The sequence below is a fragment of the Niallia sp. FSL W8-0954 genome (assembly GCF_038005605.1).
Taxonomy (GTDB): domain Bacteria; phylum Bacillota; class Bacilli; order Bacillales; family Cytobacillaceae; genus Niallia; species Niallia circulans_A.
Genome location: NZ_JBBOTN010000001.1, coordinates 40001 through 97671 on the forward strand (window position 1 = coordinate 40001; position 57671 = coordinate 97671).

The following is a 57671-nucleotide window of genomic DNA, read 5'->3' on the forward strand; positions in this document are numbered from 1 at the left end:
CAGTGGTAGGAGAGCGTTCTAAGGGCGTTGAAGCTAGACCGTAAGGACTGGTGGAGCGCTTAGAAGTGAGAATGCCGGTATGAGTAGCGAAAGATGAGTGAGAATCTCATCCACCGAATGCCTAAGGTTTCCTGAGGAAGGCTCGTCCGCTCAGGGTTAGTCGGGACCTAAGCCGAGGCTGAAAAGCGTAGGCGATGGACAACAGGTTGATATTCCTGTACCACCTTTAAATCGTTTGAGCAATGGGGGGACGCAGGAGGATAGGGTAAGCGTGCTGTTGGATTAGCACGTCCAAGCAGTTAGGCTGGTAATGAGGCAAATCCCATTACCACATAAGCGGAGCTGTGACGGCGAGGGAAATATAGTACCGAAGTTCCTGATTCCACACTGCCAAGAAAAGCCTCTAGCGAGATTTAGGGTGCCCGTACCGCAAACCGACACAGGTAGGCGAGGAGAGAATCCTAAGGTGAGCGAGAGAACTCTCGTTAAGGAACTCGGCAAAATGACCCCGTAACTTCGGGAGAAGGGGTGCTCTTGCGGGTGCAAGCCTGCGAGAGCCGCAGTGAATAGGCCCAGGCGACTGTTTAGCAAAAACACAGGTCTCTGCGAAGCCGCAAGGCGAAGTATAGGGGCTGACACCTGCCCGGTGCTGGAAGGTTAAGAGGAGGGGTTAGCACGTTAGTGCGAAGCTCTGAATTGAAGCCCCAGTAAACGGCGGCCGTAACTATAACGGTCCTAAGGTAGCGAAATTCCTTGTCGGGTAAGTTCCGACCCGCACGAAAGGTGTAACGATCTGGGCACTGTCTCAACGAGAGACTCGGTGAAATTATAGTACCTGTGAAGATGCAGGTTACCCGCGACAGGACGGAAAGACCCCGTGGAGCTTTACTGCAGCCTGATATTGAATTTTGGTACAGCTTGTACAGGATAGGTAGGAGCCTTGGAAGCCGGAGCGCTAGCTTCGGTGGAGGCATTGGTGGGATACTACCCTGGCTGTATTGACATTCTAACCCGCACCCCTGATCGGGGTGGGAGACAGTGTCAGGTGGGCAGTTTGACTGGGGCGGTCGCCTCCTAAAAAGTAACGGAGGCGCCCAAAGGTTCCCTCAGAATGGTTGGAAATCATTCGTAGAGTGTAAAGGCACAAGGGAGCTTGACTGCGAGACCTACAAGTCGAGCAGGGACGAAAGTCGGGCTTAGTGATCCGGTGGTTCCGCATGGAAGGGCCATCGCTCAACGGATAAAAGCTACCCCGGGGATAACAGGCTTATCTCCCCCAAGAGTCCACATCGACGGGGAGGTTTGGCACCTCGATGTCGGCTCATCGCATCCTGGGGCTGTAGTCGGTCCCAAGGGTTGGGCTGTTCGCCCATTAAAGCGGTACGCGAGCTGGGTTCAGAACGTCGTGAGACAGTTCGGTCCCTATCCGTCGTGGGCGTAGGAAATTTGAGAGGAGCTGTCCTTAGTACGAGAGGACCGGGATGGACGCACCGCTGGTGTACCAGTTGTCTTGCCAAAGGCATCGCTGGGTAGCTATGTGCGGAAGGGATAAGTGCTGAAAGCATCTAAGCATGAAGCCCCCCTCAAGATGAGATTTCCCATAGCGCAAGCTAGTAAGATCCCTGAAAGATGATCAGGTTGATAGGTCAGAGGTGGAAGCATGGCGACATGTGGAGCTGACTGATACTAATAGATCGAGGACTTAACTAAAATGAAAAGCGGAAATGCCTGTTTATGGCGTTGGAGCTGGACAAAATGATTACTTGGCAAATTGGAATACTTCTAAATGGTTTAGTTTTGAGAGAATAATTCTCTAAATAAATAAGTCTGGTGGCGATAGCGAGAAGGTCACACCCGTTCCCATACCGAACACGGAAGTTAAGCTTCTCAGCGCCGATGGTAGTTGGGGGTTCTCCCCCTGTGAGAGTAGGACGTCGCCAGGCAATAAGGAAACAAGCATCTATTCATTAGATGCTTGTTTTTTATTTATATCTAAGCTTGCCGTCTTTCCTGAAGAGTTCGTGCTTTTCTCATTTGATGAACAAAAAATAGATATTTGGGATCATTTGTTTTCGTATTAACAATCTCTCTTTCGCAATCCATACATATAAAGGATTCGAATAGATGAATACCTTCTAATTTATGTTCTTCACATATGAGACAGGCTTCTGCTCTACTTGATTGATATTTCCCCATTTCTCCACCTCCATAGACATTATTCTATCCATTTTAGTAATCACTCATACCTTTATTCTTAAAAACTACTAAACTAAAATACTACAAAATAGGAAAGACTAAAGGGGGATTGATAATATAGCCCAATATGGGTGGATAAGGGATTTATATTATCTGAAATACTTAGATAAGAAAATGGAAAGAAGGAAACGTAAATTACTTCCTATGAAGAAAAAGTGATAAAATAAATAGAGTGAAAAAAGAAAAGAGGAATACTATTGCAAGAAAACACACCGTTATATTCTAAACTGTTGCAATTCCAGTCGAAAAATAATATTTCTTTTCATGTACCTGGTCATAAGAATGGGGAATTAATTTCTTCGGAAGAGGAGTGGAAAGGACCCTTATGGAATTTTGATGTGACAGAGCTCAATGGCTTAGATGATTTACATGCACCAACAGGTGTTATTGCAGATGCAGAAAAATTACTAACAGATTTTTATGGAGTTAAGAAAAGTTATTTTCTTGTAAATGGAAGTACTGTTGGGAATTTAGCAATGATATTAGCGGCCTTAACAGAGGGTGACAAAGTATTTGTACAAAGGAATAGCCATAAATCAATTATGAATGGAATAAAGTTAGCAAAGGCAGAGCCTATTTTACTTAGCCCTGATTATGAGGAAGATTGGAAAGTCGATACTGTCCTTTCAAAAAAAACAATTGAACAGGCAATTGCACGATTCCCAGAAGTCAAAAAGCTTATTTTAACTTCTCCTAATTATTATGGAATGGTTGGAAATTTACAGGAGATTATTGACTTAGCCCATGCTAATGGCATTTGTGTATTAGTAGATGAAGCGCATGGAGCACATTTTAAAGGAAACCCACATTTTCCACCTTCAGCAGTTGAGTTAGGTGCAGATATAGTTGTTCAATCAGCACATAAGACGCTTCCTGCATTAACAATGGGTGCTTATTTACATTATAATACAGCATTCGTTCAACAAGAGGATGTTAAACATTACTTAGACATTTTACAGTCCAGCAGTCCATCTTATCTTATTATGGCCTCTCTAGATAAGGCTAGGCATTATATAGCAAACTATAGCATGGAGGATTGGGAATACCTACATACGATGCTTACACTTTTTCGGGAACAACTTCATACAATACCCCAGCTAAATGTACTAAATTATCCTTATGATGGAGATCCTTTAAAAATTACTATTCAATCAACAGAAAATAGAAGCGGATTCGAATTACAAAAAGAATTAGAAAAAGAGGGCATTTATACGGAGTTAGCTGATTCAAATAATATATTATTTGTCTTTCCATTGTTAAAGAAAGGAATCTCTTACCCATTAGAAAAGGTTATTTATAAAATAAAAAGGGCACTTCTTAAACATACACATGCTTATTCTTCACAGAGTGAGACAGTTGAATCTATAAAAAAGCGTCAGGATATAGTAGAATTAAAACTTAGTGAAAAAGAACAAGCAATACGAAGTAAGGTAGAAGTTTCATTAAGTGAAGCTTTACATGCAGTTTGTGCAGAAACAATTATTCCATATCCTCCAGGAATTCCTATTTTAATGCCTGGAGAGGAGATAACGAACTATCATATTAAACAAATAACGAACTTATTAAAGGATGGAGCAAGATTTCAAGGAAGTCCATCTATTTATAAAAATAGAATTACAATTTTTAAGAAATGACAACTTAGGAGGACAATAAGGTGACAAAAGGGCTCTTTATTACATTAGAAGGACCAGAAGGAGCGGGAAAGACAACCGTTATCGATATGTTGTTAAATTATTATCAAGAAAAAGAACTACAGATTATAAAGACTAGGGAACCAGGTGGAATTCCTATTTCAGAAAAAATTAGAAATATTATATTAGATCCTAAGCATATTGAAATGGATGCTCGGACAGAAGCGTTACTATATGCAGCTGCTAGAAGACAGCATTTAGTAGAGAAGGTCGTTCCAGCTTTAAACGGCGGAGCAATTGTATTATGTGATCGCTTTATTGATAGTTCATTGGCATATCAAGGGTATGCAAGAGGAATTGATATGGATGAAATTTGGAAAATTAATCAATTTGCAATTGGAGATATCATGCCTGAACTAACCATTTATTTTGATTTAGATCCAAGGGTTGGTTTAGCAAGAATTAATAATACGAGTGATAGAGAAATTAACCGTTTGGATTTAGAAACGATTGAATTCCATGAAAGAGTACAAGAAGGCTATTCTAAGGTAATAGAGAAATTTCCAGAGAGAATAATAAAAGTAGATGCATCGAAACCACTAGAACAGGTTTTGGAGGATACAGTGGATATTATTAATCGTTTTTTAAAGTAGAAGTGCGTTGCTAATTATATATTAGGGTATTATGCATATAGTGATAACAAACAAAAAATAGATAGGCTTTCAAAGAATTATTTTCCTTTCAGCTGTTTGTTTTTATATTTATTGCTATAATAGGAACAAGTTATAAAATCATTCGGAAACTATAATAAGGGGCGGGATAAAATGAAATTAATTCTAACAGTCATTCAAGATAAAGATAGTAACAAATTACTTAATGCACTAGTTGAAAATAATTTTAGAGCAACAAAGCTTGCGAGTACTGGCGGATTCTTGAAATCTGGAAATACCACCTTTATGATAGGAACGGAAGATATACGTGTGGAAAAAGCACTGCAAATCATTAAAGAAAATTGTCAATCAAGAGACCAATTAGTAGCACCTGTATCGCCAATGGGAGGAAATGCAGATTCTTATGTCCCTTATCCAGTAGAAGTGGAAGTTGGTGGAGCAACAGTCTTTGTATTACCTGTAGAGCAATTTAAACAATTTTAAGCTGTACATCGGTTAACTTCTGTTACCGATGTACTTTCATGGTTAAATGATAAAAGTTAAAAGTGAGAGCAGATCTTTTTGCTAACAAGTAGTAGATCGTTCTTCAGGAGGAAGAATATGAAGATTAATAAAGACATTCGAATCAATCTGGAAGGGAATAGATTAGAAACAAAAGGTAGTCTAGGGACTCTAAATTTCAGGGATATGTCCAACAACAAAATGAGAAATTAAAGGTCGATCAGCTTCAAAATTGATGAAGAACATCGATGATATTGGCAATAGGTTAGGGCGATCCCAAAATTTAAAAGACTTAACAAAATATAAATCTCTTGTTAAACAGTTTGTAAAAGAAGCTGTTGAATTAGGGATGAAAGTAAAAAAAGACAACTCGTGGGATCAGTTTGGCCAAGGGAGAGACTTGCGTGTTGTACAGGTAATTGATGATAAGTTAGTAGAATTAACAGAAGAAGTAATTGCGACTGAGAAAAAATGGCATAAATATCTTAGATAAAATTGGTGAAATTAAAGGTTTACTAATTAATATATATACGTAAATGGAGTGATTGTCTTGACAAGGACGTGGGAACAGCTTGAACAGACACAACCCATTGTTTTAAAAATGCTAAAAAACAGCTTGAAAAAAGAGAGATTAGCTCATGCATATCTTTTTGAAGGAATGAAGGGAACTGGTAAACGGGAAATAAGTCTAGTTCTCACTAAGAGCATTTTATGTGAAAATACTATAGATGGATATGTTCCATGTGAAACATGTTCAAATTGCAAGCGGATAAATAATGGTAACCATCCTGATGTGCATTTACTTGAGCCAGATGGATTATCCATAAAGAAGCATCAAATACAAAGCCTACAAGAAGAGTTTTCCAAGACTGGAGTAGAGTCAAAGCAAAAGGTGTATATTCTTGTTCATGCAGATAAAATGACTACAAATGCGGCTAATAGTTTACTGAAATTTTTAGAGGAACCAAATGCAGAAACAACGGCCATTCTAATAACAGAACAAATTCAGCAAATATTGCCGACTATTTTGTCTCGGTGTCAGGTCCTTTCCTTTACACCATTATCCCCAAATGAAATGGCTAAAGAACTAGTAAGAAATGGAATAAAACCAAATGAAGCCCCTTTACTTGCGCAAATTACCAATAATTTTGAAGAGGCATTGACACTTAGTACGGATGAATGGTTTGTACAAGCGCAAAAAATAGTGGTAAAATTATATGAGGCTCTTAAAGGAGCTCCTTTAGAAGCATTAGTAGCTCTTCAAAGGGACTGGTTTTCTCATTTTAAGGAAAAGGATCAGTTTGATAGAGGACTCGATTTATTATTGCTGCTTTATAAAGATTTATTATATATACAGCTTGGCAAGCACGATCAGATTGTATACGTTAGCGAAAAGGGACGATTAGAGACTTATGCTTTAAGAACTTCTAACAGGCGCTTAACGGAACAAATGACAGCTATTTTTGAAGCAAAGCGAAAGCTGCAGGGGAATATGAATCCACAGTTATTGATGGAGCAGCTGGTGCTAGAGCTGCAGGAGGGATCTTCAGTTGTATGATGTTGTAGGAATCCGCTTTAAAAAAGCTGGAAAAATATATTATTTTGATCCAAATGAATTAATCATTCAAAAGGGAGACTTCGTCATCGTCGAAACTGTTCGAGGTGTAGAATTCGGGAGAGTAGTTATTGGACCGAAAAAAGTAGATGAAAACGATGTTGTTTTACCCTTGAAAAAAGTATTAAGAATTGCGGATCATAAAGATCAAATGATTGTAGCCGAAAACAAGGTTGCAGCAAAAGAGGCATATGATGTTTGTTGTGAGAAAGTTACGCTACATGAATTAGATATGAAATTAGTGGATGTAGAATATACATTTGACCGTAATAAAATTATTTTTTATTTTACCGCTGATGGTCGAGTAGACTTTAGGGAATTGGTAAAAGATTTAGCTTCCATTTTTCGAACAAGAATTGAACTTCGTCAGATTGGTGTAAGAGATGAAGCTAAAATGCTAGGTGGAATTGGTCCTTGTGGAAGAATGTTATGCTGTTCGACATTCTTAGGGGATTTCGAACCAGTATCTATTAAGATGGCAAAAGACCAAAACCTTTCCTTAAACCCAACGAAAATTTCCGGATTATGCGGACGATTAATGTGTTGTTTAAAATATGAGAATGACGATTATGAAGCTGCCAAGGAACTTTTACCAGACTTAGGTGATTGGATTAATACACCGGATGGAAAGGGAAAAGTTGTTGGTTTAAATATTTTAGAACGTGTACTCCAAGTGGAAATTTCTGAACAAGAACGAGTGCTTGAATATACATTAGATGAGATACTGCAAGAGGATGCTGTTTCAGTTCAATCCACAGATTAATGAGGTGGAAGAGTGGATAAAAAAGAAGTTTTTGAATCAGTAATAAATATGGAAAGTCAAATTGGTAATTTGTATAAGCAATTAGGTGATCTTAAACAGCATGTAGCTGAGCTTATTGAAGAGAATAATAGGCTGCAGCTAGAAAATGAAAATCTAAGAAGGCACTTAGAGGATATACCAAGAGAAAAAGATTCGAAACAGGATAAAAATAAAAGAAGGAACATAAAACAAGGTAAGACGATGGAGGAAAAAAATATTGATATAGGGGAAGGGTATGACAACCTGGCAAGACTATATCAAGAAGGTTTTCATATTTGTAATCTTCATTTTGGAAGTCCTCGAAAAGATGGAGATTGTCTTTTTTGTTTATCGTTTCTTAATAAAAAATAAGGATGTCTCAAAGAAATTATTGCCCGAGTATGTAAGCAATACAATCAATGTATTGTCAGGGGATGACTCTTCTTCTTGAGACATCTCTTTTTCTATGCAGGAATAGGAAAGATGGAGGTAAAAAAAGAGTGGTTCCATTAATTGGAGATGAAAGATTAGATTATTTGCTGGATGAACGATTAAGAATTATTCAAAGTCCATCTGTTTTTTCTTTCTCATTAGATGCAGTATTATTAGCGGATTTTGTCTCTATTCCTTTGAAGAGGGGGGCAATTGTTGATTTATGTAGTGGGAATGGAGTAATTCCACTCTTTTTGTCACTTCGAACAGAGGGAGATATTGTAGGAGTAGAAATACAAGAAAGATTATATGATATGGCAAATAGAAGCATTCAGTATAATCATTTAGAACAAAAAATAAAAATGATTCATGGTGATATTAAGGATGCTCCTAGTTTACTTGGGTATGAGAAGTATGACGCAGTGACGTGTAATCCTCCCTACTTTAAGAAGACGAACTCAATGGCAGAGATTAATGGTAATGAGCATCTTGCTATAGCTAGGCATGAGATTCTCTGTACACTTGAGGATACAATTAGTATATCTAGTCAATTGGTTAAACAAGGTGGAAAAGTAGCTTTTGTTCATCGACCTGGCAGGCTATTAGATATCATTACATTTATGAGGGAGAATCGATTGGAACCAAAGCGAATCCGATTTGTCTATCCAAAAGAAGGTAAAGAAGCGAATATTTTATTAGTTGAAGCAATAAAAGATGGGAAACCAGACTTAAAAGTTCTCCCTCCGTTATTTGTTTATAAAGATGGCAACAATTATACAGAGGAAATGAGCAGAATACTGTATGGAAAATAAGAATCATTATTTTTATGTATTAAAGTGTAAGGATGGCAGCTATTATGCTGGTTATACAAATGATCTTCAAAAGCGAGTAAAAACGCATAATGATGGCAAAGGGGCAAAGTATACAAGAGGGCGTTTACCGGTATCTGTTATTTACTATGAGGAATTTCAGACAAAACAAGAGGCCATGAAAGCAGAGTATGCTTTTAAACAGTTAGATAGAAAGAAGAAGGAAAAGTTTTTATGGAAGGAAGTAGGTGAAGGAAATGAAACAACAAAAAAGCTTTAAAGAAAAAAGGGGAGCGCTGTATTTAGTCCCTACTCCTATCGGGAATTTAGAAGATATGAGTTTTCGAGCAATTAGAATTTTGAAAGAGGCAGATATTATTGCTGCAGAGGATACGCGTAATACAAAAAAACTATGTAATTATTTTGAAATTGCAACTCCAGTAGTCAGCTATCATGAACATAATAAAGAGACTAGTGGTCAAAAGCTAATACAAGCTTTGAAAGAGGATAAAATAATCGCATTAGTAAGCGATGCGGGAATGCCAACCATTGCAGATCCAGGATATGAGCTAGCTATGAATGCTATTAATCAAGAAATCCCAGTTATTCCTCTTCCAGGAGCAAATGCAGCATTAACAGCTCTGATTGCTTCGGGACTTCCGACACATCCTTTCTACTTTTATGGTTTCCTTAATCGTCAAAAGAAGGAGAAGAAGAAGGAGTTGCTTTTCCTAAAGAGTGTTCCAGGTACGTTGCTCTTATATGAATCCCCGCATCGTTTAAAAGAAACATTGGTTTTAATAAGGGAAATTCTCGGTAATAGAAAGATCACATTATGTAGAGAGTTGACAAAGTTATATGAGGAATTTATTCGTGGAACTCTAGAGGAGGCAATTGCTTGGTCTCAATCAGAAGAAATAAGAGGAGAGTTCTGTTTAGTTATCGAACAAGGAGAATTACAAACGGAAGACAATAATTGGTGGGAAGACTTATCTATTGTTCAACATGTAGATCACTATGTGGAAAAAGAGGGAATTACGGTAAAAGAAGCAATTAAAAAGACTGCATTAGATAGAGAAATGCAAAAAAGAGACATTTACCAAGAATACCATATTCAATAAGAAAAAGGGCTGCTGCCTTAAATCGGAACATCAAAAATATGATGGTGTTCCCCTTTAAGGCGGCAGTCCTTTAGTTTATAAAAAAGAACGAATAAGCTTTTCTTATTTATTCATTCAAGAAACTATGAATAAATAAAGAGTGATGTACTTACACATTTCTAACTTTATTCTTATTTTGCAAGTTCAAAATTGCTTTTAATTTCCGCGATTAATTGCTCTGCACCTTCACGGCTAAGAATTAATTTACCACCAGCTAAAGATAGATTATCATCTGATACTTCTCCAGTAACTTGGCAAGTCATGTTTGGTTTATATTTTTTTAAGATGATTTTTTCATCATCTACATAAATTTCTAGAGCATCCTTTTCCGCAATTCCTAATGTACGTCTTAATTCGATTGGAATTACCACACGACCTAATTCATCAACTTTACGAACAATACCTGTAGATTTCATTTTCTTTTCTCCTCCCAAAAGTAAGTATTTATATTTTTTTCGCTAATTTTCGACAAATTTCTTTGTATGTTTATTATAATACCAGCCATTCCCATAAACGTCAATTATTTATTTTGAAATAAATGTATTTTAAAAAACCTTATTAAAGTAGGCTTTTCTGGAGTATGAAATGATAAATAAACATAGGATGGGATAAATTGGTATAGTATTTTCGTTCTATTTTTGTTATTTTTTCGACAAAAAACAACATTTTTATTTGTCATTTTTTCTTCCAAAACATCGCTGTTGCATTACTAATTATTTTTAGGTATATTTTGATGGGATAAAAGGAAAAATGGCAATAATTATGCGGTTTATAAATGTTCTTATACTTTTTTGTTTCGATAAAAAAGAAGAATGGTTACAATAGTAATAGCAGTTATTTTACTTAAGGTACATATTATATACATATACATAGGAGGAAACTAAGTGAAGGATCAAGAAAAAACTTTTTATATTACTACGCCAATCTATTATCCAAGTGGCAATTTACATATTGGGCATGCCTACACAACAGTTGCTGGAGATGCAATGGCTCGTTATAAAAGAATGAGAGGATATGAAGTTCGTTACTTAACTGGAACGGATGAACATGGGCAAAAAATTCAGCGCAAAGCAGAAGAAGCAGGAATTACACCTATTCAGTATGTAGATGAAATTGTGGCAGGAATAAAGGAATTATGGGATAAGCTTGATATTTCCTATGATGATTTTATCCGTACAACAGAAAAACGACATACGGATGTTGTCGAAAAAATGTTTAAGAAATTAGTGGATCAAGGAGATATTTATTTAGATGAATATCAAGGATGGTATTCTGTTTCTGATGAAACGTATTATACAGAACTACAGTTAGTTGATCCTATTTATGATGAACATGGCAAAGTAATTGGAGGGAAAAGCCCCGACAGTGGTCATGCCGTTGAACTAGTAAAAGAGGAATCATATTTCTTTAGAATGGGGAAATATGCAGATCGCTTGTTAGCATTTTACGAGGAAAATCCAGAATTTATCCAACCAGAATCTCGCAAGAACGAGATGATTAATAACTTTATCAAACCAGGATTGGAAGATTTAGCAGTCTCAAGAACGACTTTTGATTGGGGAATTAAAGTGCCAGGGGATCCGAAGCATGTTGTGTATGTATGGATCGATGCCCTTTCCAATTATATTACTGCGCTAGGGTATGGCTCTGACGATGAAACATTATACAAAAAGTTCTGGCCAGCAAATGTACATTTAGTTGGGAAAGAAATTGTTCGTTTTCACACGATATATTGGCCAATCATGCTTATGGCATTAGATCTACCATTGCCTAAGAAAGTCTTTGCACATGGCTGGATTCTAATGAAAGATGGTAAAATGTCTAAATCAAAAGGAAATGTGGTTAATCCAGTGACGTTAATTGATCGTTATGGATTAGATGCTCTTCGTTATTATTTATTAAGAGAAGTACCATTTGGTTCTGATGGTGTGTTTACTCCAGAAGCGTTTGTAGAGAGAGTGAACTTTGATTTAGCGAATGACTTAGGGAACTTATTAAATCGTACAGTGGCGATGATTAATAAGTACTTTAATGGTGAAATTCCTACCTATAAAAATTCAGAGGGAACTTTTGAAAAGTCACTTGTGGAAGCACATCAAGAAACGGTTAAGAAATATGCGGAGCATATGGAAAATATGGAGTTCTCCGTTGTACTAACAACGTTATGGCAATTAGTCAGCAGAAATAATAAATATATCGATGAAACACAGCCATGGGTATTAGCGAAAGAGGAAAAGACAGAAGAATTAGCAGTTGTGATGAATCACTTAGCAGAATCTTTAAGAAGAATCGCAATTATGTTAAAACCATTCTTAACAAGAACACCTGATAAAATTTTTAAACAGTTGAACATACAAGATGAATCCTTACAGACATGGGACAGCTTGGAACGTTTTGGCATAATCCCTGCGGGTACTATAGTAGAGAAGGGAGATCCTATTTTCCCTAGATTAGATATCCAAGAAGAAGTGGAATTTATTAAGAGCGAAATGAAGGGACCTCAAAAGGAAGAAGAAACGAAACAAGAGGTTCAAGAAGTTCCGGACGTAGAGGAAATCACAATAGATGACTTTATGAAGGTAGATTTACGTGTAGCACAAGTGCTGGAAGCTGAACCTGTGAAAAAAGCAGACAAGTTATTGAAGTTACAATTGGATCTTGGTTATGAGAAAAGACAAGTAGTTTCTGGAATTGCTAAATATTATTCTCCTGAAGACTTGGTAGGACGAAAGGTTATTTGTGTAACAAATTTAAAACCAGTTAAATTAAGAGGCGAACTTTCTCAAGGAATGATTTTAGCTGGAAGTCATGACGGCGAATTGTCTCTTGCGACAATCGCAGAGGCTTTACCACTTGGAGCAAAAGTAAAATAAAATGATAGGAAAAACATGGAGATGTTTTAATTGGGGAAATCGCCAAGATCTTTAATGGGAATGGGCGAGAAAACTCCATATTTTAATCATCTCTATGTTTTTTCTTCTTTCATTAAGACTGTGGTGGCAAGGATAGAACGGTCTGAGAAAATAAAGTGTAAATATATTTAACAGATGATGGAGGGATGTTTATCATGTTATTTGATACACATACACATATTAATGCAAATGAGTTTCAAGATGATATAGAAGAAGTGATACAACGAGCACTTGATGTAGGAATGGAAAAAATGGTAGTGGTTGGGTTTGATAGACCTACTATTACAAAGGCGATGGAGCTTATTGAGCAGTATGATTTTGTTTACGCAAGCATAGGGTGGCATCCTGTAGATGCTATCGATATGGTAGATGAAGATTTGGTTTGGATTGAAGAATTGGCAAAGCATCCAAAAGTCATTGCAATAGGAGAAATGGGACTAGATTATCATTGGGATAAATCGCCAAAAGATATTCAAAAAGAAGTGTTTAGAAAGCAAATTCAATTAGCAAAAAAAGTAAAACTTCCGATAATTATTCATAATCGTGAAGCGACTGCTGATATTGTTGAAATCTTAAAAGAAGAGGATGCAAAAGAGGTAGGCGGGATTATGCATTGTTATGGAGGAAGTGTAGAAACTGCGCTTGAATGTATAAATATGAATTTTTATATTTCGCTTGGTGGAACGGTTACTTTTAAAAATGCACGAAAGCCAAAGGAAGTTGCAGAAGCCATTTCGTTAGATCATTTATTAATCGAAACGGACTGCCCATATTTAGCACCGACCCCTTTTAGAGGAAAACGCAATGAACCTAGTTATGTAAAACTAGTAGCAGAAGAGATTGCTGCTATAAAAGGGATTTCCTACGAAGAGGTGGCGTCAAAAACAACAGAAAACGCAAAAAAATTATTCGGCATAAACTGATAAAGATTTTTGTCGAATGAAGAAAGAGCTTGTCCGAACTTCCTCTTATTTTTAATCGTTCTACATTGCTTCCTTTTCTCATAGACTAATTATGTCGAGATTTCTTTCTTTCCTTTCGCTTGTTTTTTTTGCATAATAGGATATACGTTCAAAGATTCTAAAGGGTTGACAGCGGACATGATACTCTATATAATCACTCCGAGAGAAAAGGAGGCGTTTTTCATCGTAATCAAAAACATGAAAAACCTGTTTTCAAAATCTTTGAGCAAGAAGAAAGTGTCTATCTTTTTAGCTAGTTTCATCGTTTTTGCGAGTAGTATTGGATTTATAATTTATGAAACTACTAAAAGTACTGTGGCACTAACGCTAAATGGTAAAGAACAAATCATCGAGACGCACTCATCTACTATACAACAAATATTTGATGATTTAGATATTACCGTCGGTTCAAAAGATTATGTGTTTCCCTCGTTAAACACAAAGGTGACAGATAACCTAGAAGTTGTCTGGAAAAAAGCTAAACAGGTTGAATTGCAAAAAGACGACGAGAAGAAAACGGTTTGGACAACAGTAGATACTGTTAAGGAGTTTTTAGAAGAACAAAAAATTTCTTTGAACGAGCACGACCAGATCAATCAGAAAGAAAATAACCCTATAGAACATAAAATGGACGTTGTCGTACATACAGCATTTCCAGTAACGCTAGTAGACGCAGGAAAGAAAAAGCAAGTATGGTCCACTTCGACTACGGTCGCTGACTTTTTAACACAACAGGAGATCTCACTTGATAAATTAGACCGAGTTGAACCAGCTCTAAAGGAAAAAGTGAAAGAAGAAGCTATTGTTAATATAACAAGAATAGAAAAGGTCACCGATGTAGTGGAACAACCGATTAATTTTGCCGTAATCACCCAAAAGGACGATGATCTTCCACACGGAACAGAAAAAGTACTTAAAGAGGGAACTGAAGGAGTGGTCTCTAAAAAGTATGAAGTGACGAAGGAAAATGGCAAAGAGATTTCCCGAAAATTGCTAAGTGAAACAACAGTAAAAGAAAAGCAGGATAAAATTGTCTCTGTTGGAACAAAAGACGAAGTCATTCAACTTGCATCCCGTGGTGAAGAACGTGGGCAAGAAGTGTTCGTCAATTCAACAGCATATACTGCTAGCTGTAATGGATGTTCTGGCCGAACGGCTACTGGAATTGATCTGAAAGCTAATCCTAATGCAAAAGTAATTGCTGTCGACCCAAGTTTTATCCCATTAGGAACAAAAGTTTATGTGGAAGGCTATGGCTACGCTGTTGCTGCCGATACTGGCGGAAGTGTAAAAGGGCAGAAAATTGATGTTTTCTTTTCCACAAAAGCCGAAGCTTACCGTTGGGGTAACAGGCAAGTTAAGATAAAAATAATTAATTAGGTAAAATAGAAATCTCGACAATTTATCATCCAATATCAGATGATAGAAAGTTAGCTAATTTGGCAGAGGGAGCATCTCCTCTGTCCTTTTTTATGTTTCATCACTTGTTAATTAAATTGCAATGAATCAGCCATTTGTTTAAACATAAATATTAGCTATAATGATAATAATTAAAACATTTCTTTCTCTCTGTATATATAGACGATTCATGTTACAATTATGTTTCATTTTTTTTTCAAATTTTAAATATTTTTTTGGAGGTTCCATGAAGATTAAAGAAATAATAGTAGTGGAAGGTCGAGATGATACTACCGCTATTAAGCGAGCGGTAGATGCAGATACAATTGAAACAAACGGTTCAGCTATTAATCAAGAGACATTGGATAAAATAAAGCTAGCCCAAAAAACAAGAGGAGTTATTGTTTTGACAGATCCAGACTATCCAGGTCAAAAAATTCGTCATACAATTGAAATGCATGTTCCTGAATGCAAGCATGCCTTTATTCCGAAGGAGCTTGCTATCCATAAGCATGGTAAAGGTGTTGGGGTGGAACATGCATCAGTAGAAGTAATTAGAGAAGCATTAAAAGAAGCACATCTGATGCAAGAAACAATAAAGGAAGAAATTACAAAGGAAGATTTAATTGATGCGGGCTTAATTGGCGGTGCTGATTCTAAGGAGCGAAGAGAACAGTTAGGTAAGCTGCTTAAAATTGGGTATACAAATGGAAAACAGCTCTATAAACGATTATTGATGTTTCATATTACAAAGGCAGAGTTTGCACAAGCGATTAAGGAAATACGCCAGGAGGATAAGCATGTATAAAGATATAGCAACACCCGCAAGGACAAGAGCAATACTAGATAAATATGGTTTTTCCTTTAAGAAAAGCTTAGGACAGAACTTTTTAATTGATACAAACATTTTGAGAAATATTGTGGATCATGCGCAGTTAACAGAAGATTCAGGTGCAATTGAGGTTGGCCCTGGAATTGGCGCATTAACAGAACAATTAGCAAAGCGGAGCAAAAAGGTTGTAGCGTATGAGATTGATCAACGTCTATTACCGATTTTAAAAGAGACACTTGAACCATATCCTCACGCAAAAATTATCCACCAGGATATTTTAAAGGCAAATGTTAAGGAAATGTTAGACACAGAGTTTAAAGATATCAAGGATATTATGCTTGTTGCTAATTTACCTTATTATGTTACAACGCCGATTATTATGAAGATACTAGAAGAAAAGTTACCTTTAAGAGGCATTGTGGTAATGCTACAAAAAGAAGTGGCAGAACGAATTTCAGCGAAGCCAGGAACGAAGGAATATGGTTCTCTTTCAATTGCCATTCAGTATTATACAAAACCAGAAGTGGTTATGATTGTACCAAAAACTGTTTTTGTCCCTCAACCAAATGTGGATTCAGCTGTTATTCGTCTTACGATTAGAGAAACACCGTCTGTTGTAGTGAAAAATGAAGCATTTTTCTTTCAAATAACAAGAGCCAGCTTTGCACAAAGAAGAAAAACGATTCTCAATAACTTATCGAGCCAATTAGAGGGTGGAAAAGAAAAGAAGGCAGAAATCATAGAAGCGCTGGAACAAGCGGAAATTGAGCCTTCTAGACGCGGAGAATCATTATCTATTGAAGAGTTCGCGAAGCTCAGTGACATACTTTATGAAACGTTTGGAAAATAATGATGATAAATAGGTGTACAGATTAATTGCTTTTCCTAAAAAATATCAAGGAAGAGGAAGCTTTCTGTGCACCTTTTTATATGATGTTTTATTTGGTAAAGGTTGTTGTTAGGAAAGGGGAGCAGCCGATGTTCTCATTCTTCTTTTTCGAATTGCTCACAACTTTATAGACGTATGCATAATTTATCAGAGATAGATATTGAATAATAATATCCACTCAGGAGAAACAAGTTTGGGTTAATTGGAGTGACAAGAGTGACTATAAATATCATGGATATCGTCGGTAGAGAGTCTTATCAATGTGATTTATTGTTTCGAATAATTGACATGAAAGAGGTAAATGGCCAAAAAATTGCCATTCTTTATGGAGAAGATTTTCGCTTGATTGCAGATGCTCCATATGAGGATTTAGTATTAATTAATCAACCGATGCAACGAAAAATTTCCCAAAAGGTTCAGTTAATGGAGGAACAATCTCTCCAATTATTTCGACAAGATGTGAATCTTTTGCGAAGAAAGCAGGAGTATCAAGTAACAGAAGCTTATAGCAAGCCTTCTAACTATTTTCAATTACCGGGTAAAGTACTCCATATTGATGGAGATCCCAACTATTTGAAAAAGTGTCTCACTTTATACGAAAAAATTGGGATACCCGTCAATGGAGTGCACTGCAATGAAAAAGAGATGCCAAGTAAAATAGGCAGTCTTTTGGATTACTATCGCCCTGATATACTGGTTATAACAGGTCATGATGCTTATTCTAAAGCACTAGGAGACAAAAGTGATATTAATGCATACCGACACTCTAAATACTTTGTACAGACCGTCAGAGAGGCGAGAAAGAAGCTTCCTAATCTGGATCAGTTAGTTATTTTTGCTGGTGCTTGTCAATCCCACTTTGAATCCCTTATTTATGCAGGAGCTAATTTTGCAAGTTCCCCCTCAAGAGTAAATATTCATGCCCTTGATCCAGTTTATATCGTTGCCAAGATAAGCTTTACACCTTTTATGGAAAGGGTAAACGTTTGGGATGTTTTAAGGAATACATTAACGGGTGAAAAGGGACTAGGTGGAATTGAAACAAAGGGAGTACTGCGAACAGGCATGCCATATCATGTAGATTCGGCGGAAGAGGTGTAACAAAGACAGAAGCATTTAAATATTACACACAGGATAAGGTATGCTTTTACCCTTTAATAAATGGTGGGCTATCTGGATTCTGTGTGTTTTTAGCTAGAAGATGCTTTATTTCCTTTGAAAGATATAAGTAGTTGAAAAAAATTGAAATTTTCTACATATTTATGCTCACTTTGTGCAAACTATCTTTGTTGAAAAATTGGAGAAAAATAAGAATAAAAAATATTGACAACTTCTAAAAAAGACTGTTATAATTTATGTTTTTATTTGACTCTGTTGTGTCAGTATGATATACTTTACACAGTGAGGTGGACCGAATGGCAAAAACATTATCAGATATAAAAAAAGCTCTTGATTCAAATTTAGGAAAAAGACTTATGCTGAAGGCAAATGGCGGTCGTCGGAAGACAATTGAACGTTCAGGAGTATTAGCAGAGACTTATCCATCTGTGTTTGTAGTGGAGTTAGATCAGGATGAAAATGCATTTGAACGTGTATCATACAGCTATGCAGATGTTTTAACAGAAACGGTTCAAATTACCTTCTTCGAGGATACATCAGGACAAATTGCTTTAAGCTAACTATTATTGCTTGAAAGCATTAAGCGGCAGTGAACTATTTGTTTGCTGCTTTTTTCATGGAGAAAAATAATGATTTGCAAATAAAGATGATTGCAGATGTATAAATAAGCATATGTTTTGGCAACAAATAGATAACATGAAAAACTAGTGATGGATACATACTAAGCTTACCGTGGGTGATGAAAGGAGAGATTCACTTTGGGTAGACGAAAAGGAATTATGTCTGAAGGATTGAAGGAAGAATTAGCAAAAGAGCTTGGTTTCTATGATGTAGTCCAGAAAGAGGGCTGGGGCGGTATTCGTGCAAGAGACGCAGGGAATATGGTCAAAAGGGCAATAGAAATAGCAGAGCAAAGTCTTCTTACTCAAAATAAAGAGTAATGTGTAACTTCGAAATTCACTTTACGTCCATCTTATTTGTACGATAATCAAATTGGATTTACCCACGGCAATTTATAGAATCTATCATTAGCGTATATCTATATTATCGATTAAATAGTATAGATATAAGGAGTTAATGATAGATTCTTTTTTTATTCAAGGATGATGGGGAGTAAGAGCTCACCTCAATTGTTGATAAATTATAGGAAAACACAATCTCAATTGTATGTAAGAGAATAATTTGTGGTAAAATCACTATATCTATATAGAAGATTAGATGAGCATAAAGCTTGTTAGGCACGGAATAAGGGTAAGATAAAGTTCGTCTAGCCTACTATTATTATCTCCTTTAAGGAAAATCCTCTTTCGTTAGTTGGAGAAAAAAGTAAATGATGAAATTGTTAAGTGGGTGGAAATATTGAAGCTTTTGGTGAAAGCGCCAGCTAAAATCAATTTGTCATTAGATGTGCTTCATAAGAGACCAGATGGGTATCATGAAGTAGAAATGATTATGACGACAATTGATTTAGCAGATAGAATTGAGCTAGCATTGTTAGATAACGATGTAATAAAAATAGTTTCTCTTAATAGGTTTGTTCCTGATGACCAAAGAAATCTTGCTTATCAGGCAGCAAGTATATTAAAGGAAAAGTTTGATGTGAAAAAAGGCGTAGAAATTAAAATTGAGAAACATATTCCTGTTGCAGCAGGTCTTGCTGGAGGAAGCAGCGATGCAGCGGCAGTATTACGCGGTTTAAATAAGTTATGGGATTTAGGATTAACATTAGATGAATTAGCTGTCATTGGAGCTGAAATTGGGTCTGATGTGTCTTTTTGCGTCTATGGGGGCACTGCCCTTGCAACTGGAAGAGGGGAAATCATTAAGGAGTTGCCTGCGCCACCAGTGTGCTGGGTTATTTTAGCAAAACCATTTATTGGTGTATCAACAGCTGATATTTATAAAAGACTAGATATTGAGACAATTGAGCATCCCAATACGGAGAAAATGATTGAGTCCATTTCAGCGAAAGATTATGATCTTATGTGTAATAGCGTTGGGAATGTGTTAGAGAATGTTACTCTATCCTTATACCCAGAGGTTGCTCAAATTAAAGAACAAATTTGCAAATTTGGTGCAGATGCTGTTCTTATGAGCGGAAGTGGACCCACTGTTTTTGGATTGATTCAACATGATTCAAGGATGAATCGGGTTTACAATGGTTTGAGAGGATTTTGTGATCAAGTATTTGCGGTTCGAATGATTGGGCAACGACATACTCTTGATTAAATCCGTATAATAATGTAAAATTGTCTTTAAATATTCGGATTTTGGGGGTTCAGTTATGAAATTTCGTCGTAGTGAGCGTTTAATAGACATGACGAATTACTTGCTGGAGCATCCTAGGCAGTTAGTATCTCTTTCTTACTTTGCAGAAAAGTACGGTGCAGCCAAGTCTTCAATCAGTGAAGATTTGGCTATTGTTAAAGAAACATTTGAGCAAAGAGGAATAGGGACTTTACATACATTGCCAGGAGCAGCCGGTGGAGTAAAGTATCAAGTAAAAGTCAGTGATGAAGCAGCGAAACCATTTGTTGAGGAGCTTTGTGATTTGATAAAAAGTCCAGAAAGGCTTTTGCCCGGCGGATATCTATATATGAATGATATTCTGGGAAATACGACTATCATGCAAAAAGTGGGAAGACTGTTTGCCTCTGCTTTTGCTGATACGGATATTGATGTGGTCATGACAGTTGCTACTAAAGGGATTCCTTTGGCATATGCAGTTGGAACTTATTTAAATGTTCCGGTAGTTATGGTTAGAAGAGACAGTAAAGTAACAGAAGGCTCCACGGTGAGTATTAATTATGTTTCTGGTTCTACAAAAAGAATCCAAACGATGCTGCTTTCTAAAAGAAGTTTAGAAGATGGCTCAAAAGTATTGATTGTGGATGACTTTATGAAAGCTGGCGGTACCATCAATGGTATGATTAGTCTATTAGAGGAATTCAATGCAAGCGTTGCAGGAATCGCAGTATTAGTAGAAGCAGAGGAAGCAGAGGAAAGACTAGTGGATGATTATTTATCACTAGTAAAATTATCCGGTGTTGATGTAAAAGAAAAGAAAATTTCTGTGGAAAATGGTAATTATTTCGACAAAAAGTAACTCTTAGGGGGAAAAGACAAATGAAAGTTGTTCAAACAAGTAACGCACCAGCAGCTATCGGACCGTATTCTCAAGGGATTATTGTGAATAATTTATTTTTCAGTTCTGGTCAAATTCCTTTAACTGCAGAAGGTACCTTAGTAGAGGGAGACGTGCAGACACAGACACATCAAGTATTCAAAAATTTAGCAGCCGTCCTTAAAGAGGCAGGAGCATCCTTTGAAACGGTTGTGAAGGCAACGGTGTTTATTAAAAATATGGAAGACTTTCAAGCAATCAATGAAGTATATGGAGAATATTTCTCTACACATAAGCCCGCTCGTTCATGTGTAGAAGTAGCTAGACTTCCTAAGGATGTATTAGTTGAAATCGAAGTTATCGCACTTTGTAAATAAGTTACTTCATAAAGGAAGATAGTCGGAGATTAAGTGGAAAAACAGAAGATTTTATCACTTTTAGGCACTTTTTCTTTATTTTATTCCTAAATATTCTAAAAAATTTCATCTTTAAAGAAGGAGTTATGAGAATTCTGTTGAATTTAATAACTAGATTTTATCTTCTAGTAAAGGTGGTGAACAGGATGGAAGTAACTGATGTAAGGCTACGCCGAGTTAACACGGATGGACGTATGAGAGCTATTGCCTCTATTACACTAGATAATGAATTTGTTGTTCACGATATTAGGGTAATTGACGGAAATAATGGACTATTTGTAGCGATGCCAAGTAAACGAACTCCAGATGGTGAGTTTAGGGATATCGCTCATCCAATTAACTCTGGTACAAGAGGAAAAATCCAGGAAGCAGTTTTGGCAGAATACCACCGCCTGGGTGAATTAGAAATTGAATTTGAAGAAGCTGGAGCTTCCTAAAATAATCTGCAGCTAGAGCCTACTTCCTAAGAGTAAGGCTCTTTTTTTATTCCTATTTCTCTCCTATTTACCCCTTGATTTTCCAATGAAAACAATTTGTTCTTCTAGTATCATAAAAGAGATAAGTTTTTTTTATTTTTCATGGTTGTTGGAAGTAGTTCTCCGTATAAAAAAGGAAAATGTTACAATTAATAAACAGCTTTTATAAAGAAGCGTACATAAAATGTGAATCCTTCCTTGAAATCAAGAGTTATTTAAGATATATTTTTTAGTGGATAAAAAGGTTATTGGAGGCCTGTGAATGACAACTCGTTACGCAGTGATTTTAGCCGCAGGACAGGGTACTAGAATGAAGTCAAAACTTTATAAAGTACTTCATCCTGTTTGTGGGAAACCGATGGTACAGCACGTTGTAGATCAAGTGGAAAAGCTACAAATGGATTCAATCGTAACAGTAATTGGCCACGGTTCAGAAAAAGTAAAAGCACAGCTTGGCAATAGTGTTAAATACGTAAATCAAAAAGAACAGCTTGGAACGGCACATGCAGTAATACAAGCAAAAGATCTTCTTGTAGACAAAGAAGGAGTGACACTTGTTATATGTGGGGATACGCCTCTCATGACAAGTGAAACGATAGAAGCGCTCTTTTTACACCATGAGAAAGTAGGAGCGAAGGCAACCATTTTAACGGCAAAGGCAAGTAAGCCAGATGGGTACGGCAGAATCATTCGTAATTCAATGGGCGTAGTAGAGAAAATCGTAGAACACAAGGATGCAACGGATGAAGAAAGAAAAATAACAGAAATTAACACAGGTACCTATGTATTTGATAATGCTCTATTATTTCAGGCTTTAGATAATGTTTCCAATGAAAATGTTCAAGGAGAGTATTATCTGCCAGACGTTATCGAGATTTTAAAACAGCAGGGAGAAACTGTAAGTGCATTCCAAACCACAGATTTCAATGAAACAATTGGTGTGAATGATCGGATTGCTTTATCTGAAGCAGAATCAATCATGAGAAAGCGAATCAATGAACAGCATATGCGCAATGGCGTAACAATTATTGATCCGACCAATACTTATATTGGAGCAGACGTAATGATTAAAGAGGATACAGTTATATACCCTGGAAGTATGATTAAAGGAAATACTGTAATAGGTTCAGATTGTATTATTGGGCCAAATACAGAAATAAATAATTGTTCAGTGGGAAATAATACGGCTATTAAACAATCTGTTGCTCACGATAGCAGCATTGGGTCTGATGTGAATATTGGACCGTTTGCCCATATTCGTCCAGCCTCTATGATTGATGATGAAGTGAAAATTGGAAACTTTGTTGAAATCAAGAAAGCGACATTTGGAAAAGGCAGTAAGGCATCACATTTAAGTTATATTGGAGATGCGAATGTTGGTAGTGATGTCAATATTGGCTGTGGTACCATTACAGTTAATTATGATGGAAAAAAGAAGTTTTTGACGACGATAGAAGATGGCGCATTTATTGGATGCAATTCCAATTTGATTGCACCTGTCACAGTTGGTAAGGGTGCTTATGTTGCAGCAGGCTCCACCATTACAGATAACGTTCCTTCTGAGGCACTTTCAATTGCCCGTGCACGTCAAGTTAATAAAGAGAATTATAAACGTAAATAAATAGGTTAAAAGGAAGAATAATTCGTTTAATAGATATGTTTCATTCTTCGTACTATAAGTGGAAAAAGACCAGTGGAGGTTCAGCATGCCAGTTAAGAATTTAGATCCAAATTTGAAGGTATTCAGTTTAAACTCTAATCCTGCCTTAGCGCAGGAAATTGCCGATTCAATTGGAGTAGAATTAGGGAAATGTTCAGTAACACGTTTTAGCGATGGTGAAATTCAAATTAATATTGAGGAAAGTATCCGTGGTTGTGACGTATATGTTATTCAGTCAACAAGTGCACCCGTTAACGAACATATTATGGAGTTATTAATTATGATTGATGCATTGAAGCGTGCCTCAGCTAAGACGATTAACCTAGTAATTCCTTATTATGGGTATGCTAGACAAGATAGAAAAGCAAGAGCACGAGAACCAATTACAGCGAAATTAGTTGCCAATTTATTAGAGACAGCTGGAGCAACTCGTGTTATTACATTAGACTTGCATGCACCACAAATTCAAGGTTTCTTTGATATTCCGATTGATCACTTAATGGGTGTGCCAATCCTTGGTAATTACTTCAGTCAACGAGAATTTGATGGAGAGCTTGTTATTGTTTCTCCAGATCATGGTGGGGTTACAAGAGCAAGAAAACTTGCAGAACGATTAAAGGCGCCAATTGCTATTATTGATAAAAGACGTCCAAAGCCAAATGTTGCGGAAGTAATGAATATTGTTGGTAATATTGAAGGGAAAATTGCTATCCTTATTGATGATATTATTGATACAGCAGGTACCATTACACTTGGTGCCAATGCTCTAGCAGAAAATGGAGCAAAAGAGGTTTATGCTTGCTGTACACATCCTGTTTTGTCAGGACCTGCAATGGAGAGAATTAACAATTCTAAAATCAAAGAATTAGTTGTAACAAACTCAATTGAATTGGGTGAAAAGAAACTTTCAGCTAATGTTATTCAATTATCAGTTGCTGATCTATTAGGTGAAGCAATTTTACGTGTTCATCAAGATCAATCAGTAAGTTTCTTATTTGATTGATAAAACCCTTTATATCATTCTAATTAGTCGCTTGTCTAAAAGGCAGGCGGCTATTAGTATTGTGCCTTTCTTTTAAACAGATAGTAAATTCTTTATGTTTAAATATCTTCCATTTAGGGCATTTTTTATATAAGAGTGTTCATTTGATAAAATAATGGAAGGTGAAATCATGACAACTACTTTACAGGCAAAAAAACGTACGATGGACAAACATTCAAGCTTAACAAAATTAAGAAATAATGGAGAAATTCCAGGTATCGTTTATGGATCAAAAGTAGAAAATACGGCTATTTCCTTGAGTGAGGCTAATTTCTTGAAAACGATTCGTGAAGTTGGGAGAAATGGCGTTATTTCACTAGATATTGATGGGGAAAATTATAATGTCGTTTTAAATGAGTATGATGCTGATCCAATTAAGCGAGGCATTATACATGTGGACTTTTTAGCGGTAGACTTATCGAAGGCTATCAGCGCACCAGTAAAAGTATCTTTAGTGGGGGATGCTGCTGGAGTAAAGGATGGTGGCGTTATGCAGCAGGCTTTACACGAAGTAACAGTTACAGCAAAGCCTAATGATATACCATCTAGTATTGACATTGATGTAACAGAGCTTCAGGTAGGAGATACGATTACTATCGAAGATGTGAAGGGTTATGATAAAATAGAAATTAACCATGAAAAAGAGGAAGTAATAGCATCAATTCTTGCACCGAGACAGGAAGAAGAGATTAGTACAGGAGAACAACAAGAAGAAGGTATGCCGGATAATGTAGAAGGCAGAGAAACAGAGCCGGAAACAGCTGAAGAATAATCCGATTTATCAAAATGTATTCTCCCTGTACGTTTTTAGAAAGGGATTTCTAGAAAAGCAAAAGCAAGAAAAAGGTTTGACCGATTAGCATTCTAATGGCCAAACCTTTTTCTTGTATGATATAAGTATAGAATGAAAAGCAGGGGGATTCATATGAAATTAATTGTAGGCCTTGGTAACCCAGGGAAGCAATATGATAGAACAAGACATAATATTGGATTTGAAGTAATTGATTTTTTATCAAGTCATTATAATATTCCATTAGATAAGGCAAAATTCAAAGGGAATTATGGAATTGGAGTTATTGGCGGTGAAAAAGTGATTTTATTAAAGCCGCTTACATATATGAATCTTTCTGGGGAGTCTATTCGCCCCATTATGGATTACTATGATCTAGTGCCAGAAGATTTAGTCGTTATTTATGATGATCTAGATCTGCCAGTCGGAAGAATCCGACTTCGACAAAAAGGGAGCTCTGGCGGACATAATGGGATTAAGTCAACTATTCTTCATGTTGGTACAGAAAAATTCAATCGTATAAGAGTTGGAATTGATCGTCCTAAAAACGGAATGAAAGTAGTTGATTATGTCCTTGGGAAATTTACGAAAGAAGAAATGGATATATTAGAGGGAACCATTAAAAAATGTGCAGATGCGTGTGCGCAATGGGCAGAAGAACCCTTTTTGCAAGTAATGAATAAATATAATATCCAGTAAGATAGAGAATCATCCGCTTATTTTGGTTATATTTACATCCGAATAGGTGAATACTAGCAATATTAATGTGCTAGTAAGGAGGCCTAGGGATGGCTATACATTATCATTGCAGACATTGTGGTGTGCATATGGGAACACTTGATGCAGAATCCATTGCAGCAAATCGCTTAGGATTTGATCATTTATCAGATGAAGATCGATCAGAAATGATTCAATATCATCAAACAGGTGATATTGAGGTAAAGTCTATTTGTGAAGATTGCCAAGAGTCATTGTCAAAAAACCCTGGCTACTATGAAAATGATTATTTGATTCATTAGAGGAGATTTGGCTGTTTTTTAATTCGGGAAAAGCTTTGGAATAATCCAAAGCATTTTTCCGTTGTCTATATATTTGTTTTCTTGCGGATAGCAGGAATATAGGCAAGATATCTCGTATATAACAACATTAAGGAGTATTTTCTTTAACCTTTTTTTAAATGATGCCATGATAAGCACGGTTCCATTCTGCTTAAGGGGGCATGAACTGAAGGATTAATAGTAACTATGTCATTAATCACGAAATAAATAGATTGCAATCATAATTATTTCTTGTAAGATAAGAACAAATTACCAGAAATGGATGCACGTTGAAAATAAAAAGAGCTAGCGAGCAGGCAGTCATATACTTTACTAAAAAAATAAGATAAAACTAGCTCAACACCACTTTTATGGTGTCTTTTGCTTTCGAATGGGAGGGAAAATTTTTTGTTAGGGCTAAAACAATTATTTAAACAGCAAGAAGATATACAAAATGTCATTTCAGGACTAGAAGCTGGGTTACATGAACAATTGGTTTCAGGACTTTCCAATTCAGCACGTACTCTATATATGACTTCAATTTATGAAAAAACAAAAAAGCCATTACTAATTGTGACTCATAATTTATTACAGGCGCAAAAACTATACGATGATATTACCAATATTGTGGATGAAAAGGATGTTTTTCTCTATCCTGCAAATGAGTTAATTGCAGCTGAAATTAGTATTGCAAGTCCAGAATTAAAGGCTCAGCGTATAGAGGTATTGAATTATTGGGCGAAAAAAAAGTCGGGAATCATGATTGCGCCAGTAGCAGGTCTGAGAAAGCTACTTCCTCCAAAAAAGTTATGGAAGGAAGCTCAGCTAAAACTTGAGATTGGGCAAGATCTTGATTTAGAAGCCTTTTTATTAAAGCTTGTTCATATGGGATATGTACGCTCGGAGATGGTTTCATCGCCGGGAGAATTTAGTGTGCGCGGTGGAATTTTAGATATTTATCCATTAACGGAGGAAGATCCGCTCCGGATTGAATTATTTGATACAGAAATTGATTCGATTAGAGCCTTTTCACTTGAAGATCAACGTTCGAAGGAAAAAAAGGAAAACGTTAGCATTGGACCAGCGACAGAAATTCTTTATGATGAGAATGCAGTCGGCGACTTGCTGGCTATGTTGGAAAAAGGCTTAGCCCAAAGCTTAAAGAAAATAAAAGATGAAGCGACAAAGACGTTACTGACCCAAAATATTAGTAGGGAAATGGAACAGCTAAGAAATGGGCAAAAGCCAGAACAATTATATAAATACTTATCCATTCTTTATGGAGAGCATATCAGTTTAATAGATTATTTACCGAATAACGGTTTTTTAATTGTCGATGAAATTAGTAGAGTGCAAGAAATGAATGACACGCTTGAGAAAGAGGAAGCTGATTGGTATACAAGCTTGTTAGGTGAGGGAGAAATTATTCATGGGTTAACCTTATCGCAGAGTATCAATCATCTTTTACATCAGGCAAAACAGCCCATTGTCTACTTATCTTTATTTTTACGCCATGTGCCAAATACTAATCCGCAAAATATCATAAATGTTTCTTGTAAACAAATGCAGAATTTCCACGGGCAAATGAATGTTTTGAAGACAGAAATGGAAAGGTGGAAAAAAAATCATTACACCGTTGTTCTGCTTGGTAATAGTGAGGAACGCTTAGAAAAGTTAGAGCAAGTTCTTCAAGATTATGATATGGAAGTAATGATTCAAAAAAATGCTAAGAAGATTTCTGAAGGGAAAATTCAATTATTAGAAGGACATCTTCAGTCAGGCTTCGAGCTTCCTATCCTAAAATTAGCGGTAATAACAGAAGAAGAACTATTTAAGACAAAGACTAAAAAGATATCCAAAAGAAGACAAAAGCTGACAAATGCAGAGCGTATTAAGAGCTACTCTGAGTTAAATGTTGGTGACTATGTAGTCCATGTTAACCATGGTATTGGTAAATATCTTGGGATTGAAACACTTCAAATTAATGGTGTCCACAAGGATTACCTACATTTGCGATATCAAGGAAATGATAAGTTATACGTTCCTGTTGAGCAGATTGATTTGGTCCAAAAATATGTTGGATCAGAGAGCAAAGAACCAAAGATATACAAATTGGGCGGTAACGATTGGAAGAAAGTAAAGAAAAAGGTAGAGTCTTCTGTTCAGGATATAGCGGATGATCTTATTAAGCTATATGCAGAAAGAGAGGCTTCTGTTGGTTATGCCTTCTCTCCGGATGGAGAAATGCAGCGAGAATTTGAAAGTGCATTTGCCTACCAGGAAACAGAGGATCAATTACGGTCTATTCATGAGATTAAAAAAGACATGGAAAGAGAAAGACCGATGGATCGCCTTCTTTGTGGAGATGTTGGTTATGGGAAAACAGAGGTTGCAATCAGAGCGGCTTTTAAAGCGATAGCGGATGGAAAGCAAGTAGCCTTCTTGGTTCCAACAACTATTTTAGCGCAACAGCATTATGAAACATTGAGAGAGCGTTTTCAGGATTATCCAATTGAAATTGGTTTACTCAGCAGATTTAGAACGAGAAAACAGCAAAATGACACGCTAAAAGGTCTTAAAGCGGGAACAATTGATATTGTCGTAGGAACGCATCGGATTTTATCAAAGGATATCTCTTATCGAGATTTAGGTTTATTGATTATCGATGAGGAACAACGCTTTGGTGTAACGCATAAAGAGAAAATAAAACAATTAAAAACCAACATTGATGTATTGACGCTAACGGCTACACCAATTCCAAGAACACTCCATATGTCTATGCTAGGTGTACGTGACTTATCAGTTATCGAGACCCCTCCTGAAAATAGATTCCCTATTCAAACCTATGTAATGGAGTATAACGGTGGGCTTGTAAGAGAAGCGATTGAAAGAGAACTTGCTAGAAATGGCCAAATTTATTTTCTGTATAACCGGGTAGAAGACATTGAGAGAAAGGCTGAGGAAATTTCAATGTTGGTGCCTGACGCTAGAGTTACTTATGCTCATGGGAAAATGACAGAAAATGAATTGGAATCAGTAATGCTTGGGTTTTTAGAAGGGGAATATGATGTTTTAGTAAGTACGACGATTATTGAAACAGGAGTAGATATACCAAATGTAAATACACTAATTGTCCAGGATGCAGATCGTATGGGGTTGTCGCAATTATACCAATTACGAGGAAGGGTTGGACGTTCGAATCGAGTAGCTTATGCATATTTTACGTATAAGAAGGATAAAGTTCTAACAGAAGTTGCGGAAAAGAGATTGCAGGCAATTAAAGAGTTTACGGAATTAGGATCTGGCTTTAAAATTGCTATGCGTGATTTGACTATTCGTGGTGCTGGAAATCTTCTCGGTGCCCAACAACATGGATTTATTGATTCAGTTGGGTTTGATTTATACTCTCAAATGCTAAAAGAAGCCATTGAAGAGAGAAAAGGAACAATTAGTGATGAACAAAGGCAGACGATTGAAATTGACCTAGATATAGATGCCTATATTCCTGATTTTTACATTAATGATGGACAGCAAAAAATTGAAATGTATAAACGCTTTAGAGGTGTTACTTCCTTAGAGGATATGGAAGAGCTAAGAGAAGAATTAATTGATCGTTTTGGAGACTATCCAGAAGAAGTTTCGTATCTTTTCAAAATCACAGAAATGAAGATTTATGGAAAGCAAGCAGGAGTAGAATTGATCAAGCAGACGAAGGATGAAGTTCTTATTTTATTATCGGAACATGGAAGCGATCGAATGGATGGCCAAAAAATATTTGAGAAAAGTTCTAAGTATGGTCGAATGATTGGTCTTGGTATGGAAGGAAGAAAATTAAAAATGATCTTCCATGTAAAAGGTGTCGAAAAAGAAAAGTGGCTGAAAGCTTGCCATGAAATGGTAGAAGCATTAAATACATTTAAAAAAGAACCAGAACAAGTAACTAAATAATGGGGACGAACTTCCTTACAGTCTTGTAATAGGAGCGTAAGTATCCCCAAACAAGAGAAACCCGAGTAATTATACGGATGCTAATAAAATTTCGTATAATCATTTGGGTTTTTCGTTTTCAAAAATCTAAAGTCCTCTAATTCGGATAAGTGTTCTCTATTGGCTTATATAAATACTATAAACCAGTCATTATTTAAATCGTTATATAGAGTGCTTATCTTTCCCCACTAGCTAACTTGTTTGTGCCGCCCGTCCTTCCTGTTCCTATTTTATAAAGAAAATTGCGTTAATAGGATGTTTAATATAGGGGGACAAGGGTATAAACAATATAGATAACAATAGTAGATTTTCCTTTGAATGACATCTAAGTAAATACAGGAATAAATAAATGATTTATCCCAATATGGGAGTCAAGATTGATAATATGGTAAATCTTTTTCCTTCGTGAAATATTCAAAAAGGAAAATAAAGCTACCTAGAGAAAATTTTGCATGATTAATGTATAGAACTTACCATATGAAAGATACTATGTTTAAATATGGTGAACATTTCATGTATAGTGAGAATGCTTTCGCCAATTTTAAAAAATCATCTGATGAAAGTGAGGCAACACGGAATGAAAGCAACTGGAATTGTGCGTCGAATCGATGATTTGGGTCGTGTCGTTATCCCAAAAGAAATCAGAAGAACATTACGAATTCGCGAAGGGGACCCATTAGAGATTTTTGTTGATCGAGATGGAGAAGTTATTTTAAAGAAATATTCACCTATAAGTGAATTAAGCGATTTTGCTAAGGAATATGCAGAGGCTCTCTATGATAGTTTAGGAAATGCTGTGCTAATTTGTGATAGAGATTCCTACATCGCTGTTTCGGGTGGATCGAAAAAGGACTATTTAAATAAGAACATTAGTAGTGTAGTGGAAAAGGCCATGGAGGATAGAGGGTCCATTCTGATGAATCAACAAGATCAAGTATCCTTAGTTGATGGTACTACTGAAACGATTTCTGCCTATACTATTGGTCCTATTATTGCAAATGGTGATCCAATTGGGGCGGTTGTCATTTTCGCAAAAGAGGACTCACTTGGTGATGTAGAGAAAAAGGCAGTAGAAACCGCAGCAGGATTTTTAGCTCGCCAAATGGAATCATAAGGTTTACCTAACAATTTTACTAAAGCATAAATTTTAAAGTCGGCAAACTCGAAAAAGAGTTGTCGACTTTTTTCATTTACGAATAGAATAGACTCTATGATGAAAATTGTTCTATTAAACGTAGAACAAATCTGTTATAATAAGAATATAACAGTATGAGGTGATTAATGATGTATATACAAATAAATCCTGAATTGGAAATGCCCATCTATGAACAACTTACCATGCAAATCATGATAGGGATAATTAGGCAAGAATTACAGAATGGTGATGTGTTACCATCTGTTCGTTCACTGGCCGCTGATTTAGGTGTCAATATGCATACTGTGAATAAAAGTTATCATGCTCTCGAAAAAAAGGGGCTCATTCAAATTATTCCTAAATCTGGTGCAATCATTCGAACAAACAATGGGATTCCAACCCAAGAAGAGCAGGGCAGAATTTCAAATAGCCTAAAACCAATGATTGTGGAAGCTTTAGTAATAGGAATGAAGGAAAAAGAAATAACGGGGTTAATACAATCCATTATCCATAAATTAAAGGAGGAATAAAATATGGAGACCATTATTTTTATTAGTATGATCATCATAACTGTTTTTTTTGAAGCTGCTATGCCTTTTCTAGTACGAAAAACAGTTGTATTTGGGGTAACCATTCCCAACAAACAAGTAAATAATCCGCAAATTTCAACCTATAAAAGACGATATTCTCTCTTGGTTATCATTCCTTCTCTTATTGGAATTATTGCTTATTATATTTGGCAAGCTGCGAATAATATTCAAGCAGATCAAGTAGCGATTGGTGGAACCGTTTTGCTGTTTGCTATTTTGTTTTGGAGTTTAAGTCTCTACTTTTATTTTCACGGAAAAATGATGGCACTAAAAGCAGAGAACAAGTGGGAGGCGGAGCTAAAAGAAATAAATATAACAGAAATTGGAGTTAGACAAAAGGATGAGATGCTCCCGTGGTATGTTTTTCTTATTCCAATAATTATTACGGTAGGATTTTTGATCTTTACGGCAACACAGTATCATTTATTACCAGCGGAAATTCCTGTACACTGGGGATTGTCTGGAAAAGCTGATCGATTTACGAAGAAGACGCCTATATCTGGTGTGTCCATGCTACTGATTTTACTGGTTATGCAGATTATGTTCTTAAGCATAAACAGCGCCACTAAAAAATCAGGGATTAAAATAAGTGCCAATAATAAACATGCATCTAAGCTTAGACAGCTAAAGTATCGCAAATATACAAGCTGGTTTTTCCTTCTTACGTCTATTGCTATAACAGTTCTTATTATATTGTTACAATTAACTATTTTATACGATAATATCTTCAGTGATCACTTAGTCTTTCTTATTCCAATTATTATTACCTTATCTATATTAATTGGGGCAATTTTATTTACGATTAAATTAGAAAGATTAAATCGCGGAGCAGAGGGGGAAGAACAGGACACCAAAGAAATCTCATCTTTTGATGGGGATAGCTATTGGAAGGGTGGTTTAATTTATTTTAATAAAAGCGATCCTTCTATTTTTGTAGAGAAGCGTTTTGGTGTTGGTTGGACATTGAACTTTGCGAATCCAATTGGGTATGTCATTGTTTTTGTTCCATTGCTAATTATTATCTTACTAAGCATTATAGAATAAAGGAATTGTTTTTAGGCTGCTGGTACAAAACAAAATATATAATGGATAAAGAAAAAATTAGACACATTATTTTAACCTATGGTCTGAGTTCAATATTCTATTGGACACAGACCATTTAGTTTTTAAGCAAACTAACATTACTAGGAAAAACGGAGCAGGCTGAATACACGTAGACTCCTATGGGAGGCTTGGCGCTCGCCCCAGGGAAAGTAAAGTGTATTCAGGCTGCGGGTGATCACCACAAACCTTCTTTCTTGAAATTAATTAACCCCCGAACAATTATACGTACACACAAAAAATTTCGTGTAATTGTTCGGAGTTAAAGTTAATTGAAATACTTATATCCCACCGTCTTCTTTTTGTGTTAATATATGGAAAAAGTATTATGTACAAGGATACATCTTCCATCTAACTATGCTATAATACTAGCGAAAGTAATTATGGAAGGAGCTAGACATGTGAAGACTTCGCAATCAAATGTCTGGTTTAAAGGCGCTTTTATTCTTATGATAGCTGCCTTAATAACTAAAGTACTAAGTGCTGTATATCGAATACCGTTTCAAAATATTGTCGGTGATAAAGGCTTTTATATCTATCAGCAGGTTTATCCTTTCTATGGGGTAATCATTGCTTTATCTACATATGGTTTTCCAGTTGTACTATCAAAATTGTATATGGAAATGAAAGTAGAGGGGAATCAATCGGGTATAAATAGACTTGTGAGTTCCTCTTTTTTCTTATTTGTTCCCATTGGAATGATAGCTTTTCTGGCTTTGTTTTTTAATGCAGGGAGACTAGCTTCATGGATGGGGGATCCTTATTTGGCATCCTTATTGAAGGTTATTTCTTTTGCGTTTCTGTTTTCCCCTTTGATCGCTATTTTGAGAGGGATTTTCCAAGGGGAGGGAAATATGATTCCGACTGCAGTTTCACAGGTGGGCGAACAATTAATCAGAGTAGGGATTATTCTGTTTGTCGCTGTGTTTTTTTCTTATCAAAATTACTCCTTATATGCCATTGGGTCAGGTGCTATGTTTGGCTCTGTTGTCGGAGGCTTACTCTCCTTGTTCGTCTTAATCTATTTTTATAGGAAATCCGCCCTTTCTTTTTCCCTGTTTCGCTTTTCGCTTCTTTTTGAAAAGGAGAATCGTATTCTTTGTAAAAGAATACTATATGAGGGCATAACTATTTCTATTAGTAGTATGCTTTTAGTGTTATTGCAATTAGCGGATTCATTGAATTTATATTCGTTATTAATGGAAAATGGCATGGCTGATGAAAAGGCCAAAGTAATGAAGGGAATTTATGATAGAGGGCAGCCGCTCATACAAATTGGAAGTATCATTTCTACTTCGATGGCTTTAAGTATTGTCCCTCTTATTACAAAGAATCGCCAAAAAACAAGTAAGAAAGATCTTATGAGAAATATTCATTTTTCTCTTATAGTTAGTTTTTTTATTGGACTTGGAGCAACAGTAGGACTAATTGGTATCATTCGAGAGACAAACAGCATGCTGTTTAAGAATGATGCCGGTTCAGAGGTTCTTACTGTTCTGTTTTTTGTAATATTTCTTAATGCAATTATTGCAACGATAATGGCCATCCTGCAAGGATTAGGGCATTCTTTCTATCCAGCTGTTTTGATTGTATTAGGCTTTATAGGGAAGTATGTTCTTAACATCATACTTATTTCTTCTTTTGGGATATATGGAGCAGCCTATGCATCACTTATTGTATTATCTATTATTCTAATTTTAATGGCAGTAAAATTAAAAAAAATAGTCAAAGAGCCGCTTATTAGTATAAGGCAAGTAATGATTATAAGTGGTGCGAGTTTAGTTATGTTACTTGTGCTTAGAGGGTATATACCACTTTCTTCTCTACTGCTTGAAGGGATAGAGCATAACAGGATAAAAAGCGCTATTCAAGCAGTATCTGGAGTAGTAATAGGTGGAATAATATATGTGGTTATAGTGGTACGAGGAAATGTTTTTAAAGAAAAGGAATTATCTTTATTACCGTTAGGAAGTAAACTAAAATGGTTTTTACCGAAAAAAGGAAGGAAATAAAATGAGTCAAATAAAAATTATTGGATTAGGCGCAGGAGATATAAACCAGCTGCCGTTGGGCGTTTATCGCAGCTTAGTTGATGAGAATAAGACTATATATGTACGAACGAAGGATCATCCTGTTCTCTCTATGCTTGAGCAAGAAGGAATAACCTTTTATTCCTTTGATTCTATTTATGAAAAACATAATCAATTTGATGCTGTATATGAAGAGATTGTTGAATTTCTATTAGAGAAAGCAAAAGAAACGGATATTGTCTATGCTGTTCCAGGTCACCCGCTTGTTGCAGAAAAAACGGTACAAATCTTAATAGAAAAAGATAAAGAAGGAATGGCCTCTATCGAAATTGCTGGTGGTCAAAGCTTCTTAGACAGTATTTTCCAGGCGTTGCGAATCGATCCAATCGAAGGATTCCAGCTGCTAGATGGAACTGCTCTTAATCGAGCAAGTATTCAGCTTAGAAATCATTTGATTATTGGCCAGGTATATGATACTTTTTCTGCATCGGAAGTGAAGTTAACCTTGTTGGATATTCTCCCGCATGATTATCCAATTAAAGTTGTTACTGCAGCTGGAAGTAGTCTAGAAAAGATAAAAGAAATAGAGCTGCATGAGTTAGATAGAGAGGTAGACTTAAATAATTTAACAAGCATATATGTACCACCTGTTCAAGAAGAAAAGATCTTATATAAAGACTTTTCTCAGCTGAGACAGATAATAGCGGAGCTTCGTGGACCAAATGGCTGCCCATGGGATAAAAAACAAACTCATGAAAGCTTACGAAAATATTTATTGGAAGAAAGCTATGAATTAATTGAAGCCATTAATGAAGGAGATATTGACCACATTATTGAAGAGCTTGGAGACGTGTTATTGCAAGTGATGCTTCATAGTCAAATTGGAGAAGACGAGGGATATTTTTCAATTGATGATGTAGTGGAAGGGATTTCCGATAAAATGATTCGTAGACATCCACATGTATTTGGAGAAGAACAAGCAGATTCTGTTGATGATGTGATGAAGCACTGGCAAAACGCGAAAAAACGAGAAGTGAAAACGGACAGGGAGTCTGTTTTAGAAGGATTAAATAGTGCGTTACCTAATTTGATGCAAGCTTACGAACTGCAAAAAAGAGCGGCAAAAGTAGGGTTTGATTGGCCGAATGCAGAAGGAGCTTGGGAAAAGGTAAAAGAGGAAATTCTGGAGTTTCAAGAGGAATTAAAAGAGATTAATAATAATGTACAAATAGAAAGTGAATTTGGCGATATTTTGTTTTCGCTTGTAAATATTGCTAGGTTTTATAAAGTAGATCCAGAATTAGCCATCTTCCGGACAAACAAAAAGTTTATTGAGCGCTTTTCTTATATAGAAGAAAGGGTAAAAGAGTCTGAGAAGGAATGGAGCCAAATGAGTTTAGAAGAATTAGACGGCTTTTGGAATGAAGCAAAGAAAAAATAACAACGTGAAGGAGCTATTAGAATGAGACTAGATAAATTCTTGAAAATTTCGCGCTTAATCAAACGAAGAACATTGGCAAAGGAAGTTGCGGATCAAGGAAGAATTTTAGTGAATGGACAGCAGGCGAAAGCAAGCACCAATGTAAAGGTCGGTGATGAGCTGCAGGTTCGTTTTGGGCAAAAGCTAGTTACAGCTAAGGTGGAAATGTTGCAGGAATCCACGAAGAAAGAAGATGCTGCCAATATGTATAAAATAATTAAAGAAGAAACACTTTCATAAGTTTAGTAATCGAAATAGATGGCAATAAACAAAGTAGAGTTCTTTTCTTCGCCTATAAGGCTTGTTCTAAAATAAGGATTCCTCACATATATTTGTACAAGTAGAGATTGTACTAATGGATTGTGAGGGATAATGATGAGCCAATATCATGAATCAAATATGACGAAAAGTAATAATACGGTAGACCATGATGTGATCATGAGAGGAAGAAAGCTGCTCGATATTACGGGAGTAAAGCAAGTAGAGAGTTTTGATAACGAAGAATTTATATTAGAGACAGTAATGGGATTTTTATCTATTCGTGGTCAAAATCTGCAAATGAAAAACCTTGATGTAGAAAAGGGAATCGTCTCTATTAAAGGTAAAGTATTTGATTTAGTTTATGTAGACGATCAAAGTGGAGATAAGGCTAAGGGATTCTTTAGCAAGATATTCCGATGACACTATCTACACAATTTATGACCATGCTGGCTATGGTTAGCATGGGTCTATTCTTTGGTATAAGTTTAGATACATATCAATACTTCTTGAAAAGGCCAAAAAGGAAAAGAAGTATTGTCTTTATTCATGATATCCTTTTTTGGGTTTTGCAAGCTCTTCTTATGTTTTATGTTCTTTTCCTAGTAAACAAAGGAGAAGTTCGCATTTATTTGGTCCTAGCATTGCTATTAGGTTTTGCTATGTATAAAAGTTTGTTTCAAACTCTTTATCTTCAATTATTAAAAGGAATCATTTCTTTTTGCGTCCATACTTATCGTTTTTTCCTTAGAGTAGGAGTAAATATTGTATACAAGCCAATTAAATCTATCATTTTCTTCCTTTTTTCGATAATAATTGCTCTGGGCAGGGGACTTATGGCACTTGTCAGTGGTATAATTAGGACATTAAGATTTATTATAGGGATACTCTTTAAACCAATTGAATGGCTTTTATCTCTACTGTGGCTAATTGTGCCGAAAAAGGGTAAATTATTCGTCGAGAGAATTTTTAATAAATTGGCAGGATATTACTTTAAAATAAAGAACTATTTGAAACAATGGATGGCTAAAAGAAAAAAATAATGGAAAGGAGGAGCCTCATATGAGTGCTATAAGAAAACCAGATGTTACAACATTTCCAACAGAATATAATTTACAGCATCAAGCTAATAGTCTTAGTGGAGCTAGAAAGAAAAAGCTATTGATGCGCAGGCTGACAACGTTCTTCGTATGTGCTGCTGTTATTGGCTTTATTATGATTTCCACACTCATATCACAAAGCTCCACTTTAAAAGAGAAAAGAGCAGAGAAAGAACAGTTAGATGGACAACTTGTTGCATTAGAAAAGAAAGAAGCAGACCTAAAAGACCAAATTGCTAAGTTAAATGATGAAGAGTATTTAGCTAAATTAGCAAGGAAAGACTTATTACTTTCAAAAAAAGGGGAAATTATTTTTAATATCCCTGAAAAAGATGCAAAAAACACAACTGGAAAATAATAAGGTTGGCAGTAATATTGACACTCTTTTTTTCCATTCTGTATAATATAAGTAAGTACGATTTTTTATATCCTTAAGGAGGCAAAACTTTTTTATGTCAATCGAAGTAGGCAGCAAGTTACAAGGAAAGGTAACAGGAATTACTAATTTTGGTGCGTTTGTTGAGCTCCCAGAAGGCGCAACAGGTCTTGTTCATATTAGTGAGGTCGCAGACAATTATGTAAAAGACATTAATGATCATTTAAAAGTAGGCGATGAAGTCGAAGTGAAAGTGATTAATGTCGAGAAAGATGGAAAAATTGGACTATCTATTAAGAAAGCAAAAGATAGACCAGAAAGACCCGAGAGACCAGAAAGACCACAATACGAACGCGGAGAAAGAAGAGAATCAAGAGGCGGCTATTCCGGTGGGAATTCTCAAAGGTCACGTAATGCAAAATCAAATGAAAATCGTGCTCCTAAAGAGAATTTCGAATCGAAAATGGCTCGTTTCTTAAAAGACAGTGAAGATCGATTAGCTTCTCTGAAACGAAATACTGAGTCGAAACGCGGGGGAAGAGGCGCTAGACGAGGGTAACTTGCTGCTGAATAACCAAATAGATAGCAGGGTTTATCGTTTATATATTCCCATAGCTTAGGCAAGCCAATTTGGCTTGCTTTTTATATTTTATAGGAAGTTTGTCTGTTTAGCTATTCCCGTAAAAAGAACACAAAAAAACCACGTAAAAATTTTTACGTGGGTTTTTTTGTGATAGCGGCGGAGGGGATCGAACCCCCGACCTCACGGGTATGAACCGTACGCTCTAGCCAGCTGAGCTACACCGCCATAATATTAACAAGACAATTAATATAATACAAATAAATAATCGCAATGTCAATAGATTTTAGACATTTATTTAATATGTTAGTATGGTGTATGTTTAAGCACTTGTTAATGAGTTGAAAGACCAAAAAGCATATTGCATGAAATGACAAAAATAAGCAATAAATATAAAAAAGTGACTGTAGAAAAGATCATTTATATTAAGATTGTCTGTTGGTAAGGCTGACTAATTATAAAGTAACTTCTTTTTGCTTGATAGAAGGAATCTATCGAATTTTGTATTTCCATAAAAAAATGGAGGAAAGAAGTCGAGCGAAAGATTGGAACTGCTTCGTTATTTTGACAAACTTTTAAATAACTAGCTTCTATAATGTGGAGCAACGATACTTGTTAGGGAGTGTGGTTTATGGAGAAAGTGGAAAGGGATATAATCGATCCGATTGGTGAAGTTGATTTTGGGAAGTCGCGAGATAGCTTCAGTACATTAGTTCATAAATTTTATACAAAAGTAGAAAACTTCTTTTTAGTAAAAGGCTTTTTATTGTTGATTCTCGGATTTTTACTTGGACGAGCTTTAATATTAGGACAACTTACCCCTTTTGCTCTTCCATTTTTTGCGGCAGTATATCTATCAAGGAAAGATAAAGCACCACTCGCGCTTATTGGATTAATAGCCGGCGCTGCTACTTTAGGGGTAACAGAGGCAGCTTCTAACTTTGTCTTATCTTTCTTATTTTTGATTAGCTATAAAATTATTTTAAATTGGAAAAATAAAGAGCAGCAACTTGTCCCATTATTTGTGTTTGGACTAGTCTTTTTAGGCAGCTTAGTGAAAGCCTATCTTTTAACAAATGGTTTTACACTGTATGGTGGAATGTTAGCGTTTGTAGAAGGAAGTCTTGGCTATATACTTACATTAATTTTTTTACAAAGTCTGCCGTTACTTACGGTCAATAAAAGAAGACAAGCCCTTAAAACAGAAGAAATTGTCTGTCTTATCATTATGCTAGCTTCTATTATGACTGGAACAATTGGCTGGGCCGTTTATGGCTTATCGATTGAACATATTATGTCTCGTTATTTAGTTCTCCTATTTTCCTTTATGGCAGGGGCCACTATTGGCTCGACTGTTGGCGTTGTGACCGGATTAATTTTTAGTCTTGCAAGCATTTCTAGCTTCTATCATATGAGCTTATTGGCTTTCTCTGGTCTTCTAGGTGGATTGCTGAAAGAAGGAAAGAAAATCGGTGTAGCACTTGGTTTATTTATTGCCACTCTCCTTATTGGCATGTATGGAGAAGGTGGTGGCGTCCTATCTGTTTCGTTAATGGAAACAACTATAGCTGTTTTCCTGTTTCTTATGACACCGAGAAGTTTAACCTCACGCATAGCAAAGCATATACCAGGAACAGCAGAATATTCCCAAGAACAACAGCAATATATGAGAAAAATGAGAGATGTAACAGCTCAAAGAGTATCTCAATTCTCCAATGTATTTCAAGCACTCTCTAAAAGTTTTTCTTCCCCAAATATAAGTGAAATGATAGAGGAAGAGGATAAGGAGCTAGATTACTTTTTAAGCAATGTGACAGAAAAGACGTGTCAGACATGTTTTCGTAAAGAACATTGCTGGGCACGTAACTTTAATACAACCTATGATTATATGAAAGATATTATGACTGAAATGGCTGATACTGGTGGAAATATTTCCACTAGTCTTCAAAGGGAGTGGGATAAACATTGTACAAGGTCGAAGAAGGTGACGGATGCAATCCATCAAGAATTGACATTGTACCAGGCAAACCAAAAATTAAAAAAACAAGTCCAGGAAAGCAGGAAATTAGTTGCAGATCAATTGCTTGGTGTATCTGAGGTAATGGGTGATTTTGCAAAAGAAATTCAAAGAGAAAGAGAAAATCACTACAAACAGGAGGAATTAATCCTAGAAGCTATTCAAGAGTTTGGCATTCATATTGAAAATGTTGAAATATACAGCTTGGAACAAGGAAATGTAGATATCGATATCACTATTCCATACAACACAGGCTATGGAGAATGTGAAAAACTAATTGCGCCAATGCTATCGGATATTCTTGGCGAGACCATTATTGTAAATAAAGAGGAGGTATCTGAGTACTCCAAAGATTATAGTCATGCAACATTCCGGTCAGCGAAAGCTTATACAATAGAGACTGGTGTTGCGCATGCAGCAAAGGATGGCGGGTTTATTTCAGGAGATAGCTACTCTACTATTGAACTAGGTTTAGGTAAATACGCTATGGCAATTAGTGATGGAATGGGAAATGGGAAGCGGGCCCATGTAGAAAGCGAAGAGACCCTTCAATTATTGCAAAAAATTCTGCAATCAGGAATTGAAGAACAAGTAGCGATAAAATCAATTAATTCCATTCTATCTTTGCGAACAACAGATGAAATTTTTTCTACACTGGATTTAGCAATGATTGATCTCCAAAACGCAGCGGTTAAATTTCTGAAAATTGGCTCTACACCTAGTTTCATCAAAAGAGGTTCAAAGGTTATGAAAATACAGGCAAGTAATCTGCCAATGGGAATTCTCCAAGAATTTGATGTGGATGTTGTGAGTGAACAATTAAAGGCTGGAGATCTTCTCATTATGATGAGTGACGGTGTGTTTGAAGGACCAAAACATGTTGAGAACTTTGAGATTTGGATGAAGAGAAAAATTAAGGAATTGAAAACAGAGAACCCTCAAGAGGTAGCAGATTTAATTATGGAGGAGGTTATCCGATCTCGCTTAGGCTTAATTGAAGACGACATGACCGTGTTAGTTGCGAAAATTGACCATAATATTCCGAAGTGGGCGTCCATTCCAGTAAAAGGTTTTAAGCAAATCGCAAACTAAATGTGATCGTTTAAAATGGTCTTTCTAGTTTTATATAAATTTAAAGGACTAACATTCAGTAGGAGAAAAACACTGTGTGTTAGTTTTTATTATACTAATCTGTTTATTCTTGGAAAAGGTATAAATACTTCTCTTTTCGTCGAGAATGGGACTAACTCATAAAGATGGAGGGGAGATATTTATGAAAACAGGTACGTTAAAGCAGGTTTTGCTTATCACAGATGGATGTTCTAATAAAGGAGAAGATCCTATCGCAATGGCAGCATTAGCAAATGAACAAGGAATTACGGTAAATGTTATTGGAGTCATGGAACAAGATACAATTGATGAGCAGGGAATGAAAGAAATTGAAGGCATTGCACTCTCTGGAGGCGGTGTTAGTCAAGTTGTGTATGCGCAGCAGTTAAGTCAGACTGTCCAAATGGTAACGAAAAAGGCGATGACCCAAACACTCCAAGGGGTAGTAAATAAAGAGCTTCAGCAAATACTAGGTTCCTCTAAAACAATGGAGGATCTTCCTCCAGAAAAAAGAGGAGAGGTAATGGAGGTTGTGGACGAACTGGGGGAAACAGTTGAACTGGAGGTGTTAGTATTACTAGATACAAGCGCCAGTATGAAGCATAAATTACCAACTGTAAAAGAAGCCTTACTTGACCTATCTTTAAGCTTGAATGCCCGATCTGGCGAGAATCGCTACTCTGTGTTTGTATTTCCCGGGAAAAAGAAAGATGTCGAAAAATTAATGGATTGGACACCTCGTCTAGAATCTCTAACAAGTATCTTTCCAAAGTTATCGACAGGAGGCATTACACCAACAGGTCCAGCTTTAAAAGAAGCCATTCGTTACTTTAAGCATAAGCGCTCATTAAGGAGCTTGATTTCAAGTGATGATGAATACATCGAAGAGTCAATTTAAAATAAATAGTGGAACAGTAATAAAAGGAAAGTGGCATAACAAGCAATATACAGTCTTAAAGGAACTTGGCTATGGAGCGAATGGTACAGTTTTTTTAGCAGATTCCAAAATAGGAAGAGTTGCTTTGAAATTAAGCAACAATAGTGTATCTATAACTTCTGAAGTAAATGTTTTGAAATCCTTCGCAAAGGTCCAAGGTTATAGCCTTGGACCTTCTTTAATAGATGTAGATGATTGGGTAACAAATAGAGGAACTACTTCTTTTTATGTAATGGAGTATATTAGTGGACCAGATTTACTAACCTTTATTCATAATAAGGAAGTATTATGGATTGATGTGCTAATGATCCAATTATTAAAGGATTTACAAAATCTTCATGAAAATAATTGGGTCTTTGGAGATTTAAAACCAGAAAACCTAATTATTACAGGGCCCCCAACGAAAATTAGATGCATTGATGTAGGGGGGACAACCATAAAAGGGAGAGCGATTAAAGAATTTACAGAGTTCTTTGATAGAGGATACTGGGGGTTAGGAACAAGAAAGGCAGAGCCAGGATATGATTTGTTTGCTGTTGCGATGATTATACTGAATCTTTATTATCCACAGCGTTTTAATAAAAAGGAGGGCGGAATCAAACAGCTGCATATGATGATTCGACAAAAGCAAGGATTAATGCGTTTTGAGGGGATTCTAGTAAATGCGTTAACAGGAAAATATCTATCGGCAAAAGAAATGCGATTAGATTATTTAAATTTAACAAGTGGAGAATCAAAAAAAACAAGTAGAAGCACAATAACAGCTGGAACGAATAGAAGTAAAGCTCGCCAAGCGAACAGTCAACCTGCTCCTTCTGCTCAGACAAGAAGTAAATTGGTTAAAAAGAAGAAAAAGGCAGGATGGGCTGAATCTATAGTCATCATTATCCTTATCTCTATTTGTTATATTTTGTATATATATGGTCAATTAACTTGAAAAGAGGATTTTTAGAAATTTTTAGAGAATAGTCTTTGGTATCACTTTTAAAAAAGTGATATCCTAGACTATAGTAACTACAACCTCTGATGAAAAAGTAATAACATCAGGGCTGGTAGAATAGTGATAGTGATAAGGAAGTAATCAAAAATGTTTGAGGATCAAATTTTAAATTACCTGCAAGGAAAAAATATGAACCTAGAAGGTAAGAAAATCTTGGTTGGAGTTTCTGGAGGACCAGATTCTTTAGCACTCCTTCATTTTTTATGGACAAAACAAGAAGAATGGAAAATCAAGGTTTTTGCTGGACATGTGGATCATATGTTTAGAGGGGGGGAGTCGCTCGAGGAGGCTGAGTTTGTAAAATCGTTCTGTGAAGAAAGAAATATTCCTTTTTCTTGGGAGCGAATAGATTTACCAGCATTTATCCAAAAAACAGGAATGAATTCACAAAAGGCAGCAAGAGAATGCAGGTATTCCTTCTATGAAAAAGTAATGGAGAAGCACAACTTAGATTACTTAGCATTAGGTCATCATGGAGATGATCAAATAGAAACCATCTTGATGCGATTAACGAGAGGAAGTTTAGGTAAATCAAGGGCTGGAATTCCTTTTATGCGTCCATTTGGTACAGGAAAAATTATTCGTCCCTTTTTATGTTTAGAAAGGGAAGACATTGAGGAATATTGTAAAGTACATAATCTTAATCCAAGAAGAGATCCAAGCAATGAAAAAGATACCTATAGCCGCAATAGATACAGAAAACAAGTTGTGCCCTTTTTAAAAAAAGAAAACATTCATGCGGCAAAGCATTTTCAACGGTTTAGTGAAGAATTAACAGATGATGAAACCTATTTAATGAAGCAGGCTGAAGAAAAGCTTTCTGAGGTATTGGTTGAAAAAAAGGCTGCGGAAGTAGTAGTTGATATTAATCGTTTTCTTTTAATAGCTATTCCTTTACAAAGAAGATGTATTCAACTAATATTAAATTATCTCTATGACGAGATACCTATTTCATTATCCGCATTACATACTGAGCAAATGATGATATTACTTAAGAGTCCTCATTCTTCTGGAAATATTGATCTCCCGAATGGTTTGAAAGTGAAAAAGTCGTATCATTTTCTTCATTTTCAACTTAATTTATCTCCAGCACAATCCTTTTATTATGAATTATCAAAAATGGGAGAGTTATTATTACCAAATGGGTACAATATTAAGGTAGAATATATAAACGGTGAAACGATTACTAATGACCATTGTATTCTTTTGGATGCAACTTCTATTTCTTTTCCTCTTATTATCCGTACTAGAAGAGATGGTGATAGAATTCATTTAAAAGGAATGGATGGAAGGAAAAAAGTGAACCGTATTTTTATCGATGAAAAGATTCCAATCCATAAGAGAGATCATTGGCCAATCGTTACGGATAGCAAAGGTGAAATTCTTTGGATACCAGGACTAAAAAAATCGATATATTCTCATAGTAATACGAATAGTGGTAGTAATCTATTAATAACATATAAAAAGCAATGATCTTCTAGGGGGCACACAAGAAATGAAACACGATATTGAAAAAATATTGATATCTGAAGAGGAAATACAAGGTAAAATCAAAGATTTGGCATTTCAGCTTACAGAGGAATATCAAGATAAATTTCCTTTGGCAATTGGAGTATTAAAAGGTGCTATGCCCTTTATGGCAGATCTTTTAAAACGCGTGGATACATACCTTGAAATGGATTTTATGGATGTGTCAAGCTACGGTAATTCTACTGTATCTTCTGGAGAAGTAAAAATCTTAAAAGATTTGGATACTTCTGTGGAAGGAAGAGACATACTAATTATCGAGGACATTATTGATAGTGGATTAACTTTAAGCTATCTTGTAGAGTTGTTCCGTTATCGTAAAGCAAAATCAATCAAAATTGTGACACTTCTTGATAAACCAACTGGTAGAAAGACAGATCTTAAAGCAGATTATGTAGGATTTATCGTACCAGACGCTTTTGTTGTTGGTTATGGATTAGACTACGCGGAAAGGTATCGAAATCTACCATATATTGGTGTTTTAAAACCGGAAGTTTATACTAGTGACAGTGAATAAGTACATGAAAAGAGGAATTCTAGCCCGAAGAGGGTAATTCCTTGAATTTACTTAATTTTCTATGTTACTATACTCTATAGTTTGTTTACCGTGGGAGGAGGTAAGGGATGAACCGTATTTTTCGTAATACCATTTTTTATTTATTAATATTTTTAGTAATTATCGGTGTGGTTAGTTTTTTCAATGGAAATAATCAGCCTACCAAGCAATTAACATATACTGAATTAATAAATCACCTTGATGCTGGTGATGTTGCCGAAATAACGCAGCAGCCTGAAAGAGGTGTCCTTGAAATACGCGGGAAATTAAAGGGCTATAAAGAAAATGAAACATTTGTTTCCTATGTAACTAATAATGAAACAAATGCTCAAGTGATCTTAAAGGCTGCTACAGAAGGTTCCAAAATCGATGTCAAGCCTGCACAAGAAACAAGTGGATGGATCACATTCTTTACTTCAATTATTCCGTTTGTGATTATTTTTATCTTATTTTTCTTCTTGTTAAATCAAGCCCAAGGTGGCGGCGGCGGCCGTGTAATGAACTTTGGTAAGAGTAAAGCAAAACTATACAACGAAGAAAAGAAAAAGGTTCGCTTTAATGATGTAGCGGGCGCAGATGAAGAAAAGCAAGAGCTAGTAGAAGTAGTGGAATTCTTAAAAGATCCCCGAAAGTTTGCTGAGCTAGGTGCTAGAATACCAAAAGGTGTCCTTCTTAATGGACCTCCAGGAACAGGTAAAACATTACTTGCTAGAGCTGTTGCAGGAGAAGCTGGTGTACCTTTCTTCTCTATCAGTGGTTCTGACTTCGTGGAAATGTTTGTTGGGGTAGGGGCTTCTAGGGTTCGTGATTTATTTGAAAATGCGAAGAAAAATGCTCCTTGTATTATCTTTATTGATGAAATCGATGCTGTTGGTCGTCAACGTGGCGCTGGTTTAGGTGGAGGACACGATGAACGTGAACAAACGTTAAACCAACTATTAGTTGAAATGGATGGATTCGGTGCAAATGAAGGGATTATTATCATTGCTGCTACAAACCGTCCTGATATTCTTGACCCTGCATTATTACGTCCAGGTCGTTTTGACCGACAAATTACGGTAGATAGACCAGATGTTAATGGTCGTGAGGCGGTATTACGTGTACATGCTCGTAATAAGCCTTTAGATGAGTCTGTTAATTTAAAAAGCATCGCTCAACGTACTCCGGGATTCTCTGGTGCGGATTTAGAAAACCTTCTAAACGAGGCTGCACTTGTTGCAGCGAGAGCGGATAAAAAGAAAATCGACATGGAAGACATGGATGAAGCGACAGATCGTGTTATTGCTGGACCTTCCAAGAAAAGTCGTGTTATTTCCAAAAAAGAAAGAAACATTGTTTCTTACCATGAAGCTGGACATACGATTATTGGTGTTGTATTAGATGAGGCGGATATGGTTCATAAAGTAACAATCGTACCTAGAGGTCAAGCTGGTGGATATGCAGTTATGCTTCCTAAGGAAGATCGTTTCTTAATGACGAAACAAGAGCTTCTTGATAAGATTACTGGATTACTTGGCGGTCGTGTTGCAGAGGATATCGTATTTGGGGAAGTAAGTACTGGAGCCCATAATGATTTCCAAAGAGCTACAGGTATTGCCCGTAAAATGGTAACAGAATACGGAATGAGTGATAAACTTGGACCATTACAATTTGGTCAAGCGCAAAGTCAAGTATTCCTTGGTCGTGACTTAAATAATGAACAAAATTATTCAGATGCAATTGCATATGACATTGATTTAGAAATTCAACGAATTATAAAGGAATGTTATGAAAGAGCAAAACAAATTCTTACAGAAAACCGTGAGAAGTTGAACTTAATCGCTGAAACACTTCTTGAAATTGAAACGTTGGATGCAGAACAAATCAATAGTTTATACAAAGATGGTGTCTTGCCTGACCGTACAAAGAAGGCTGATACTACTTTAGGCACAGAAGATCTAAAAGTAAATATTAACAAAAAAGATGATAACGAGTAATCGTTGAAAAAAGATGCGCTTTCAAGCGTGTCTTTTTTTGTTAGAGAACCTTTACAACCACATCTTTTGGAAACAGCCATTGCTTTAGGCTTTGTCTCTTTCTTGTTGTATGTTATGATATTTCCAGTATTGGATAGACTCTAGATATAGCTTTCCTAAGTATATAAAGCGATACAAGATATGACGGGAAAATGAAATTAATAAAAAGTGGTGACTATAATGATTTTTGTCTTTGATATTGGAAATACAAATATAGTATTAGGTGTTTATGATAAAGAAGAATTAAGACATCATTGGAGAATTGAAACAAATCGTTATAAAACGGAAGATGAATATGGTATGATCATTAAATCCCTATTTGATCATGTTGATTTAACGTTTTCAGATATTGATGGAATAATTATTTCTTCTGTTGTTCCTCCAATTATGTTTTCTTTAGAAAGAATGTGTCAAAAGTATTTTCACTTAAAACCGTTAGTTGTTGGTCCAGGAACAAAAACGGGACTAAACATAAAATATGATAATCCTAAGGAAGTCGGAGCTGATCGAATTGTTAATGCAGTTGCGGCTATTCACGAATATGGAAGTCCATTGATTATTGTTGATTTCGGAACTGCTACAACATTTTGTTATATAAATGAGCAAAAGCAATACATGGGTGGAGCGATAGCGCCTGGTATTAACATTGCGACAGAGGCATTGTATTCAAAAGCAGCTAAATTACCGCGTATTGAAATTGCAAGGCCAGAAGGAGTAATTGGTAAAAATACTGTATCAGCTATGCAGTCAGGAATTCTTTTTGGGTATGTCGGCCAGGTAGAAGGCATTGTGAAAAGGATGAAGGCAGAAAGCAATGTACAGCCAAAGGTTATTGCTACAGGTGGATTAGCGAATCTTATTGCAAAAGAGTCAAATATTATTGATGAAATAGATCCGTTTCTTACTTTAAAGGGATTACAGCTTATTTATAAGAAGAATAAGGATACACTAAAATAAAATATGTTTAAACGGAACTTTCATTCCGTTCATTAACTGATAGAAGATAAGGAGTAAACAATGAGCGATTATTTAGTAAAAGCATTAGCGTTTGATGGTGAAGTTCGTGCATATGCAGTAAGAAGTACAGAAACAGTAGGAGAAGGACAAAGAAGACATCATACTTGGCCAACAGCATCCGCTGCTTTAGGGAGATCATTAACAGCTACAGCAATGTTAGGAGCAATGCTAAAGGGTGATCAAAAGCTAACAGTGAAAATCGATGGCGGCGGTCCGATTGGTCTTATTCTAGTAGATGGGAATGCGAAAGGGGAAGTCCGCGGTTACGTTACTAACCCACAAGTACATTTCGATTTAAATGAACATGGAAAATTAGATGTTAGAAGAGCTGTTGGAACGGAGGGCACGCTATCGGTTGTAAAAGATATTGGAATGCGTGATTACTTCACTGGGCAGGTGCCAATTGTTTCTGGAGAGCTTGGAGAAGATTTTACTTATTACCTGTTTAATTCAGAACAGGTGCCTTCCTCTGTTGGCGTGGGTGTTTTAGTAAACCCAGATAACAGCATTTTAGCAGCTGGAGGCTTCATTATTCAATTAATGCCCGGAGCGAAGGATGAAACAATTACAAAGATTGAACAAAGATTAAGTGAAATTCCGCCTATTTCGAAATTAATTGAAAAAGGTTTAACGCCAGAAGAGCTTTTGGAAGAAATTTGTGGAAAAGATAATGTGAAGGTAATTGAGAATATGCCAATTTCCTTTACTTGCACATGTTCGAAAGAAAGATTTTCAAATGCAATTATTAGTTTAGGTCAAGCAGAAATTGAAGATATTATCAACACAGACGGTCAGGCAGAGGCGGAATGCCATTTTTGTAATGAGAAATATCTGTTTACAAAGGATGAGCTAGAAACATTATTAAAAGAAGCAAAATAGTTATAAGACACCTGCAGAATTGGGACTTACTATCCCTTGCAGGTTTTTTTTATGTAGAATAGCTGAATAAGGAGTTTCTTTTTTTAGAATAAAGTGGAGATTAAGTGGTTTGGCTGATATGTCCTTGTGTTTATCCTCTTTGTCCCTGTTTAAGTATAAACTGCGATAGAAAGCAACTAAAGATTAATTTTTCGGAAAATACAAACATATCAATTGACAAACAAAAGGGTTATTTGGTAAATTAATATTATAAAACCAATTAAAATACTCGGAATAAAGATAAGGGGAGATAGAACATGTCAAGAATAGCAAATTCTGTAGTAGATCTTATCGGTGGCACACCCATTGTAAAATTAAATCGTTTAGTGGATGATTCAAGTGCAGATGTTTATTTAAAGTTAGAATACATGAATCCAGGAAGCAGTGTAAAAGATCGTATTGCGCTTGCGATGATTGAAGCTGCTGAAAAAAGCGGAGACTTAAAACCAGGCAGTACGATTATTGAACCAACAAGTGGAAATACTGGTATTGGCCTTGCAATGGTTGCTGCTGCAAAAGGTTATCGTGCGATTTTGGTTATGCCTGAAACGATGAGTATGGAACGTCGTCGACTTTTGAAAGCTTACGGTGCTGAATTAGTATTAACCCCTGGACCAGAGGGGATGGGTGGAGCTATTCGCAAAGCAGAAGAATTGGCAAAAGAGAATGGTTACTTTATTCCACAGCAATTTAAAAATATTTCAAATCCTGAAGTACATAGATTAACGACAGGGCCAGAAATTGTGGAGGCTTTTGGCGAGGGAGGTTTAGATGCATTTATTGCTGGTATCGGTACAGGTGGAACTATTACTGGTGCTGGGGAAGTGCTTAAAGAAAAATACAGCAATATCAAAATATATGCAGTAGAGCCTGCTGATTCTCCTGTACTGTCAGGTGGAAAACCAGGACCACATAAAATCCAAGGTATCGGTGCTGGATTTGTTCCGGAAATTTTAAATAGTGAAGTTTATGACGGTATTATTAAGGTTACAAATGAAGACGCTTTTGAATATGCTCGTCGTGCAGGGAAAGAAGAAGGCGTATTAGGTGGAATTTCTTCTGGTGCGGCTATTTACGCAGCATTACAAGTTGCAAAAGAGCTAGGAAAAGGTAAAAAAGTACTTGCAATTATCCCAAGTAATGGAGAACGTTACCTAAGCACACCTCTTTATCAATTTGATGAAGAATAAGCATAAAAATCAGCCTTGGAAATAGGCCTCCTTTGAAAAGGGGGCTTTTTGTTTTAGATTAAAAAACTCTTGTTATGCAGCTATCTGCCGAATAGGTGATTTTTTTGTTTTCTCTCTGTACATCTTGTATGATGAGAACAGATAAAATATAAGGAGCGAAGTCTGTTTGAAAAATTACAAAGTATATAGTAAGACTATTCCTCTTTCATATGACCAGTTTTTTAGGCGCTTTTTAACCATTGCTGAAGATAAGTCCCATTATGTTCTGTTAGAAAGTGGACGTGGTGGCAGATATAGTATTGGCGGAGTTTCACCTATAGTGAAAATGATAGGCCGAAGTAATGGTTTAGAAGTGATAGACGGAAAAGGAACTGTACGAATCGAAGGAAATCCCCTCCATTCTATAAAAGAAGTGATGAATAAGTATGTTGTAGAGACTAATCCAGATCTGCCAGATTTCCAAGGAGGAGCGATAGGATTTATTAGTTATGATTATATCCGTTATATTGAAAAAATCCCCAATCTGACGACAGATGATATGGAAATACCGGATGTGTTCTTTTTGTTATTCGAGGAATGGTTTACTTATGATCATAAAGAAAATAAATTATGGATATCAGCCTTATACGAAGAAAATCAGTTAGTGATGATTCAAGATAAAGTAGAAACCTATGCGCAAGGCTGGATGGATGAGGAGAAGGAAGAGACAGTTCAAAGCCATACAGAGAAATCGGTAGGATTAAAAGTATCGATGGCGGACAATGAATTTCAACAATCTGTCCGCAAGATTCAGAACTATATTTCTGAAGGAGATGTGTTTCAGGTTAACTTGTCTGTTCGGCAGGCTAAACCACTGCATGTGTCTGCGCTTGAAGTGTACCGGCAGCTAAGAGTTTTAAATCCTTCTCCTTATATGGGGTATTTTCATACACCTGAATTTCAGCTAGTTAGTGGATCACCAGAACTCCTAGTTAAAAAGAAAGGAAAGGAAGTAAGCACAAGACCTATAGCAGGAACAAGGTCCCGTGGGAGAGATGAAGCAGAGGATGTCGAGCTTGCTCGTGAATTAATCGAGAGTGAAAAGGAAAGAGCAGAGCATGTAATGCTAGTAGACCTTGAAAGAAATGATTTAGGAAGAGTATGTACATACGGAAGTGTTCAAGTAGACGAATTTATGGTAATAGAAAAGTATTCTCATGTTATGCATATTGTGAGCAATGTAAAAGGGCAGCTTGCGGACAATAAAGATGAGTATGATCTTATTAATAGTATGTTTCCTGGTGGAACCATTACGGGTGCGCCAAAGATAAGAACAATGGAAATTATTGAGGAACTAGAACCAGTGCGACGAGGCCCATATACCGGTTCATTAGGATGGATTGGTTTTAACCATGATATAGAATTGAATATTATGATCAGAACTATGTTGGTGAAGGAAAACCAAGCATATGTACAAGCAGGTGCGGGAATTGTAATTGATTCTATTCCTGCAAATGAATATAAAGAATCGATGAAAAAGGCCAGAGCGTTGTGGAATGCGAAAGAATTAGCAGAAGAGAAATTAGGTGATGGCAATTGATTTATATGATTGATAATTATGATTCCTTCACCTATAATCTAGTTCAATACTTAGGTTCATTAGGGCAGGAACTGCAAGTGAAAAGAAATGATGAGACTTCTATCGAGGAGATCAGAGGGGAAAAGCCGATGTACTTAATGGTTTCTCCTGGACCATGTACGCCTAATGATGCAGGTATTAGTTTGGAAGCGATTCGTACCTTTGCTGGTGAAATACCGATTTTTGGTGTGTGTCTTGGTCATCAAGCAATTGGGCAGGTTTTTGGAGGAGAGGTTGTGAAAGCTGCCAATTTAATGCATGGAAAGACATCCCTTATTTATCATGATAATCAAACCATTTTTCAGGGTTTACCTAATCCCTTCCCAGCTACGCGCTATCATTCACTGATTGTTAAAAAGGAATCATTGCCAAAGTGTTTAGAGATCTCTGCTTGGACGAAAGAAGGAGAGGTTATGGGGCTTAGACATAAAGAGCTTCCTGTCGAAGGAGTTCAGTTTCATCCAGAATCTATCATGACTAAGGCGGGAATGGAAATCTTACATAATTTTATCCAATTTTATCAAAAAGGAACTAAGTAGAAGATGTATATATATTTAAATGGACAAATAATTCGTCAGGAAGAAGCGGTTATCTCTGTTTTTGACCATGGATTTATGTATGGCTTAGGCTTATTTGAAACATTGCGTATTTATGATGGACATCCTTTCTTATTAGATGATCATCTTAAACGATTAAATGATGGGTTATCGGAGTTGAATATAGAAAAATCTTTTGAGCGAGAAGATGCAGTATCCGTTATAAAAACATTACTCAGTAAAAATAACATAGAAAATGCCTATATTCGCTGGAATGTTTCAGCAGGAATTGGCATGATCGGACTGCAAACAGAGACGTATACACAACCAAATACGATTGTGTATATAAAACCTCTTCCAAAGGTAGTTGATATGGTTGAAAAAACAGGGCAAATAGTTACAGTTCCAAGGAATACACCAGAGGGATTCTTTCGCTTAAAATCCCATCATTATTTAAATAATATTCTTGCCAAGCGAGAGATTGGGCCAGAGCAGACTATGGAAGGAATCTTTTTGACGAAGGAAGGATATTTAGCAGAAGGTATTACCTCTAATATTTTCTGGGTTGTAGATGGAGAGCTCTATACTCCTAGCTTGCAGACAGGAATATTAAATGGCATCACAAGGCAATTTATTGTAAAACTTGCACAGGATCATGGGGTGGCTGTGAAAGAAGGCATTTTTTCACTAAATATTCTTGCACGTGCCAAAGAGGTATTTGCAACCAATTCCATTCAGGAAATTATCCCGATTAAAAGAATCGATAAGTATGAATATAAGGGAAAAGAGGGTCCTGTTGTTACAATGCTATATAAAGAATATAGAAAACATACTAGTCAATTATGGTCCGTAAAAGAGTTGGAGGGAATAAAGGAATGGTAAATAAAATTGTTTGTGGCCCATATACGTTAAACTATGAACAAAAAACAATCATCATGGGAATTTTAAATGTGAATCCTGATTCTTTTTCTGATGGAGGAAAATATAACAAAATGGATAGAGCTGTTAAGCGTGCGGTCCAGATGGTGGAGGATGGAGCAGATATTATTGATATAGGCGGGGAATCCACCAGACCAGGTTATACAGAAATATCAGTTGAGGAAGAATTAGAACGAGTTATTCCGATTATTGAACGATTAGCTAACGAAGTGAATGTTCCTTTATCGATTGATACATATAAAGGAGAAGTGGCGAGACAATCTTTACAGGCGGGTGCTCATATTATCAATGATATATGGGGAGCAAAAAGAGACCCTAATATGGCTGAGGTTGCAGCCGAGTTTCAAGCTCCTATTATTTTGATGCATAATAGAGATAATCTAAGTTATACTTCTTTTTTGGAAGATGTAGTGTCTGATTTGCGGGAAAGTATTGATATGGTAAAAAGAGCAGGAGTTTCTACCGAGAAAATCATTCTTGATCCAGGTATTGGATTTGCGAAAGATTTAAAGGGGAATTTGGACATGATGCGAGGATTAGATAAGCTTGTTGAAATGGGCTATCCTGTCTTGTTGGGAACCTCGAGGAAATCATTGATTGGCAATGTATTAAATTTACCTGTTAGCGAACGATTAGAAGGAACAGGTGCAACAATATGCTATGGCATTCAAAAAGGATGTCAGTTAATTCGTGTTCATGATGTGAAAGAAATGACAAGAATGGCACGTATGATGGATGCTTTAATGGGAAAGGGCGAATACAGTGGATAAAATAATATTAAACCAAATGGAATTCTATGGTTACCATGGTGTGTTTAAAGAAGAGACTAAGTTAGGTCAGCGTTTTATAGTGGATTTACAAGTAGATGTAGATTTAGCGAAAGCGGGAGCAACAGATGACTTACAGTATTCGGTTAATTATGGCCAGCTATTCTTAGATGTAAAGGAGATTGTGGAGGGGGAGCCATATAAATTGATTGAAGCAGTAGCAGAGAATATTGCAAAGAAACTATTGGAATCTTACTCTCTTATTGAAGGTTTAACTGTTCGGATCATTAAGCCAGATCCCCCGATTCCGGGCCATTATAAATCAGTTGCGGTAGAAATCACAAGGAAGAGAAAAGAATGAATAAAGTTTATTTATCTTTAGGATCCAATATAGGAGATCGGTTAGAATATATACGTGAAGCTGTACAAATGCTACATAATCAGGAAGAGATAAAGGTGGTAAATATTTCATCTGTTTATGAGACGGATCCAGTAGGATATGAGGAGCAAGCACTATTTTTGAATATTGTCATACAGGTTGAAACTTCCTTAAATCCATTGTCTTTATTAGAACAATGCCAAAAGATTGAAAGTGAACTTGGAAGAAAAAGGATAATCAGATGGGGACCAAGAACAATAGACCTTGACATTTTATTGTATAATCAAGAAAATATAGTATCAGAGAAGCTAATTATTCCACATCCAAGAATAGAAGAAAGAGCATTTGTTTTAGTGCCGTTAATAGAAATTGCTCCAGACATAAAGTTACCAAATAAACCAATACTTTTAAAAGAAAGTTTGCAACTTTTGCGAGATAGAGAAGGAGTAAGGGTATGGAAACAACAGAAAAATGGGGAAGACGTATTCGCGCTTTTCGAAAGCTAAAAGGATATACACAGGAAGGTTTAGCAAAAGAGTTACTTGTTTCTGTTTCTATTTTAGGGGAGATTGAGCGAGGGAATCGGATGCCTTCAGAAGAAATGATCGATTCTATTGTAGGTGTGCTAAAGATAACGAGAGAAGAGTTAGATCCACATCAAAATAAATGAGCACGGTTCGTTAGGGAGGTAAAAGATTGTTTAAAATAGGAAATGTTGAAATTAGTAACCGTGTTGTACTTGCGCCAATGGCTGGTATTTCAAATTCTGCTTTTCGTCTAACAGTGAAGGAATTTGGAGCGGGTCTAGTTTGTGCGGAAATGATTAGTGATAAAGGGATTGTTTTGAAAAACAAGAAAACAATGAACATGCTCTATATTGATGAGCGTGAAAATCCAATGAGTTTACAGATTTTCGGCGGAGAAAAGGAAACGTTAGTAGAAGCGGCGCAATTTGTTGATCAGAATACCAATGCAGATATTATCGATATTAACATGGGATGTCCGGTACCTAAAATTACAAAATGTGATGCAGGAGCTAAGTGGTTGTTAGACCCGGATAAAATTTATGATATGGTCTCTGCTGTTGTAGACAATGTTCGTAAACCTGTAACGGTTAAAATGCGTATGGGCTGGGATGAAGACCATATATATGCAGTAAGAAATGCTCAAGCGGTTGAACGCGCAGGTGGAGCGGCAGTTGCCCTGCATGGCCGAACTCGTGTTCAGCTATATGAGGGAACTGCAAACTGGGATATTATTCGTGAAGTAAAACAAGCGATCAATATTCCTTTAATGGGGAATGGAGATGTAAATACACCCCAAGATGCGAAAAGAATGTTAGATGAAACTGGGTGTGATGGTGTTATGATTGGCAGAGCGGCGCTTGGAAATCCGTGGATGATTTATAGTACGGTTAAGTATTTAGAAACGGGTGAGTTAGTTAGTGACCCATCGGTTCGAGAAAAGATGGATGTATGCATATTGCACTTAGATCGGTTAATCCATTTAAAAGGGGAGTATGTAGCCGTTAGAGAAATGCGAAAACATGCTGCTTGGTATTTGAAAGGCATTAAAGGAAATGCAAAAACAAGAAGTGCTATTAATGAATGTGAGACTAGGGAACAATTAGTAACGATCTTGAATGCGTTGGTCTTGGAAGTAGAAGCAAGAGAACAATCTGGGATCGAAGTAGGTTAATTTTAAACGTAACTGTTTAAATTTCCTGTAATATGTGTAAAAATAAAGCTGTTGGACAAAAAATCTGACAGTTTTTTTTCTTTTTTAGTGTCTGTAATCGTGACATTGTGTAGAATAATAAAGTATGTATAAATTGAACGATTCCTTTTTTAGGTGATCATACATAAAAAGATGTTGGAGATGATTAAGCATGAGTCATGAAGAATTAAACTTAAATGACCAATTACTAGTTAGACGTAACAAAATGAATGAGTTGCGTGAACAAGGAATAGATCCGTTTGGTAAACGTTTTGATAG

At 36.2% G+C, this 57671-nt stretch carries 58 protein-coding genes, 1 tRNA gene and 2 rRNA genes (2 of these 61 running past the window's edge); 58 read left to right on the forward strand and 3 right to left on the reverse strand.

Annotated elements, in window-relative coordinates; translation table 11 throughout:
• Both NX902_RS00200 and rrf read left to right on the forward strand, forming a co-directional pair.
• Positions 1–1710: ribosomal RNA gene (locus tag NX902_RS00200) — 23S ribosomal RNA — on the forward strand (it extends 1226 nt beyond the left edge of the window).
• Positions 1711–1826: 116 nt separating this feature from the next.
• Positions 1827–1943: ribosomal RNA gene (gene rrf / locus NX902_RS00205) — 5S ribosomal RNA — on the forward strand.
• A 49-nt stretch (positions 1944–1992) separates the two neighbouring features.
• Here the strand turns inward: rrf and NX902_RS00210 are convergent.
• Positions 1993–2196: a sigma factor G inhibitor Gin gene (locus NX902_RS00210; RefSeq protein WP_095333999.1), complete on the reverse strand. Its 204-nt coding sequence runs from the start codon at positions 2194–2196 to the stop codon at positions 1993–1995.
• Between the two features lie 257 nt (positions 2197–2453).
• Between NX902_RS00210 and NX902_RS00215 the strand changes: the two genes are divergently transcribed.
• From NX902_RS00215 to rsmI, 10 genes are all read left to right on the forward strand, one after another.
• A complete protein-coding gene (locus tag NX902_RS00215; RefSeq protein WP_095333997.1) occupies positions 2454–3890 on the forward strand; it encodes an aminotransferase class I/II-fold pyridoxal phosphate-dependent enzyme in 1437 nt (478 codons plus the stop codon).
• Positions 3891–3910: 20 nt separating this feature from the next.
• Positions 3911–4540, forward strand: a complete 630-nt coding sequence (tmk, locus tag NX902_RS00220; protein WP_095333995.1) for a dTMP kinase — start codon at positions 3911–3913, stop codon at positions 4538–4540.
• Positions 4541–4711: 171 nt separating this feature from the next.
• Positions 4712–5041: a cyclic-di-AMP receptor gene (locus NX902_RS00225; protein WP_016204713.1), complete on the forward strand. Its 330-nt coding sequence runs from the start codon at positions 4712–4714 to the stop codon at positions 5039–5041.
• A gap of 253 nt (positions 5042–5294) precedes the next feature.
• Complete coding sequence (locus tag NX902_RS00230; RefSeq protein ID WP_123258659.1) at positions 5295–5552, forward strand: YaaR family protein; 258 nt, start codon at positions 5295–5297, stop codon at positions 5550–5552.
• A gap of 57 nt (positions 5553–5609) precedes the next feature.
• Positions 5610–6617, forward strand: coding sequence for a DNA polymerase III subunit delta' (holB, locus tag NX902_RS00235; protein ID WP_095333993.1), 1008 nt, complete (start codon positions 5610–5612; stop codon positions 6615–6617).
• The gene (locus NX902_RS00240; protein WP_095333991.1) at positions 6610–7437 is read left to right on the forward strand and encodes a PSP1 domain-containing protein; all 828 of its coding nucleotides are present in this window, start codon (positions 6610–6612) and stop codon (positions 7435–7437) included. Before holB ends, NX902_RS00240 begins: the two co-directional genes overlap by 8 nt.
• A gap of 12 nt (positions 7438–7449) precedes the next feature.
• Entirely contained in the window at positions 7450–7827 is a 378-nt protein-coding gene (yabA, locus tag NX902_RS00245; protein ID WP_095333990.1) for a DNA replication initiation control protein YabA, read from the forward strand.
• A gap of 128 nt (positions 7828–7955) precedes the next feature.
• Positions 7956–8699 (forward strand): tRNA1(Val) (adenine(37)-N6)-methyltransferase, encoded by a 744-nt coding sequence (locus tag NX902_RS00250; RefSeq protein WP_095333988.1) that lies wholly within the window; start codon positions 7956–7958, stop codon positions 8697–8699.
• The gene (locus NX902_RS00255; RefSeq protein WP_095333986.1) at positions 8689–8976 is read left to right on the forward strand and encodes a GIY-YIG nuclease family protein; all 288 of its coding nucleotides are present in this window, start codon (positions 8689–8691) and stop codon (positions 8974–8976) included. Before NX902_RS00250 ends, NX902_RS00255 begins: the two co-directional genes overlap by 11 nt.
• Positions 8954–9817: a 16S rRNA (cytidine(1402)-2'-O)-methyltransferase gene (rsmI, locus tag NX902_RS00260; protein WP_095333984.1), complete on the forward strand. Its 864-nt coding sequence runs from the start codon at positions 8954–8956 to the stop codon at positions 9815–9817. Before NX902_RS00255 ends, rsmI begins: the two co-directional genes overlap by 23 nt.
• 170 nt (positions 9818–9987) lie before the next feature.
• Here rsmI and NX902_RS00265 read toward each other — a convergent pair whose 3' ends face one another.
• Complete coding sequence (locus NX902_RS00265) at positions 9988–10272, reverse strand: AbrB/MazE/SpoVT family DNA-binding domain-containing protein (RefSeq protein ID WP_047944355.1); 285 nt, start codon at positions 10270–10272, stop codon at positions 9988–9990.
• Positions 10273–10740: 468 nt separating this feature from the next.
• Between NX902_RS00265 and metG the strand changes: the two genes are divergently transcribed.
• The 28 genes from metG to NX902_RS00405 all read left to right on the forward strand — a co-directional run bounded on the left by metG (position 10741) and on the right by NX902_RS00405 (position 39129).
• On the forward strand, positions 10741–12729 hold the full coding sequence (gene metG / locus NX902_RS00270; RefSeq protein ID WP_123258662.1) for a methionine--tRNA ligase: 1989 nt from the start codon (positions 10741–10743) through the stop codon (positions 12727–12729).
• A 194-nt stretch (positions 12730–12923) separates the two neighbouring features.
• A complete protein-coding gene (locus tag NX902_RS00275) occupies positions 12924–13691 on the forward strand; it encodes a TatD family hydrolase (protein ID WP_095333980.1) in 768 nt (255 codons plus the stop codon).
• Between the two features lie 237 nt (positions 13692–13928).
• Complete coding sequence (locus NX902_RS00280; protein WP_164463805.1) at positions 13929–15110, forward strand: G5 and 3D domain-containing protein; 1182 nt, start codon at positions 13929–13931, stop codon at positions 15108–15110.
• A 265-nt stretch (positions 15111–15375) separates the two neighbouring features.
• Positions 15376–15936, forward strand: coding sequence for a ribonuclease M5 (rnmV, locus tag NX902_RS00285; RefSeq protein ID WP_095333978.1), 561 nt, complete (start codon positions 15376–15378; stop codon positions 15934–15936).
• Positions 15929–16810 (forward strand): 16S rRNA (adenine(1518)-N(6)/adenine(1519)-N(6))-dimethyltransferase RsmA, encoded by an 882-nt coding sequence (gene rsmA / locus NX902_RS00290; RefSeq protein ID WP_095333977.1) that lies wholly within the window; start codon positions 15929–15931, stop codon positions 16808–16810. The genes rnmV and rsmA overlap by 8 nt, the downstream gene beginning before the upstream one ends.
• Positions 16811–17065: 255 nt before the next feature.
• Entirely contained in the window at positions 17066–17950 is an 885-nt protein-coding gene (gene yabG / locus NX902_RS00295; RefSeq protein ID WP_095333975.1) for a sporulation peptidase YabG, read from the forward strand.
• 314 nt (positions 17951–18264) lie between these two features.
• Positions 18265–18528 carry a biofilm formation stimulator Veg gene (veg, locus tag NX902_RS00300; protein WP_016204729.1) on the forward strand — a complete coding sequence of 88 codons (264 nt, stop codon included), beginning with the start codon at positions 18265–18267 and terminating at the stop codon, positions 18526–18528.
• Positions 18529–18726: 198 nt separating this feature from the next.
• Positions 18727–18909: a small, acid-soluble spore protein, alpha/beta type gene (locus NX902_RS00305; protein ID WP_016204730.1), complete on the forward strand. Its 183-nt coding sequence runs from the start codon at positions 18727–18729 to the stop codon at positions 18907–18909.
• Between the two features lie 418 nt (positions 18910–19327).
• Complete coding sequence (gene ispE / locus NX902_RS00310; protein ID WP_095334005.1) at positions 19328–20197, forward strand: 4-(cytidine 5'-diphospho)-2-C-methyl-D-erythritol kinase; 870 nt, start codon at positions 19328–19330, stop codon at positions 20195–20197.
• A 55-nt stretch (positions 20198–20252) separates the two neighbouring features.
• Complete coding sequence (gene purR, locus NX902_RS00315; protein ID WP_095333973.1) at positions 20253–21074, forward strand: pur operon repressor; 822 nt, start codon at positions 20253–20255, stop codon at positions 21072–21074.
• 20 nt (positions 21075–21094) lie between these two features.
• Positions 21095–21469 carry a RidA family protein gene (locus NX902_RS00320; protein ID WP_095333972.1) on the forward strand — a complete coding sequence of 125 codons (375 nt, stop codon included), beginning with the start codon at positions 21095–21097 and terminating at the stop codon, positions 21467–21469.
• A gap of 185 nt (positions 21470–21654) precedes the next feature.
• Entirely contained in the window at positions 21655–21945 is a 291-nt protein-coding gene (gene spoVG / locus NX902_RS00325) for a septation regulator SpoVG (protein WP_026574035.1), read from the forward strand.
• 301 nt (positions 21946–22246) lie between these two features.
• Positions 22247–23605, forward strand: a complete 1359-nt coding sequence (glmU, locus tag NX902_RS00330) for a bifunctional UDP-N-acetylglucosamine diphosphorylase/glucosamine-1-phosphate N-acetyltransferase GlmU (protein WP_095333970.1) — start codon at positions 22247–22249, stop codon at positions 23603–23605.
• An 85-nt stretch (positions 23606–23690) separates the two neighbouring features.
• Positions 23691–24647 (forward strand): ribose-phosphate diphosphokinase, encoded by a 957-nt coding sequence (locus NX902_RS00335; RefSeq protein ID WP_047944366.1) that lies wholly within the window; start codon positions 23691–23693, stop codon positions 24645–24647.
• A gap of 169 nt (positions 24648–24816) precedes the next feature.
• Entirely contained in the window at positions 24817–25458 is a 642-nt protein-coding gene (locus NX902_RS00340) for a 50S ribosomal protein L25/general stress protein Ctc (protein WP_095333968.1), read from the forward strand.
• A gap of 153 nt (positions 25459–25611) precedes the next feature.
• Positions 25612–26175 (forward strand): aminoacyl-tRNA hydrolase, encoded by a 564-nt coding sequence (pth, locus tag NX902_RS00345; RefSeq protein ID WP_095333966.1) that lies wholly within the window; start codon positions 25612–25614, stop codon positions 26173–26175.
• Positions 26176–26264: 89 nt separating this feature from the next.
• Positions 26265–26495: an anti-sigma-F factor Fin family protein gene (locus NX902_RS00350; RefSeq protein ID WP_095333964.1), complete on the forward strand. Its 231-nt coding sequence runs from the start codon at positions 26265–26267 to the stop codon at positions 26493–26495.
• Positions 26496–26921: 426 nt separating this feature from the next.
• Positions 26922–30461, forward strand: coding sequence for a transcription-repair coupling factor (gene mfd / locus NX902_RS00355; RefSeq protein ID WP_123260154.1), 3540 nt, complete (start codon positions 26922–26924; stop codon positions 30459–30461).
• A gap of 616 nt (positions 30462–31077) precedes the next feature.
• Entirely contained in the window at positions 31078–31614 is a 537-nt protein-coding gene (gene spoVT, locus NX902_RS00360) for a stage V sporulation protein T (RefSeq protein ID WP_047944373.1), read from the forward strand.
• Between the two features lie 167 nt (positions 31615–31781).
• Positions 31782–32165 (forward strand): GntR family transcriptional regulator, encoded by a 384-nt coding sequence (locus tag NX902_RS00365; protein WP_328588027.1) that lies wholly within the window; start codon positions 31782–31784, stop codon positions 32163–32165.
• A gap of 3 nt (positions 32166–32168) precedes the next feature.
• On the forward strand, positions 32169–33269 hold the full coding sequence (locus NX902_RS00370; protein ID WP_235850358.1) for a DUF1648 domain-containing protein: 1101 nt from the start codon (positions 32169–32171) through the stop codon (positions 33267–33269).
• Positions 33270–33727: 458 nt separating this feature from the next.
• On the forward strand, positions 33728–35338 hold the full coding sequence (locus NX902_RS00375; protein WP_341160488.1) for a putative polysaccharide biosynthesis protein: 1611 nt from the start codon (positions 33728–33730) through the stop codon (positions 35336–35338).
• A 1-nt stretch (position 35339) separates the two neighbouring features.
• The gene (gene mazG, locus NX902_RS00380) at positions 35340–36797 is read left to right on the forward strand and encodes a nucleoside triphosphate pyrophosphohydrolase (RefSeq protein WP_341123508.1); all 1458 of its coding nucleotides are present in this window, start codon (positions 35340–35342) and stop codon (positions 36795–36797) included.
• A gap of 21 nt (positions 36798–36818) precedes the next feature.
• Complete coding sequence (locus NX902_RS00385) at positions 36819–37076, forward strand: RNA-binding S4 domain-containing protein (protein ID WP_016204747.1); 258 nt, start codon at positions 36819–36821, stop codon at positions 37074–37076.
• A gap of 135 nt (positions 37077–37211) precedes the next feature.
• The gene (yabP, locus tag NX902_RS00390) at positions 37212–37517 is read left to right on the forward strand and encodes a sporulation protein YabP (RefSeq protein WP_095333955.1); all 306 of its coding nucleotides are present in this window, start codon (positions 37212–37214) and stop codon (positions 37515–37517) included.
• A complete protein-coding gene (yabQ, locus tag NX902_RS00395) occupies positions 37514–38137 on the forward strand; it encodes a spore cortex biosynthesis protein YabQ (protein WP_095333953.1) in 624 nt (207 codons plus the stop codon). Before yabP ends, yabQ begins: the two co-directional genes overlap by 4 nt.
• 19 nt (positions 38138–38156) lie before the next feature.
• On the forward strand, positions 38157–38552 hold the full coding sequence (locus NX902_RS00400) for an FtsB family cell division protein (RefSeq protein WP_095333951.1): 396 nt from the start codon (positions 38157–38159) through the stop codon (positions 38550–38552).
• A 94-nt stretch (positions 38553–38646) separates the two neighbouring features.
• Positions 38647–39129, forward strand: coding sequence for a S1 domain-containing RNA-binding protein (locus NX902_RS00405; protein ID WP_047944385.1), 483 nt, complete (start codon positions 38647–38649; stop codon positions 39127–39129).
• A gap of 175 nt (positions 39130–39304) precedes the next feature.
• Here the strand turns inward: NX902_RS00405 and NX902_RS00410 are convergent.
• Positions 39305–39378 (reverse strand) — tRNA-Met (locus NX902_RS00410).
• 403 nt (positions 39379–39781) lie between these two features.
• On the opposite strand from NX902_RS00410, the gene spoIIE reads away from it, so the two are divergent.
• The 18 genes from spoIIE to lysS all read left to right on the forward strand — a co-directional run.
• Positions 39782–42259, forward strand: coding sequence for a stage II sporulation protein E (spoIIE, locus tag NX902_RS00415; protein WP_123258668.1), 2478 nt, complete (start codon positions 39782–39784; stop codon positions 42257–42259).
• A gap of 181 nt (positions 42260–42440) precedes the next feature.
• Positions 42441–43175: a vWA domain-containing protein gene (locus NX902_RS00420; protein WP_095333947.1), complete on the forward strand. Its 735-nt coding sequence runs from the start codon at positions 42441–42443 to the stop codon at positions 43173–43175.
• On the forward strand, positions 43144–44151 hold the full coding sequence (locus NX902_RS00425) for a protein kinase domain-containing protein (protein ID WP_171509175.1): 1008 nt from the start codon (positions 43144–43146) through the stop codon (positions 44149–44151). Before NX902_RS00420 ends, NX902_RS00425 begins: the two co-directional genes overlap by 32 nt.
• Positions 44152–44301: 150 nt before the next feature.
• On the forward strand, positions 44302–45687 hold the full coding sequence (tilS, locus tag NX902_RS00430) for a tRNA lysidine(34) synthetase TilS (RefSeq protein ID WP_123258669.1): 1386 nt from the start codon (positions 44302–44304) through the stop codon (positions 45685–45687).
• Between the two features lie 22 nt (positions 45688–45709).
• Positions 45710–46258 carry a hypoxanthine phosphoribosyltransferase gene (hpt, locus tag NX902_RS00435; protein ID WP_047944392.1) on the forward strand — a complete coding sequence of 183 codons (549 nt, stop codon included), beginning with the start codon at positions 45710–45712 and terminating at the stop codon, positions 46256–46258.
• A 107-nt stretch (positions 46259–46365) separates the two neighbouring features.
• Entirely contained in the window at positions 46366–48273 is a 1908-nt protein-coding gene (gene ftsH, locus NX902_RS00440) for an ATP-dependent zinc metalloprotease FtsH (protein WP_047944393.1), read from the forward strand.
• Positions 48274–48492: 219 nt separating this feature from the next.
• Positions 48493–49269, forward strand: coding sequence for a type III pantothenate kinase (locus NX902_RS00445; protein WP_163187701.1), 777 nt, complete (start codon positions 48493–48495; stop codon positions 49267–49269).
• 60 nt (positions 49270–49329) lie between these two features.
• A complete protein-coding gene (gene hslO, locus NX902_RS00450) occupies positions 49330–50208 on the forward strand; it encodes an Hsp33 family molecular chaperone HslO (RefSeq protein WP_095333941.1) in 879 nt (292 codons plus the stop codon).
• A gap of 296 nt (positions 50209–50504) precedes the next feature.
• Positions 50505–51437 (forward strand): cysteine synthase A, encoded by a 933-nt coding sequence (gene cysK / locus NX902_RS00455; RefSeq protein WP_095333939.1) that lies wholly within the window; start codon positions 50505–50507, stop codon positions 51435–51437.
• Positions 51438–51603: 166 nt separating this feature from the next.
• Positions 51604–53016 (forward strand): anthranilate synthase component I family protein, encoded by a 1413-nt coding sequence (locus tag NX902_RS00460; RefSeq protein WP_095333937.1) that lies wholly within the window; start codon positions 51604–51606, stop codon positions 53014–53016.
• Positions 53013–53594 (forward strand): aminodeoxychorismate/anthranilate synthase component II, encoded by a 582-nt coding sequence (pabA, locus tag NX902_RS00465; protein WP_095333935.1) that lies wholly within the window; start codon positions 53013–53015, stop codon positions 53592–53594. The genes NX902_RS00460 and pabA overlap by 4 nt, the downstream gene beginning before the upstream one ends.
• A 3-nt stretch (positions 53595–53597) precedes the next feature.
• Positions 53598–54473, forward strand: coding sequence for an aminodeoxychorismate lyase (gene pabC / locus NX902_RS00470; protein ID WP_095333933.1), 876 nt, complete (start codon positions 53598–53600; stop codon positions 54471–54473).
• The gene (gene folP, locus NX902_RS00475) at positions 54467–55300 is read left to right on the forward strand and encodes a dihydropteroate synthase (RefSeq protein WP_095333931.1); all 834 of its coding nucleotides are present in this window, start codon (positions 54467–54469) and stop codon (positions 55298–55300) included. Before pabC ends, folP begins: the two co-directional genes overlap by 7 nt.
• Entirely contained in the window at positions 55293–55658 is a 366-nt protein-coding gene (gene folB, locus NX902_RS00480) for a dihydroneopterin aldolase (RefSeq protein WP_095333929.1), read from the forward strand. Before folP ends, folB begins: the two co-directional genes overlap by 8 nt.
• Positions 55655–56182, forward strand: a complete 528-nt coding sequence (folK, locus tag NX902_RS00485) for a 2-amino-4-hydroxy-6-hydroxymethyldihydropteridine diphosphokinase (protein ID WP_095333927.1) — start codon at positions 55655–55657, stop codon at positions 56180–56182. The genes folB and folK overlap by 4 nt, the downstream gene beginning before the upstream one ends.
• The gene (locus NX902_RS00490) at positions 56131–56346 is read left to right on the forward strand and encodes a helix-turn-helix domain-containing protein (RefSeq protein ID WP_095333925.1); all 216 of its coding nucleotides are present in this window, start codon (positions 56131–56133) and stop codon (positions 56344–56346) included. The genes folK and NX902_RS00490 overlap by 52 nt, the downstream gene beginning before the upstream one ends.
• 26 nt (positions 56347–56372) lie before the next feature.
• Entirely contained in the window at positions 56373–57374 is a 1002-nt protein-coding gene (gene dusB / locus NX902_RS00495; RefSeq protein WP_095333923.1) for a tRNA dihydrouridine synthase DusB, read from the forward strand.
• Positions 57375–57564: 190 nt separating this feature from the next.
• Positions 57565–57671, forward strand: the beginning of a protein-coding gene (gene lysS, locus NX902_RS00500) for a lysine--tRNA ligase (protein ID WP_095333921.1). The gene runs 1384 nt beyond the window's last position; only the first 107 of its 1491 coding nucleotides appear in the window; it begins with the start codon at positions 57565–57567; the stop codon falls past the right edge of the window.

Coding starts and splice junctions, on each gene's coding strand:
- folK (WP_095333927.1), top strand. CDS start 55,655: ATGAATAAAGTTTATTTATCTTTAGGATCCAATATAGGAGATCGGTTA.
- NX902_RS00275 (WP_095333980.1), top strand. CDS start 12,924: ATGTTATTTGATACACATACACATATTAATGCAAATGAGTTTCAAGAT.
- rsmI (WP_095333984.1), top strand. CDS start 8,954: ATGAAACAACAAAAAAGCTTTAAAGAAAAAAGGGGAGCGCTGTATTTA.
- NX902_RS00225 (WP_016204713.1), top strand. CDS start 4,712: ATGAAATTAATTCTAACAGTCATTCAAGATAAAGATAGTAACAAATTA.
- cysK (WP_095333939.1), top strand. CDS start 50,505: ATGTCAAGAATAGCAAATTCTGTAGTAGATCTTATCGGTGGCACACCC.
- NX902_RS00490 (WP_095333925.1), top strand. CDS start 56,131: ATGGAAACAACAGAAAAATGGGGAAGACGTATTCGCGCTTTTCGAAAG.
- hslO (WP_095333941.1), top strand. CDS start 49,330: ATGAGCGATTATTTAGTAAAAGCATTAGCGTTTGATGGTGAAGTTCGT.
- NX902_RS00370 (WP_235850358.1), top strand. CDS start 32,169: ATGGAGACCATTATTTTTATTAGTATGATCATCATAACTGTTTTTTTT.
- NX902_RS00265 (WP_047944355.1), bottom strand. CDS start 10,272: ATGAAATCTACAGGTATTGTTCGTAAAGTTGATGAATTAGGTCGTGTG.
- tilS (WP_123258669.1), top strand. CDS start 44,302: ATGTTTGAGGATCAAATTTTAAATTACCTGCAAGGAAAAAATATGAAC.
- rnmV (WP_095333978.1), top strand. CDS start 15,376: ATGAAGATTAAAGAAATAATAGTAGTGGAAGGTCGAGATGATACTACC.
- NX902_RS00335 (WP_047944366.1), top strand. CDS start 23,691: ATGCCAGTTAAGAATTTAGATCCAAATTTGAAGGTATTCAGTTTAAAC.
- glmU (WP_095333970.1), top strand. CDS start 22,247: ATGACAACTCGTTACGCAGTGATTTTAGCCGCAGGACAGGGTACTAGA.
- NX902_RS00255 (WP_095333986.1), top strand. CDS start 8,689: ATGGAAAATAAGAATCATTATTTTTATGTATTAAAGTGTAAGGATGGC.
- NX902_RS00280 (WP_164463805.1), top strand. CDS start 13,929: ATGAAAAACCTGTTTTCAAAATCTTTGAGCAAGAAGAAAGTGTCTATC.
- yabQ (WP_095333953.1), top strand. CDS start 37,514: ATGACACTATCTACACAATTTATGACCATGCTGGCTATGGTTAGCATG.
- NX902_RS00385 (WP_016204747.1), top strand. CDS start 36,819: ATGAGACTAGATAAATTCTTGAAAATTTCGCGCTTAATCAAACGAAGA.
- hpt (WP_047944392.1), top strand. CDS start 45,710: ATGAAACACGATATTGAAAAAATATTGATATCTGAAGAGGAAATACAA.
- NX902_RS00340 (WP_095333968.1), top strand. CDS start 24,817: ATGACAACTACTTTACAGGCAAAAAAACGTACGATGGACAAACATTCA.
- NX902_RS00320 (WP_095333972.1), top strand. CDS start 21,095: ATGAAAGTTGTTCAAACAAGTAACGCACCAGCAGCTATCGGACCGTAT.
- yabP (WP_095333955.1), top strand. CDS start 37,212: ATGAGCCAATATCATGAATCAAATATGACGAAAAGTAATAATACGGTA.
- rsmA (WP_095333977.1), top strand. CDS start 15,929: ATGTATAAAGATATAGCAACACCCGCAAGGACAAGAGCAATACTAGAT.
- mazG (WP_341123508.1), top strand. CDS start 35,340: ATGAGTCAAATAAAAATTATTGGATTAGGCGCAGGAGATATAAACCAG.
- ftsH (WP_047944393.1), top strand. CDS start 46,366: ATGAACCGTATTTTTCGTAATACCATTTTTTATTTATTAATATTTTTA.
- NX902_RS00445 (WP_163187701.1), top strand. CDS start 48,493: ATGATTTTTGTCTTTGATATTGGAAATACAAATATAGTATTAGGTGTT.
- veg (WP_016204729.1), top strand. CDS start 18,265: ATGGCAAAAACATTATCAGATATAAAAAAAGCTCTTGATTCAAATTTA.
- NX902_RS00405 (WP_047944385.1), top strand. CDS start 38,647: ATGTCAATCGAAGTAGGCAGCAAGTTACAAGGAAAGGTAACAGGAATT.
- pabC (WP_095333933.1), top strand. CDS start 53,598: ATGTATATATATTTAAATGGACAAATAATTCGTCAGGAAGAAGCGGTT.
- purR (WP_095333973.1), top strand. CDS start 20,253: ATGAAATTTCGTCGTAGTGAGCGTTTAATAGACATGACGAATTACTTG.
- spoVG (WP_026574035.1), top strand. CDS start 21,655: ATGGAAGTAACTGATGTAAGGCTACGCCGAGTTAACACGGATGGACGT.
- pth (WP_095333966.1), top strand. CDS start 25,612: ATGAAATTAATTGTAGGCCTTGGTAACCCAGGGAAGCAATATGATAGA.
- NX902_RS00400 (WP_095333951.1), top strand. CDS start 38,157: ATGAGTGCTATAAGAAAACCAGATGTTACAACATTTCCAACAGAATAT.
- spoIIE (WP_123258668.1), top strand. CDS start 39,782: ATGGAGAAAGTGGAAAGGGATATAATCGATCCGATTGGTGAAGTTGAT.
- folP (WP_095333931.1), top strand. CDS start 54,467: ATGGTAAATAAAATTGTTTGTGGCCCATATACGTTAAACTATGAACAA.
- spoVT (WP_047944373.1), top strand. CDS start 31,078: ATGAAAGCAACTGGAATTGTGCGTCGAATCGATGATTTGGGTCGTGTC.
- NX902_RS00365 (WP_328588027.1), top strand. CDS start 31,782: ATGATGTATATACAAATAAATCCTGAATTGGAAATGCCCATCTATGAA.
- NX902_RS00420 (WP_095333947.1), top strand. CDS start 42,441: ATGAAAACAGGTACGTTAAAGCAGGTTTTGCTTATCACAGATGGATGT.
- NX902_RS00230 (WP_123258659.1), top strand. CDS start 5,295: ATGAAGAACATCGATGATATTGGCAATAGGTTAGGGCGATCCCAAAAT.
- NX902_RS00350 (WP_095333964.1), top strand. CDS start 26,265: ATGGCTATACATTATCATTGCAGACATTGTGGTGTGCATATGGGAACA.
- NX902_RS00210 (WP_095333999.1), bottom strand. CDS start 2,196: ATGGGGAAATATCAATCAAGTAGAGCAGAAGCCTGTCTCATATGTGAA.